A 57671-nucleotide genomic window follows, 5' to 3' on the forward strand; every position below is an offset into this window, starting at 1 on the left:
GATCTGAGAAGAACATCAAGACAATTACACGAATATAGAAAAAGGCTGCAATTGCACTAGAAAGAACACCGGCAATAACAACTGACTTTGATCCAGATTCATACGCTGCTGAGAAAATTGAGAACTTTCCAATGAATCCACTCGTCAATGGAATGCCAGCAAAGGCAAGCAGGAATGTCGCAAAGGATGTTGCAACCCATGGCGAACGCTTTCCAAGACCAGCCCAACGATTGAGATCTGTTACTTCTCCGGCGCTATCTCTAACCAATGTAACAACTGCAAATGCTCCAACTGTCGCTACGCCGTATGCGAATAAGTAGTAAATGCTTGCATCAAGGCCGGCCTTATTAAGTGCAATAACACCAGTGAGTAAGAAACCAGCGTGTGCGATAGATGAGTAGGCAAGCATGCGCTTTACATCTCGCTGTGCAATTGCAACAAGTGAACCAAAGACCATTGTGATAATTGCTATGCCGGTAAGTAGTGGGCTCCATGACCATTCGGCATTAGCAAAAACTGTGTAAAAAATACGAAGCATTGCGCCAAAGGCTGCAACCTTTGTGGCCGCTGCCATGAATGCTGTTACAGGAGTTGGTGCACCTTGATACACATCAGGTGACCACGCATGGAAAGGAACTGCACCAACTTTAAATAGCAATCCGATAGATAGGAATGCCATACCGATCAGAAGGAATACATCGTTTCCAGTACCGCCGACTACAGCATTACGGATTCCTGCAAAAGTTACTGAACCTGAATACCCGTAAAGGTAAGCCGCGCCAAATAAGAAAAATGCTGATGAGAATGCTCCCAATAAGAAGTACTTCAGTGCAGATTCTTGTGAAAGTAACCGGCGACGTCGTGAAAGTCCTGCCATCAAATACAAAGGCAGTGAAAGAACCTCGAGTGCAACAAAGAGAGTAATCAAATCTGATGCAACCGGGAATAAGAGCATTCCCGCAACTGCAAAGAGTGTGAGTGGGAAAACTTCTGTAACTTGCTGACCACGAGCAATTGATTCGCGCTCTTCTGGCGAGCCAGGAATTGCAGCAGCTGCGGCTGCGAAATTTTCAGTATCTGCAATGAGAAATACTGAAATAATTGCAATAACAAGAATTGATCCTTGAAGTAATAGACCTGGCCCATCAATGATTACAGATCCCATTGCAGCAGTTGTGGAACCCGAGTTCCTAATTCGCCAGACCTGAACGAGTGAGAGAACAAGCGTTCCAAGAGTGACGCTGACTTGAGCGATCGGACGTACTGATTTAGATGCAAAAGCTTCGATTAACACACCGATAATTGCTCCGGCAAAAACAACCAGCATTGGAGATAAAAGCGAGTATGAAAGTGTGGGTGAGATAAATTCACTCATTTACTTGCCTCCATGTGTAGGTACTGGATCTGTAAAACCTATTTGTGAGAGTACGTGAGCCGCTGCTGGATTAATAATGTTAAGTGCCGGTGCTGGGTAGAAGCCAAGGAAAACAATTACTGCAATCACAGGTGCGATTGCTAACTTTTCACGAAGATTTAAATCTGCAAGATTTTCATTTCCTGGAGTCGTTGGTCCATGCAATGCACGCTGCACAGGAATCAAGACATAGAGCGCTGCTAAGACAATGCCAAATGTTGCAATCACCGCTGCTACTGGATAGCGCGTGAAAGTTCCAACAAGAACTAGGAATTCGCTAACGAAGCTTGAGAGCCCTGGTAAAGCCAAGCTGGACATGCCTGCAATAAAAAATGACCATGCCATTACAGGAGTCACTCGTTGTAATCCACCAAAGTCAGCAATTGTTGAAGATCCTCGACGAGAAATCATCCAGCCAGCAACTAGGAATAGTGCAGCCGTTGAGAAGCCGTGGTTAAACATATACAAAGTCGCACCGCTGTGACCTTGAGTGGTCATTGCGAAAATACCCAACGTGATGAAACCAAAGTGAGAAATAGATGTGTATGCAATCAAACGTTTGATGTCTTTAGCCCCAATAGCAAGGAATGCTCCGTAGACAATTGAAATAACAGAAAGTGTGATGATTGCAGGTGTAAATGTTTTCGTGGCTTCAGGAAATAACGCTAAGCAGTAGCGAATCATTCCGAAGGTACCAACTTTGTCTAGAACACCTAAGAGTAAAACCGATGTTCCAGGCGTTGCAGACTTTGCAGCATCTGGCAGCCATGTGTGAAAAGGAAACAACGGAGCTTTAATTGCAAAGGCAATAAAGAAGCCAAGGAATAAGAAGTTCTGGGTTGTCGAACTCATTTCAAGTTGAGAAAGAGCAGCGATATTAAATGTATGTCCACCTTGCTCGCCTGAGAGAACGTATAAACCAATAATTGATGCGAGCATGAGTAATCCACCAAAGAGTGAATAGAGCAAGAACTTCACAGCAGCTGCCGTGCGTTCTCCGCTTCCATAGCCACCAATAAGGAAGTACACGGGAACCAACATCGCTTCAAAGAAGACGTAGAAGAGGAATACATCTGTTGCTGCAAATACGCCGAATGACATTGTCTGCAGAACCAAAATCAATATATAAAAAGTCTTAGTGCTCCAGCGCCCGTTATCTGATTCATTCCAGCCCGCAAGAACAACAATTGGTGTGAGCAGCGCGGTCATGAGAATAAGAACAAGTGCAATTCCATCCACACCAACTGCGTACTTAATGCCAAATGATTTAATCCAGTCATAGCTTTCAACAAATTGAAGATCGGTATTGGCTCGCTCAAATTTAACAGTCATCAAAATAGTGGCAACTGCTGCAATAAGAGTTGTGCCCAAAGCCATTTGCTTTGCGAGCAAAGATTTGGTTTGTGGCAGCGTCGCAATCAACGCAGCTCCAACTAGCGGAATTGCCATGATCAACGTTAAATAGTTCATAGCGTCACCGCCCAAATTGCTGCTATTAACACAACGGCCCCAATGACGATTAAGGCTGCATAGCTACGAACGAAACCAGTTTGGGTTGAGCGAAGTGAGCTACCTGAGGCAAGTGCAGCTGCTGCAACCCCACGGACAGTTCCATCGACTACAACATCATCTGTCTTAACAAGTAAGCGAGTGAGTGCTTGCCCTGGACGCATGAATACGCTTTCGTTGAAATCATCTTGTAACAAGTCACGACGTGCGATTCGTGTAAAGATTGAAACATCTGTAGGGGCAGTATCTGCAACTGTTCCGCGGCCATATTTAAACCAAGCAAGCGCCGCGCCAATAATGACGACAGTAAGTGCCATTAAAGAAATTACAACTGGTGGCAAAATTTCTGGTCCGTGACCCTCGTGCGCTTCAAAGAGAGGTTCGAGCCAATGAACAAGTGCTTCACCGCGAGAAAGTAAGAATCCTGAAGTAACAGAACCAATTGCAAGAATGCCCATTGGAAGTAACATTAAAAACGATGACTCATGCGGTGGATGATTGATGTCATAGCGCGGTGTTCCGGCAAATGTAAGAATCATTACGCGAGACATGTAAAACGCTGTAAGGGCTGCGCCAAATAGAGCCACGGATCCAATAAGGATTCCCTTTATTCCGCCAGCATAGAAAGCTGTTTCAATGATTTTGTCTTTGGAATAGAAGCCAGCAAAAGGTGGAACACCCAAAATTGCTAGGTAACCAAGGCCAAATGTTGCAAAAGTAATTGGCATGAAGTGTCTGATGCCGCCGAACTTTCTCATATTTACTTCATCGCCAGTTCCGTGCATAACAGAACCTGCACCAAGGAACATTCCAGCTTTAAAGAAACCGTGTGTTAACAAGTGCATGATTGCAAATGCATAACCAACTGGTCCAAGACCCGTGGCTAAAACCATGTAACCAATCTGAGACATAGTCGATGCTGCAAGTGCCTTCTTAATGTCATCTTTTGCAGTACCGATAATTGCACCAAAGAGAAGTGTGATTGCACCAACTATTACAACCAGTAATTGCGCAGTTGGTGCGGCATCAAAAATAAAGTTAGAACGAGTAATTAAGTAAACGCCCGCTGTAACCATTGTTGCTGCGTGAATCAACGCTGACACAGGAGTTGGACCTGCCATCGCATCGCCAAGCCATGCTTGCAATGGGAACTGCGCAGATTTTCCTGTTGCAGCAAGTAAAAGCATGATTCCAATTGCAGTCAGGGCGCCTTCTGATGTGCCTTCTGCTGCTTCTTTAACTCCGCTAAATGAAACTGTTCCCATCGTTGCAAAAGCGATCATGATTGCAAATGAAAGACCCATATCGCCAACACGGTTAGCAATAAATGCTTTCTTCGAAGCTGTTGCATATGCAGGCTTGTGATTCCAGAAACCAATTAATAAATATGAAGCAAGACCCACGCCTTCCCAGCCAACGTAGAGATTGAGGTATGAATCGCCCATAACGAGTAATAACATCGAGGCGATAAAGAAGTTGAGGTAGGCAAAGAATCTACGGCGGTCCTTATCGTGATCCATATATGCAATTGAATAGATATGAATCAACGTGCCAACGCCTGTAATGAGAAGAACGAAGCAGATAGATAATTGATCTACAAGTAATCCCGCATCGATATTAAAAGAACCAACTGAAATCCAACTAAATAGTTTTTGCGAAACCGCGCGATTCTCAGGGCTTCGACCGAGCATTTCATAGAACTGAACAGCGCCAAGTATGAAAGACATTCCAGAGAGCGCAGTTGCTAATAAGTGGCCCCAGCGATCAGCTCGACGACCAGCAAGTAATAAAAGTGCAGCCCCAAATAAAGGTAACGCGATGAGATATACCAAACCGTTATTTACTAACATGGCTATCTCTTCAACAAACTAGCATCGTCGACAGATGCTGATCGACGAGAACGATAAATGGTCACGATGATTGCTAGGCCCACAACTACTTCGCAGGCAGCGACAACCATGGTGAAGAAGGCAACAACTTGGCCATCTAGATTTCCATTAATGCGTGCAAAAGTTACAAATGAAAGATTGGCAGCATTAAGCATTAATTCAATACACATAAAGACAACGATTGCATTGCGGCGGACAACAACACCGATTGCACCGATAGTAAAGAGAAGTGCTGATACATACAGATAGTTAGTTGGATTCATTACTTCTCATCCCTTACTTCTGTATTAACTTGATCGAGTTGGAACTCTGAAGAATCAATCATGTCGCCACGTGTGCGAAGAGTTTCAGAAATTGAGGCAGGTGCTGGAGTTCCATCTGGCAACAGTGCGGGAACATCTACAGCGTTATGTCGAGCAAAAACTCCAGGACCAGGTAATCCTGCGGCGGTTGCAAGTGAACCGGAACGGAAACGTTGTTCGGATAGATCGCGCTGTGATGGTCGTGCGACTTCACGTTGGTGGTGCGCTAAAACCATTGCGCCAAGGGCGGCGGTAATCAAAAGTGCTGAAACAACTTCGAAGGGCCAGACATATGTTGAAAAAAGAAGTTGTGATAATCCCTGAACATTTCCAGCTGCATTAGCAGCATCGAGTCCAACTGGTTCGCGGCCAAGGGTTGCGCGACTAATGAGTGAAACCATTAATCCACCAAAACCAATTGCTGCAGTAATTGCAATTGGTCGCAAGCCACGAATTGTTTCGGTAAGTGAATCTGCAGCGTCTACACCGACTAGCATCAAAATAAACAAGAAGAGCATCATGACTGCGCCGGTATAAACAACTACCTGAACAATTCCTAAAAAGAGGGCGCCTTGTGCGATATAGAAAAATGCGAGAGTAACCATTACCCATGCAAGCAAGAGAGCAGAGTGCACTGCCTTCTTAACTAGGAGCATGCCGACCGCAGCAACCACGGCAAGTGGTCCCATGATCCAAAATAAAACGGACTCTGGCATTACTTACTTCACCTCTTGCGATGGATGCGCTTCTGGAACTTCACCGCGGTAATAAGTGTGGTGATCTGCTTCTGGATACATTGGATGAGGTGGCATCAACATTCCTGCGCGAAGTGGTGCTAATAAATCTTCTTTTTCAAAGATCAAACTTGAACGGGAGTTATCGGCAAGCTCATATTCATTTGTCATTGTCAGCGCACGAGTTGGACACGCTTCAATGCAGAGTCCACAGAAAACACAACGCAGATAATTAATTTGATACACCTGGCCGTAACGCTCTCCTGGAGACATTCGGTTTTCTTCAGTGTTATCGGCGCCCTCCACATAAATCGCATCGGCAGGACATGCCCACGCACAGAGTTCGCAACCAATACATTTTTCTAAACCATCTGGGTGGCGATTTAGTTGATGACGGCCATGGAAGCGTTCTTGTGTTGGAGCCTTAACTTCTGGATATTCAACAGCCAATGTCTTCTTAAACATCGTGCGAAATGTGAGCCAAAAACCCTTTGCTTGTGCGGCTAACGTTGCAGGACCTTCGTTGACGACAGGTGAGTATTCAACTTTGTTAACGTCGACATCTTTAGAAACTCTTGGCTCTATGTAATCAGACACGTTCGCTCCCCTTGCTCGGTAACTCTGGAACTGCAAAATCTGGCTTAGATAACTCTGGACGTGGAGCATTCTTCTTTTTCTGTTTTGCATTATCGAAAGCAATATTTGCAAACATAACTAAGGCAACAACCACTCCTGAGAAGATCAGAATTCCAATACGAGAGGTTCCTTGTTGTGAAAGTACGCGAAGCGTTGCAACGACCATAATCCAGAAGAGTGAGACTGGGATCAAAACTTTCCAACCAAATTGCATGAATTGGTCGTAACGCATACGTGGAAGAGTTCCGCGTAACCAAACAAATATAAAGAAGAATCCAGCAACTTTTATAAAGAACCAGATAGCTGTAAACCAGCCACCTAGCCATGCCTCAGTAAATCCAAGTCCTGGAGGTGCGTGATATCCACCAAGGAAGAGTGTTGTTGCAAGTGCTGATACACCAACGATGTTTACGTATTCGGCCAAGAAGAAGAGTGCAAATTTCAAAGATGAATACTCCGTATGGAATCCACCGACGAGTTCGCCTTCTGCTTCTGCCAAGTCAAATGGTGCGCGGTTTGTTTCACCAACCATTGAGATCGCATAAATAACAAATGATGGGAATAGAACTACTGCAAACCACCATTGATCTTGCGCTGCAACGATGTCAGATGTGGACATTGAACCTGAGTAAATAAATACTGAAACAAGTGAAAGTCCCATTGCGACTTCATATGAAATTACTTGGGCACTAGAACGCAATCCACCAAGTAGTGGATACGTTGAACCAGAAGACCAACCAGCAAGCACAATTCCATACACACCAACTGATGCGATTGCTAGGACGTAGAGAACGCCGACTGGAATATCAGTCATCTGCATAACTGTTTTATGTCCAAACAAAGTAACTGGACCTGTCACTGGAATAACGGCAAAAGCCATAAAGCATGTGGTCGCGCTAATAATTGGCGCAATAATGAAAATGACTTTATCTGCAGCTGCCGGAATTAAATCTTCTTTCAGCGCCAACTTAACGCCGTCAGATAAGGATTGAAGTAATCCAAGTGGACCAACTCTGTTTGGGCCTGGGCGCTCTTGCATGCGAGCAACAATGCGTCGCTCTGCCCAAATTGCAAGGAGTGTAAGAACCACGCAGGCTGCAAAAACTAGAAGACCTTTAACTGCAATTATCCAACCTGGATCTGTTGCTAATAACTCTGCAGTACTCATGCCTTCACCACCTTAACTACGCCACCATGTGCGTTGCCAAGTGTGGAGAGAAGTTCTGAGCCGCGTGAATTTCGTGGCGCCCATACGGCGTCGTCATGAATATCTTCAACAAGGACTGAAAGCACAACACTTCCCTGCGCATTTGAAATTGAAATTCGATCTCCAGTTGTTACACCAATTGATGTTGCACGCTTTGGAGAAATAACTGCCACGGTCTGACGAGCGGTGCCTGCAAGATTGTCTTCACCCTTTTGCAGAGTTCCAAGATCTAGTAAACGGCGCCACGAAGTAAGCAGCGCTTCATCTGCTGCAAGTGTTGCTGCACCACGTGCAGGTGTCGCAGTAAATGGTGCACGGGCACCATCCCATGGACCAAGGGATGCAATTTCGCGAGCTGCTGCAGAAACTGTTCCAAGTGAAATAGTTTTTCCAAGTGCATCTGCAATCATTGAAAGAATTCGAACATCACTGCGATTAAGTGAATCTGCAACAGCGGCATCAAATGCACGTGCGCTGCTAGTCCAGTTAAGGAATGAGCCGCTTTTTTCTGTTACTGCCGCAACTGGCAATACAACATCTGCACGTTCAGTAACCGCACTTGGTGCAATTTCTAATGAAACAACAAAGGCTTTCTTAAGTGCTGTCAGTGTCTCTGCTGTGTTATCCAAATCATGTGGATCAACTCCACCAACAACGAGTGCGTTGATATCTCCGGCATTTACTGCCGAAATAATTTCTTTTGTAGAACGGCCAATATTTGCCGGCACTGATTCAACAGACCACGCACTTGCAAGATCTACACGGGCAGCAGCATCTGTAACAGGACGTCCACCTGGAAGTAGATTTCCGATTGCACCTGCTTCGAGTGCGCCACGTTCTCCGGCACGGCGAGGAATCCAAGCAAACTTTGCACCAGATTGTGATGCAAGTGCTGCGACCGCTGAGAGTGCGCCAGCGCTTTCAGATGCTCGTTCTCCGACCAAGATAATTGATTGCGCAGACAATGATTGTGAAGTAATTGCTGTGCTTTCCGAACCAGGTGCAACCTTTACAAATGTTGCTCCTAGTTTTTCTACACCGATTGAAAGCTTTGTTCCAATTGAAGTGACTTTAAGTCCACGCTTCTTCACTTGCTTATTGATTCGTAAGAAAACAATCGGTGACTCTTCTTCTGGTTCGAAACCAACTAGAAGTACGTGATCAGCCTTGTCAATATCTTTATACGTTGCACTTGTTCCAACAACGTGAGCCGCAAGGAAGTCGCGCTCTTCATCAGAAGTTGCACGTGCGCGGAAATCAATGTCATTCGTTGCAAGTGCTATGCGCGCAAACTTGCTGTATCCATATGCGTCTTCATACGTTGCGCGACCGCCAACTAGAACTGCAGCTTTTGCACCAGATAAACCTGCGGCGGCGACGGCAATTGCTTCTGGCCACGATGTAACAACTAATTCGCCATCAGAGTTACGAACCATTGGTTGTGAGAGACGATCAATGGCTGTGATGTATTTAAATGCCCAGCGACCCTTATCGCAATTCCACTCTTCATTAATTGTTGGGTCATCTCCAGCGAGTCGACGTAGTGTCTTTCCGCGACGAACATCTGTGCGCATGTCACAACCAGATGCGCAGTGCTCGCATGCAGATGGAGTTGAAACTAAATCAAATGGACGTGCGCGGAAACGATATGACGCACCAGTGAGTGCACCTACTGGACAGATTTGAACTGTGTTTCCGGAGAAATAAGATTCAAATGGTTGGTCTTCATAGATACCAACTTGTTGCAATGCGCCACGTTCGTTCAGAGTAATAAATGGATCACTTGCAATTTGTTCTGAGAAACGAGTGCAACGTGCACACAGAACACAACGTTCACGATCGAGTAATACTTGTGAAGACAAATTAATTGGTTTTTCAAATGTGCGCTTTTTGCCTTCAAATCGAGATTCTGCTTGACCATTGCTCATTGCTTGGTTTTGCAATGGACATTCGCCACCCTTGTCGCACACTGGGCAATCAAGTGGGTGGTTAACTAGTAATAATTCCATGACACCACGTTGCGCTTTTTCTGCGACATCTGATGTGAGTTGGGTCTTAACAATCATTCCTGGTTCAACAGGAATCGTGCATGACGCTTGTGGCTTTGGAAATGCACGCCCATTAATTTCAATATCAACTAAACATTGGCGGCATGCACCAACTGGATCTAAAAGTGGATGATCACAGAAACGTGGAATCTGAATTCCTAGTTTTTCTGCCGCGCGAATAACCAAAGTTCCTTTAGGAACGCTGACTTCAAAGCCGTCGATAACGACAGTAATCATGTCCACAACTTCAGTTGTTTGTGCCTGTGTTGTAGTCATCGCGCACCTGCACTTGAAAAGAGAGTCGATGCAACAGGATCAAATGGGCAACCCTTGCCAGTGACGTGTGCAATGTATTCGTCGCGGAAATACTTAATGGAAGATGTAATTGGACTAGTTGCGCCATCACCAAGTGCGCAGAAAGAACGCCCCATGATGTTGTCACAGAGATCGAGAAGTTTTGCGAGATCTTCTTCTGAACCTGAACCATTTTCAAGATCACGAAGAATTTGAACCAGCCACCAAGTGCCTTCGCGACAAGGTGTGCACTTTCCGCATGATTCATGCTTATAAAACTCAGTCCAACGAAGAACGGCTCGAACAACACATGTTGTTTCATCAAAAATTTGAAGTGCCTTTGTTCCAAGCATTGAACCAGCTGCTGCAACACCTTCGTAATCAAGTGGAGTATCTAAATGTTCATCTGTGAAAAGTGGCGTAGATGAACCACCTGGTGTCCAGAACTTAAGTTTGTGACCAGTACGAACACCACCGGCCATATCGAGAATTTCGCGAAGTGTTATTCCAAGTGGTGCTTCGAATTGTCCTGGATTATTGACGTGACCAGAAAGAGAATAAAGAGTCATTCCCTTGCTCTTTTCTGTCCCGTACTTTTGATACCACTCTGCGCCATTAGCAATAATTGCTGGAACTGATGCAATTGATTCAACGTTATTTACAACTGTTGGACGTGCATACAAACCGGCAATTGCAGGAAATGGTGGGCGCAAACGTGGTTGTCCGCGGAAACCTTCAAGTGAATCAAGAAGCGCTGTTTCTTCACCACAAATATATGCACCAGCTCCAACGTGTAGAACTAAATCAATTCCATTTCCAAGGTGACCAGATTTATATGCATCTTCAATTGCTTGGTTGAGTCGACGAACTACGTGAGTAACTTCGCCGCGAATATAAATAAATCCATGCTTTGCGCGAATTGCATGGCAGGCGATGATGCACCCTTCAATGAGCACGTGTGGATTAGCCATCATCAATGGTGTGTCTTTACATGTACCTGGTTCTGATTCATCTGCGTTAACAACTAAGTAATGTTCTTTGTTATCGCCTTGCGGGATAAATCCCCACTTCATTCCTGTTGGAAATCCTGCGCCACCGCGACCACGTAATCCAGAGTCTTTAACTAATTGAATTACTGCATCAGGATCCATTGCAAGTGCTTTTGCAGATGCTTTATATCCACCATGGCGCGTGTATGCCTCGATGGTAAAAGAATCTTTTTCATCCCAATGTGCTGAAAGGACGGGTGCGAGCTTTGTCATTGCTTACTTACCTTCCTTTGATAATTTCAATCCAAGCAGAGTTGGTTCGCCAGCTTGCAAACCTTCGTTTGCGCGGCCATCGTTAATCCCAGCAAGCACTGCTGAGTTTTCTTTCCATGTTGGAAGAGAGTTTGGACCACGAGTTGGTCCAGGTGGGTTGCCGTTGCGCATTGCATCGACTAAATCTTTTGATGATTGCACTGTCTGGTTGTCATAGAACTCCCAGTTAGCCATAACAACAGGTGCATAGTCACATGCTGCGTTGCACTCGATGTGTTCGAGCGAAACTTTTCCATCATCTGTCACGCCATCATTTTCAATACCAAGATGGCTCTTAAGGCCCGCAAAAATTTCATCACCGCCCATTACTGCACACAGAGTATTTGTGCATACGCCAACGTGATATTCACCCACTGGCTTGCGCTTGTACTGTGTGTAAAAAGTTGCAACGGCGGAAACTTCTGCAGTTTCAATAGTTAGAAGTTGAGCGATTAACTCGATGCCTTCATTTGTTACGTATCCAGCCTTTGATTGCACATAGTGAAGCAAGGGCATGATTGCAGAGCGACTACGTGGGTAGCGCTTAATTATTGAATCCATTACGGCAAGATCTTGATCTGAAAACATTAGCGATCAACACCTCCCATCACAGGATCGATTGAAGCTACCGCGCCAATGATGTCGGCAACCATGCTGCCTTCACACATTGCAGAAGTTGATTGCAAATTATTAAAAGATGGTTCGCGGAAGTGCATGCGATATGGACGTGTTCCGCCATCAGAGACAATGTGTGCACCGAGTTCGCCACGTGGTGATTCAACTGCTGCATAAACCTGACCGGCTGGAACACGGAATCCTTCTGTCACTAGTTTAAAGTGATGAATAAGTGATTCCATTGACGTGCCCATAATTTCGCGAATGTGATCAAGTGAGTTTCCAAGTCCATCGCCACCCATTGCTAATTGTGCTGGCCATGCAATTTTCTTATCTGCAACCATTACTGGTGCTCCTGCAAGCTTGTCGATCTTGTCACATGCTTGCTCAATGATGCGAAGTGATTGTTCTAGTTCATTCATACGAATTAAGAAGCGTCCATAAACATCGCATGTATCTGTTGTGACAACATCAAAATCGTAATTTTCATAGCCACAATATGGTTGAGTCTTACGAAGATCCCAAGGCAAACCAGTTGAACGTAAAACAGGTCCTGTAATACCAAGTGTCGTACATCCGGCAAGATCTAAGTAACCGATGCCAACTGTGCGCTTCATCCAGATTGAATTACCAATCAAAAGTGTTGCATTATCTTTAAATGCCTTGCGCATTTCTTTAACAGTTTCGCGAATCTTTTGTGTGGCACCGGCTGGCAAATCTTGTTGCACTCCACCTGGGCGGATATAGGCCATATTCATACGCAATCCAGAGATCATTTCGAAAATATCTAGAACACGTTCGCGTTCACGGAATGCAAAGAACATAGGAGTAATTGCACCTAGTTCTAGTGCGCCTGTGCCGAGTGCAACCATGTGTGAAGAAATTCGATTGAGTTCCATCATAAGAACGCGAATAGCTGAAGCGCGCTCTGGAACATCATTTGTAATTCCAAGGAGTTTCTCTGTTGCAAGGCAATAAGCAGTTTCATTAAATAGCGGAGACAAATAATCCATACGGGTTACGAAGGTGACGCCCTGAGTCCAGCTGCGATATTCAATGTTCTTTTCAATACCTGTATGTAGGTAACCAATTCCGCAACGAACTTCAGTAACAGTTTCGCCTTCGAGTTCAAGAACAAGACGCAGTACACCGTGAGTAGATGGGTGTTGTGGACCCATGTTTACAACAATGTGCTCTTCTTTTGTTGCGCCAATTTCTGTAACGAGTTCGTTCCAGTCGCCACCTGTTACTGAGAAAACTGTTCCTTCAGTAGTTTCGCGTGAAGAAGAATATGGATCAGTAAATGTTGTCATCGGTATGACCTGCGCTCATCAGGTGCTGGAATTGTTGCGCCCTTATATTCAACTGGAATTCCACCCAATGCATAATCTTTGCGTTGTGGGTGTCCTTGCCAATCATCTGGCATCAAAATTCTTGTAAGTCCTGGATGTCCATCAAAAATGATTCCGAACATGTCAAAAGTTTCACGTTCATGCCAATTATTTCCGGCCCATACTTCAACAACAGATGGAATATGCGCATCGCTATCTGGAACAGAAACTTCTAGACGAATTCGACGATTATTTGTAATTGAAAGTAGTGGATAAACAGCGTGTAGTTCGCGTCCACTCTGTTCTGGATAATGCACACCAGATACACCCATGCACATTTCAAACTTAAGTGAATCACGCAAAATCTTTGACACTTCTACAAGTTTTTCGCGCTTTACATGAAGAGTAAGTTCCCCGCGATCAACAACAACGCGTTCGATTGCATCAGAAAAAGCTGGATATGCACGCTCTAAATCATCTGCTACATCATCAAAGTAAGAACCATATGGGCGCTCACTTGAACCAGTTGCTGCAGGAGTGCGAACAAGTCCGCCGTAGCCAGATGTATCTCCTGTGCCTTCTGCACCAAACATTCCGTGATCGCTCATTTAGGCAAGCAATCCCTTCATCTGGTGTGTAGGAAGCGCGTTCATTGCTGCTTCTTCTACTGACTTAATAACTGCTTCGCGGTTTGGTCCGAGCTTTTCGTCGTAAATGCTTGAGTGCAATTTAAGAATTGCATCCATCAACATTTCCGGACGTGGTGGACACCCTGGAAGATAAATATCTACTGGTACGACGTGATCTACACCCTGAACGATTGCGTAGTTATTAAACATTCCGCCCGAGGATGCACATGCACCCATTGCAAGAACCCACTTAGGCGCAGCCATTTGATCATAAATTTGTCGAAGAACTGGTGCCATTTTATTTGATACGCGACCAGCAACAATCATGAGATCTGCCTGACGAGGAGATGCACGGAAAACTTCCATACCGAAACGTGAAATGTCATATTTCGCAGCAGAACCAACTGCCATCATTTCAATTGCGCAACATGCAAGACCAAAAGTTGCTGGCCACAATGAGTTTTTGCGCATGTAGCCTGCAAGTTTTTCTACAGTTGTGAGTACAAAACCACTAGGTAATTTTTCTTCTAGACCCATGATTAATCCCATTCCAATCCACCGCGGCGCCATACATATGCGTATGCCACGAAGACGGTTGCGATAAAGATTCCCATTTCAATAAGGCCAAAGAGCCCCAGTTGATCAAATGTAACTGCCCATGGATAAAGGAAAACAATTTCAATATCAAAGATAATAAATAGCATCGCAGTTAAGAAGTACTTAACTGGAAAACGTCCACCTTGTGCTGCAGATGGTGATGGTTCAATTCCGCACTCGTATGCATCTAATTTCGCTCTGTTGTAACGTTTTGGACCGGTGAGTGCGCCAGCTGCAACAGAGATGACCGCGAAACCGAAGCCGATGGCTCCGATGACCAAGATCGGCACATACGGGTTTGATGCAGAGTTCATGATGGCTAAATCTTAGAGTGCCCTACAAGTACTTTCGACCGCGTCAGGAGTTGATGGCTCTGTGAACTGCGACAACTCCACCGCTCAAATTGCGCCAACCCACTTGAGACCAGCCGGCCTGGGTAATTCGGGCCGCCAGCGCTGCCTGATCTGGCCATGCCCGAATGGATTCTGCCAGATAGACATAGGCATCAGGATTTGATGAAGTCTTTGATGCAATGGCTGGCAGAGCTTTCATTAAATAATTTAAATAAATTGTGCGAAATGGTTTAAATGTTGGAGAAGAAAATTCTGCAACTACAAGTGAGCCACCTTTTTTAGTGACGCGTCTTGCTTCACTTAATGCCTTATCCATATCTGATGTATTACGTAAACCAAAAGAAATTGTTACAACATCAAATGATTCATTTTCAAAAGGTAAGTTAAGTGCATCTGCTTTTGTAAACTTTAAATGCGGACGTGCACGTCGACCCGCTTCAAGCATTCCATCTGAAAAATCTGCAGGAATTACATCGGCTCCTGCTTGATGTAATGGTTCTGAACTTGAACCAGTGCCCGCTGCGAGATCGAGAATTTTCATTCCTGGCTTTGGTGCAATCGTGGCAGTTGTGGCCTTGCGCCATCTCTTTGTCTGACCGAGGCTCAAGATGTCATTAACCAGGTCATAACGCTTGGCCACCGCATCAAACATTGCGGCAACTTCAGCAGGATTTTTATCCATATTGGCCCGGGACATAGGCTTATTCTGCTTCAGAGTAGGCTCATCCACAACTTCGAGAAAGGGCGCACGTAATGTCCACTGCAATCACCACACTACGCACCGCAGTTTTCCCAAGAAGCACAGTTTTAACTAAAGCTGGCTTTGTAATTGCCGGCGTTGCATTTCTTTCATTACTCGCTCAGATTGCAATTCCCGTTCCTGGTTCACCAGTTCCGGTAACAGGACAAACACTCGGTGTATTACTACTGGCCACAAGTTATGGCGCAACTCTCGGAGCAACTACTTTTCTTATGTACCTATTAGCCGGTGCACTCGGTGCACCTGTATTTGCAAATAGTGGTTCTGGTTTAGATCGCATTGTTGGCGCAACAGGGGGCTATTTAGTTGGAATGCTGCTGACATCAGTGCTGCTCGGTTATTTAGGTGGGCGCAAGTGGGACCAAAAATTTAAAACTGCTCTACCTGCAATGTTGCTAGGTAACGCCCTCACATTTACTTTGGGCCTTATCTGGCTCCACGAATTCACAGGTAAAGATTGGGCATGGACATTTTCTGCCGGATTTACTCCATTTATTTTTGGTGAAATTCTAAAGATTGCAATTGCAGGAACTTCTCTTCCATTGATTTGGCAGTTCGTGCAGCGAAAGATTTCATAAGAAAATAATTCATGCCTTCCCTTATTCCTGTAACTACCGTGCGCCTTGGCGAACATCTGCCTCTTTTAGATTTGTTGCCCAAAGGTGAGAATTTTTCCTGGGTACGCGGTGGCGACGGAGTTGTTGGCTGGGGCGTTTATGCCAGCACAACAGTTAAAGGCGCTAATCGTTTTAATGATGCTCGAACATGGTGGCACTCTCACTTAGAGAAATTTGCAATCACAAATAACGTGCAAGGAAGTGCAACGGGGCCAATTCTTTTTTCATCCTTTTCATTCTCCCCCGATGAAGAATCTGTTCTTGTTATTCCTCAAGTAATTGTGGGAATGACGAGCGGAATCTCTTGGATAACCTGGATTGGTTCCGATTCTCAACCCCAACTCATTGATGCTCCAGAAAAGGTTTCCAATTCAACTCTGACGTGGAACGAAGATGATTTAGCTAGTGAGCACTGGATTACACGTGTTGCACAAGCTGTTGCAAAGATTCACAGCGGCGATATCGAAAAGGTAGTTCTTGCTCGCGATCTATCAGCAACTTCTGCGCAAGTAATCGATGAACGATCAGCGCTACGAAATCTTTCCGCAGCGTATCCATCTACGTGGGTATTTAGCGTTGCAGGGTTAATTGGTGCAACTCCTGAACTTTTACTTCGTTTAAAGCGTGGAATGGTTACATCCCGCGTGCTTGCAGGCACTATCAGTAAATCAGGCGATGACGCACGTGATTTGGCTTTGGCTGGTTCTCTCGCACGATCTTCAAAAGATTTAGAGGAACACGAATACGCAGTGCGCTCGGTTGCAGATGCACTTGAGCCTTTTTGTTCTTCAACAAATATTCCTGAAACTCCCTTCGTGCTTCACTTAGCAAATGTCATGCATTTAGCCACAGATGTAACAGGGGCTCTTATCGAATCAAAGAGCAATGTCGATGTATTTACTCTGCTCAATCAATTACATCCATCTGCTGCAGTATGCGGAACGCCAACTGATAAAGCTGCAAAAGTCATTAGCGAAATTGAATCAATGTCACGTGGTCGTTATGCGGGTCCAGTTGGTTGGATTGATGCGCGCGGAGATGGTGAGTTAGGTATTGCACTTCGTTGCGGGCAAATTTCTGAGAACACAATCCAAATTTATGCAGGGTGTGGAATTGTTGCTGGCTCTGATCCTGAAAAAGAATTAGCAGAGAGTGAAGCTAAATTTTCTGCAATGAAGAGTGCACTTGCTTAAGTAAGTCAGCGTTGCTTTCGCGATCTGGCATTTGTGCAATAACTATCCGAACGCCCTCAATCGGCTGGGCAAGTTCTCTATTTAGTTGATCCACAGAGTTAATGGTGCTGGTTTTGATATTTAGAGCAGAAGCAATCGCTGCTAAATCCAAATTATGTGGTGTACCGAAAATGCTTTCGAATCCATCGCTGCCACGATGAGTAAGTGTTGAGAAAATACCGCCACCATTGTTATCAACCACAAGAATAAGCAGGTTAGGTTTTTCAGAGTGAATTAATCCAGTGAGATCGTGCAAGAAAGATAGGTCGCCTAACACTGCAATTGTTGCGATGCGAGCAGTTGCAATTCCCATTGCTGTCGAGATATTTCCATCAATGCCTGCTAAACCGCGATTAGCAAAGGATTCAATGCCGGTGCGCGCTGTAGCAAATGCTTCAATATCGCGCACAGGCCGTGATGAAGAGACAAATAACGTGGTGCCATTTTTAACATTTGCAGCAAGTGTGCGAGCCAAAACTGGCTCTGACCACTGTGTAATTTTTTCTAACTCTTTTGTGCACCTTTCGGAAAATTTCTGCCACTTTTCTAACCACTCTGAATCGGCTTCATTTGATTCCAGGATTGGAATCTGCGTAAAGCGCTTATCTGCATTTCTATCTGTGTCCACAGTTGCAATACGTGAATCAATAACTATCTGCTTATCAGCTGATGCAATGTAATTATTTATTGAGCGAGAAAGCGTCGTACGCCCAATAATAATGGCAGTTCTTGGAGTGAAATCTTTTGCAATAGTCGTTGAAGCTAAGAATAAAGAAGCGTGTGCGATAGAGCCTTTAAGTGACAGCGGGTTTTCGCTGATCAGTGGCCAACCAAGTTGATCCGCAAATTTTTGAACTTGCGTGGTTGTAAATCCACCACGATCGTGGCCAACGATAAGAACACCGCGTTCACTCTTTACCCTTAAAACACCTGGTGCTTTTGTGGATTTGATATCACGGGGTGCAACTGTGATCTCATCTAGCCATGTTAAATCGGAGTCGGCAGTAAGTGGTTCTTCAAATTGAATATTGAGATGAACGGGTCCGCTTGCAAGAGAATAAATCGGCAGTTCCATTGGAAACACTGCGCCAGAAACATCTGCGAAGTAACGAACAGATTTTCCAAAGATGCGAGCTTGCTCCGTTGTTTGGTTGGCACCAGTTTTACGCAAACGTGCTGGGCGATCTGCCGTTAAAACTAATAGAGGTGTATTTGTATGGTGAGCTTCTAAAACTGCTGGATGGTAATTGGCTACTGCTGTTCCGCTGGTGCAGACAATGGGAACTGCGCGCCCACTGGCTTTTGCTAAACCGAGAGCGAAAAACGCTGCCGTTCTTTCATCAATGCGTGTGTGTAATTTGATTAAGCCTTTTTGCGATGCAGCAAAGAATGCAAAACTAAGGGGTGCGTTACGAGAACCTGGTGAAATAACTACATCTGTAATTCCAGCTTCAATTATCTGGCGAACAATGACGCGTGCTAGGGAAGTTGATTCACTCACCAGTGCCACCCCATCTCGCTAATTATTTCATCCGCACCCGCACTCCACGCTTTACGAACCCGATCTTGCCACCATTGTGTTCGCTCTGCACTTGCTTCTAATTCAATCATCGCCGCTTCACTAGGAGTCACATCTGCAACGCGCATTTTCCCACCTTCAATTGGAATCTGTGCGATATCTGATGCAAGTAACTGTCCCGTTGCAAGTCCACATGCAAAATCTAAAGTTGGTAGCGCACCCGCTAGTCGTATGCCGTGACCAATTCCCACCGCACTCTCTAGTGCACTTGAAACAACTGCTGGAAGTCGGTGATGTTTAGCAAGTGCGAGTGAACGTTCGATTCCGCCAAGTGGTGCGACTTTTAACACCAAGATATCTACAGCATCTTCTAGATCCAGTTCAAAGGGATCGTCTGCTTTTCTAATTACTTCATCTCCTGCAATCTTTACACCAACCATGCAGGCAGCCTTTAATTCGCGCAATTCTTCTAGAGTTGAGCATGGTTGTTCAATGTATTGCAATAAATCTTCATCAAATGAATCATAAAATCCATAAATAAATTCAAGTGCCTGCTCAACGTCCCAGCTTCCGTTTACATCTAGGCGTAAAGCCGCGTTTGGCAATAATTCGGCAACGTATTTAATGCGCTTGAAATCTTCTTCTTGATTTGCGCCAACTTTTATCTTCACAGTTGAAGCACCTGGATACCAAGACAAAATACTTTCTACTTCTGCGCGTGAATTAACAGCAGGCAATGTTGCATTGATATCTATGTATTTTCTCGTGGCTTTCGCACGTGGTTGCGTCGCACCTTCAATTGCACTGATTAGCCATGGAATTGATTCATTTTCGTCATACTCAACAAATGGTGAAAATTCGCCCCACCCTGCACTGCCTTCAATCAGTGCAACTTCGCGAGTATTGATGCCACGAAAATCTGTTTTCATCGGCAGGCAAACTACTCGAAGGTTGGAAATGATTGAGTCAAGCATTTAATTAATTTATGGACGCTTAGGGAATTGATCAAAATCTGGCGGGCGCTTTTCTTTATAAGCATCGCGACCTTCTTGACCTTCTTCAGTCATATAAAACAGGAGTGTTGCATCGCCAGCTAGTTGTTGAACACCAGCTAATCCATCATCTGCAGCGTTTAAACTAGATTTTAACAAGCGCAGTGCAAGTGGAGAATTACGTAACATTTCGCGGCACCAAGAAACTGTCTCTGCTTCTAGTTCGGCGACTGGAACAACTGTGTTTACGAGTCCCATCGCGAGCGCTTCTTTTGCATCGTATGAACGAGTCATAAACCAAATTTCGCGCGCCTTCTTCTGTCCAACATTTGCAGCAAGTAATCCAGATCCATAACCGCCATCAAATGAACCAACCATTGGACCTGTTTGACCAAAGAGTGCGTTATCGGCTGCAATAGTTATATCGCAGACAACATGTAATACGTGTCCGCCACCGATTGCCCAACCTGCAACCATTGCAATTACTGGTTTAGGTGTTCGGCGAATTTGTACTTGCAAATCTAAAACGTTAAGTCGTCCAATGCCTTGCTTTGCTAGCGAATCATCTCCGAGATAACCATCATCTCCGCGAACGCTAATGTCGCCACCAGAGCAAAACGCTTCGCTACCTTGGCCAGTTAAAATGATTACGCCGACTTCTTGATTATCGCGCGCTAGTGAAAAAGCACTCTGTAACTCAATAATTGTTTGTGGGCGAAATGCATTACGTACTTCAGGACGATTGATGGTGATTTTTGCAATGCCATCAGCAGCTTCGTATTTAATATCGGTGAATTTTTCTCCGCCGGCTGCGACTTTCCATTTCGGAATATCTCGGCTTCCAAATTCACGCTTGATTGGCTTACTCACGAACCCTCCATCAGACATCACTACCGTTACACGCGATAGCCTACGCGGGCAATGGATACATCTTCACATCGAGAAGTTCGCAGCCTAGAACCCACGCGTGCTCTGGCCGAAAATGTGAGTGCGCTAATACAAGCCCTCGCAAACGTTGGTCCTGCCCTTGGATGTGGCCCGACTTCTTCGAAATCTGTGAAGTCAGATATTTCTCTACTTGTTGCAACCAGTGGAAGTACAGGCACACCCAAGGAAATAGGAATCACATCTGCGGCGCTACTGGCAAGTGCGCGTGCATCCAATAAATTCTTAAAAGCTACAAAGGGGCAGACATGGTCACTCTTGTTGCCGCTGACACATATTGCAGGCATTAACGTTCTTGTGCGCTCTATCGAATTAGAAAGTGAGCCAATTGATCTAAGAAATCACATTGGCACTTATCCTGATGCAGATTTCACGGCCATTGTTCCGACCCAACTCTTTAATGCTCTAAATGGTGACGCAGATTTACTCTCACATTTAAAAGGCACGAAAGCGGTATTAGTCGGTGGAGCAGCCTTATCTGAAGAACTTCGCAGCCAAGGGATCGCATCTGGTATCAACATCATCACCACATATGGAATGACTGAAACATGCGGTGGTTGTATTTATAACGGAGAATCTCTCGACGGAGTTAACTTTGAATTAACAGAGAACCAAAGAGTTAAAATCTCTGGTCCGGTGCTTGCAGATGTTGAAAATGAAAACGGTTGGTTTCTCACTCAAGATATTGGAGTGATTCTTGATGGAAAATTAAAAGTCATCGGAAGAGCAGATGATGTCATTATTAGCGGTGGTGAAAATATTTCACTTAGTGCAATCGAATCTGAATTAAACAAAAAGTTTCCACAGTTATTGGTAGCCGCTTTTGCAACTTCTGATAGCAAATGGGGTCAAGTGCTACACGTTGCAGTTCAAACGCACGATGAGAATCTAAAGCCGCAAATCTCACAAGCACTTGTTTCCGCAATCGGAAATCATGCAAAACCAAAGAGCGTGATACTCCTTGATAAACTTCCACAAATTGGCGTTGGCAAAGTCGATCGGACTTCTCTAGCAAAATTAGTGAGTGAGTAAAGAATGAATAAATGGATTGCAGGTGCTCGCCCTAAGACTTTGCCCGCAGCTATTGCACCCGTTGCAGTCGGAACAGCTCTTGCGGGTAACAACATGGATCCATTGTTGGCACTTCTTGCACTACTCGTAAGTTTGTCACTGCAAATTGGCGTTAATTATGCGAATGATTATTCAGATGGCATCAAGGGAACTGATGACAATCGCATTGGTCCTATGCGATTGGTTGCAACTGGAGCAGCAAGTGCGCATCATGTGAAAATTGCTGCCTACCTTGCACTGAGCAGTGCGGCTGTATTTGGTTTGATCTTGTCACTGCAAACTACCTTGTGGTTTATTGCAATTGGTGCACTCGCAATTGCCGCCGCGTGGGGCTATACCGGTTGGAAAAATCCCTACGGTTATTTTGGTTTTGGCGAACTTGCGGTCTTTGTTTTCTTTGGACTTGTCGCAACGATGGGAACATACTTCGCACAGACTGGCACACTCACATTTGATTCACTCATAGTTGCTATTCCTATGGGATCGCTCTCGTGCGCACTCTTAGCAATTAACAACCTGCGAGATCGCGCCGCAGATGAACTAGTCGGCAAACGAACTCTTGCGGTACGCCTTGGGGACTCCAGTGCGCGCACCGCCTTTATTGCTCTCCTGCTGCTCTCACATCTGAGTGTTATTTTCTTATTCAAACCCTGGACCTTGCTGACACTCTTGCTCATACCAATGACGTATTCATTAATAAAGGCCATGCGCAGTGGAGCAATAGGTGGCGCGCTCATTCCACTGCTTGGTAGAACCGGAAAACTCCAACTTCGCTTTGCAATTTTATTGTCCTTGGGTTTGTTACTCTCCTAGAAAAGCGTAGAATTAACTCATGCTTCGCTACTTACCGCTTCTGATTGCAGTTGCAGTTACCTTGTATGCACTCATTGATTGCGCACGCACAGAGCAAGAAGCGATTCGTGGCTTACCTAAATGGGGTTGGTTACTTATTATTATTTTCATAGGAACATTCGGCGCAATTGCTTACTTAATTTGGGGCCGCCAACGCAGGCAAGGACCTGGTCGCGGCCGAAATGGAAAAGTGATTGGGCCAGATGATGACCCAGATTTCTTACGTAACCTTTAAAAACTTATAAACCTGAGTACGTGTGCTTTCCGGTTCCCCATACATTTACGTACACATAGTTAAATAGAAATGTAGAACCAGCAAAAATACATAGCCATGCAGCACGACGACCGCGCCAACCAACTGTTACGCGTGCATGTAAATAAGCTGCATATGCAACCCATGTAATAAACGCCCACGTCTCTTTTGGATCCCAACCCCAATATCTTCCCCACGCACTCTCAGCCCAAATTGCTCCCGCAATAACTGAAAATGTCCAGAGTGGAAATACAAAAGCGACAAGACGGTAAGAGAGTTGATCTAAAACATCTAACGAGGGCAGACGTTTTGCCCAGGGTGCTCGCTCACCTTTTTTCTCCATAGAGTCTAAGAACAAAAACGCTCCGGCAATAATATTTGCGAGTAAGAAAATTCCGCCAGAAATAATTGCAGTTGAAACGTGTATGACAAGCCAAGCAGATTTGAGTGCAGGAACAAGCGGAGCACTTGGTACATATAAAACTGTGACAGCTGTGCCGAGTGCAAGTAGCACTGAAATAGAAACAAACAGACCTAACCAGCGAAGATCATATTTACGAAGTGCACCTAAATATGCTGCAGTAAATGCAAGAGCACCTGTAATTGAAAATTCATACATATTGCCCCATGGCACACGCCCGGCAGATACCCCACGGGCGATTACTCCAGCAAACAAAAGAACAAATCCCAAAATCATCATTGCAGTGGCAACGCGTGCAACTTTTTCAGTTCGCGTGTAATCAAAAGTTTTAGTACGCAAATTACCTTCTGCAGAGTCAGCTAAGTGCGGTGCGCGAACAGCAAATGCAGTTTCATATGCGTGAGCAATAAATGCCAGGGCAAAAACCGCCATAGATGAATACACCAGGTAATTTGAAATATAGGCCCACGTTGTAGACATTTACTCTGCTCTCCCTAAAGCTTTTGCCAGTTGTGCAATTTCTAATTCAAGTCCAGGTGCTGCATTCTTTGCTAATCCTGCGACTTCAACTTTTTTCTTACTCACACTTACCCAGATTCGCCGCCTTCTTGTAAAGAGAGAGGCAAGTAATCCAAGTATCGCAACGATACCGCCAACTAGCGCATAACTCTTTCCGGGATCTCGCACCACCTGCAAGTTAACCCACGGAACATAGGTTTCAAATGTGATTGAACCTTCTGCGAATGTATAGGTCTCACCTGGTGAAAGTGATTTAAGTCCTATTTGCTTCATCACATCTGTGTTAATTCGATAGACAGATTGTGGGCGGCCATTATCCAAACCAAGATCACCCGTCCACGCAGCTAAAAATAAACGTGGATCTAACGCTTCTGGGAAAACAGAAACTCCACCGCCGCCATTTGCACGACCAATTGTTGGGAAAAAAGATCCAACGAAGCCAAGTTGTGGTGTTACATCAGGAACTTTTATTACACCTGTTGAAGATAAATTTGAATCTTGTGGCAAGAACGGAACCGGACCTTGATACCCAACATTTCCTACTGCATCTCTGACCGTAACAATTGGTGAATATCCATTAGCTTGTAAATAAACACGAGTACTTCCAAATGTAAGTGGGCTATTTACTTTGACAACCTTTTTCTCAGGTGTTGCATCTGGTCCACTCTTCACCGTGACCCACATCGTGTAATCCAGCGGTGCATTAGTAACAGGATCATATTTGCCAACGAATTTATCAACTTCTATTGAAAATGGTGGGAGAGTTTTTTCGTTAAACAACTTGCCAAATGAGAGTGAGTCATAGGTAGTCGGTGTGTTTATAAATCGCTCGCCCACATTAACAATCGCATCTCCGCGCATTCCAAAGAGTGATCCCAAACTCACACCAATAAGGATTAGTACTAGCGCCAGATGGAAGAAAAGGTTTCCAGTTTCGCGAGTAAATCCCTTTTCCGCAGAAATCGAGCCATCTAGTTCGCGGACTCTAAATCTATTTTTCTTAAACCACTGCCGAGCAATTTCAAGTTCATCTCCATCACCCTTCCACTCTGAATGAAACTCCATTCGAGAAAGATTTTTCGGTGTAACAGGTGGCAGCGCGCGTGAAGCTTTGTAGTGCTCAAAAGCTCGGGGAAGAACGCAGCCTATGAGTGAGACAAATAGAAGAATATAAATTGCGCTAAACCAAGGGGATGCATAGACATCAAATAATGAAAATCTTTCGTACCACAGTGCCTTAGTTGGCGAATTGATAAACACATCGCTAACGGCAACTGGGTTCTGTGTGCGCTGTGGAATAAGTGATCCCGGTATTGCAGCAACACCTAACATCATCAACAAGACAAGTGCAGTACGCATACTTGTTAGCTGACGCCAAGCAAATCGCAGGAGTCCTACTGTGCCAATCTCAGGTACGGTCTCTTTCATTTAAACCACCGGAATGAAATCTGAGATCCACGAACGCATCTCGTTGTTAAATGTTGCCCATAAACCAAAGACTTGAGCAAGCCCGATAAGAATAAGAAGTACTCCTCCTATTTTTGCTATCAGATCGCCACGACGAACTAAGAAACTTCGCAGATTCTGAGAGCGATCAAGAAATAAACCAGATGCCATAAACGGGGCGCCTAATCCAATGCAATAACCTAAAGAAAGAATTGCACCACGCAACGCACTTGATTCTTGAAACGCAAGTGTCTGTACCGCACCGAGCGCAGGTCCGATACATGGAGTCCAACCGACACCAAATAAGAATCCGAGCAATGGTGCACCAACTAAGCCAAGAGTTGTTGGCATCTTTGCGCGATAAGTAGGTGCAAATGGAAACCTGCCAATAAAAATCAGACCAAGTCCGATTGTAAAGACTCCCAAAATAGATGTAATGAGTTTTTCATTATCTGAAATGTATGCACCGAAGCCACCAAATAAAGCGCCGTATGAAATAAAGAGAACGCTAAATCCTGCAACGAAAAGAAATGATCCAAGAAGTACTCGACCACGGCTCTTTGAAAACCCTGCGGCATAAGAAATATAGCCAGGTACTAGCGGCAATACGCATGGTGATAGAAAGGAAATCAAACCAGCGATGACCGCAATCGGAAATGCTGTAATTAAATAGCCATCGAGTATCTGCTCTACAAAGAATTCCTTCACTCCGCACTCACCTTCTCAATGAGTTCGCTAAGGGATGCAACTGTCACTTCACCTGAAATACGCGCCGCCACATTGCCGCTCTTATCTATGACGACAGTAGATGGAATCGCATTAGCTGGTAATGACTTTCTAAACCCAATCAAAACTGAATCATCAATGAGTGTTGGATAAGGAATTGCAAAACGACGTTCGAATGCTTCTGCATTTACTGGATTATCCCGTGTAAGAATTCCGATAAATGCAACATCTGTGTATTTTTCTGAGAGCGCTTTAAGTGTTGGTGCTTCTGCGCGACACGGCGCACACCAAGATGCCCACACATTAACGACAGCAACTTGGCCACCACTAAAAGTGTAATTCTTTCCAGATAAAGTCATGCCAGAAAGTTCTGGTGCTGCAATTCGATCTGATTGTTTAATGTAGGAAACGCTTCCGTTGCCAGAGATGAAACTCTCTTCAGCAATCGATGAGCCTCCTCCACCGCATGATGAAAGTGCCACGGTGATGAGTGGCAAAAGGATTAGGTTTCTAATTTTCATTTCTTTGGTGGCAATAGATGAGCAGCAGGTTCGCTATAACTAGTGCCACTAATCATTGCGTCATCATCAAAATGAATACTGGTCACACTTGCTAATGAGCACTCGCGTTTGCGTGGATCATGAAGAAGGCGACGACCTTCAATGGCGCTGCGAAGAATCCAGATTGGTAATTGGTGGGAAACAACAATTGCATCTTTACCTTTTGCTGCATCACGTGCTGCAAATACTGCTGCCAGCATTCGAGTGATTTGTTCTTCATAAGGCTCACCCCATGAAGGTTTCCATGGATTCCATAAGTGTTTCCACGCTGTGGGATGCTTTAAAACACCATCACCAATTCCGAAGGGTTTTCCTTCGAATACATTTGCCGCTTCAATTAATCGTTCATCAGTTGTAATTTTCATATTGTGCGCGGTGGCTATTGGTCCTGCTGTTTCTTGTGCACGTTGTAGGGGTGATACATGTAACGCACCTAGATCAATGCTCTTTGACCAATCTCCCAATGTTGCTGCCATTTTGTGACCGCGTTCTGAAAGTGTCCAACCAGGTTGACGGCCATAAAGAATTTTCTGCGGGTTATGTACCTCGCCATGTCTGACCACATGTACCGTCGAATTCATGCACCAAGCATAAAGCGTCATAAACCTTCTCTTCTCGCTAAGGTTGTGACATGGCGCTCACAACCAACCGAGTTGCCTTTTTCGATGTAGATAACACGCTTATTCGCGGCTCTACGCTCTTCTTCCTCGGAAAAGGAATGTATAAACGCGGCTATTTCACCAAGACAGATCTCTCGCGCTTCGCATTTGCCAATTTACGTTTTCGTTTAACTGGCAAAGAAAAACAAGATGAAATCAAACGCTTTCAAGATGCAGCTACACAATTTATTGGCGGCCACGATGTTGCAGAGATTCAAACAATCGCTCAACAAATCTATGATGAATTTGTTTCTCCTGCGTGCTGGCAAGGAACTATCAATATTGCACAAAGACACTTAAACGCAGGCGAAGAAGTATGGCTTGTCACTGCAGCCCCTGAAGATATGGCAATTTTGATTGCAAAGAATTTGGGTTTTACCGGAGCCCTTGGAAGCAAAGCTGAAGTTCGCGATGGAAAATACACAGGTCAAATGTTGGGCAAGTTATTGCACGGAAAAGAAAAAGCAGTTGCGATTACAGCACTTGCCAAAGAAAAGGGCTTTGCACTTTCTGAGTGCTACGCGTATTCCGATAGTCACAATGACTTTCCGTTACTTGAATCAGTGGGGCATCCATCGGCAATTAACCCAGATGCAATTCTAAGTTTGCGTGCACTTGCAGAAGGATGGCCAATTCACGATTTTCGTCGTGCGCGCTTTATCATCAAAATAATCGGACCCACGGTTTCAAGACTTGCTGCCGCCGGAATCTGGTTGGCACCTCGTAGGCGTTCACGCTAACTCGATTTCACGACAGGAACTAAACCCCTGTAATGTAGGCAAGTTATGCAAATGCGTTCATTTACCGACTATCTACGTTCCGTAGATGATGACGCCCTTTTAGAGCTCTTCACACACCGAGCCGATCTGATTTCTCCAGTTCCATCAGATATTGCATCCCTTGCTGTTCGTGCATGCAGCGCACCAAGTCTTGCTCGCGCAATTGATGCACTCAATCAATGGCAGTTTCAAGTTCTGGAAGCATGCGCAGTTGTTAACGAACCATTTAATGAAAAGCAAATAATTGCTCTGACTGAAAAGGCTGCTGCAGAAGTCCTGCCTGAATTAATAGCGCGTGGACTTATTTATCCAGCAGATGACGGCATGAGATTGCCTAACTCTGTGCGCGATGTATTAGGTAGTGAGATTGCAGGTCTTGGTCCTGCTTCCATGGCGAAGTTAACGTTAAAAAAGTTAGATGAAGCGCCAGCGGCTGCAAAGAAAGTATTAGAAAGACTTATTTGGGGACCACCTCGCGGAAGCGTTGGAGATATTAAAAATCCCGGTCCTGGAGTCACGTGGTTACTTGAAGAAAACTTTATGGTGCCCCTGGATCAGCGCACAGTAATTCTTCCGCGCGAAGTAGGCATTTATCTGCGCGGTGGAAAAGTTCATAAAGAACGTGAAATGACACCACCACCCATTAAGGGCGCCAAGCGAGATGCACGAAGCGTTGAACTTGCAGCCATTGCCAACGTTGCAACAGTTCTGCGTTGGGTTGATGAAATTCTTGAGTACTGGGCACAAGAGCCAGCGGACGCGCTTCGTGCTGGCGGCCTTGGTGTGCGCGACTTAAAAATTATTGCAACACATATGGGTATTGATGAGAACTGCGCTGCATTCGTTGCTGAACTTGTTTATCTCGCAGGACTTGTCACTATCGATGCCGATGACAAAATTTTGCCAACTAATAACTTCGATATCTGGCTCACACAAAGTGCCTCAACTAGATGGCAAGCAATTGCGTCGCCGTGGCTTATTACATCTCGCGTGAGCGGACTAGTTGGTCGCGCTGAATCAAAGAACACCGCAGCACTTGGGCCTGAATTAGATCGAGTCAATGCTGCAAGTACTCGCGCATTAGTTTTAGAACTCTTAGCCGAAAACAAAGAAGTTGCACCAGAGTTAGAAAGCTTTACCAAGCGCGTTAAATGGTGTGCTCCATCAAAGCGAAACCCTGGTCTGCAAGAAGAGATGGTGCAGTGGACACTTCGTGAAGCAGAGTGGCTTGGAATCACAGGCCAAGGCGTTATTTCTAAGTATGGACAAGAGTTTTTAACAGGTGCTGAACTAGAAATAATCAATACAGATCTTCCACAACCAGTTGATCACATCCTTATTCAAAGCGATAACACCGCAATAGCTCCAGGACCACTTGTCCATGATGTTGCTGCAGTCCTTGCAATCATTGGTGATATCGAAAGTCGCGGTGGCGCAACTGTTTACAGATTTACTGACACAACTATTCGTCGTGGATTAGATCACGGTAAAACCGGCGATGAAATTATTGCTTTCTTGCGTAAGACTTCTAAGACTCCAATTCCACAACCACTTGAGTACTTAATCTCAGATGTTGCCAAAAAGCATGGTCGCCTGCGAGTTGGAAATACATCATCTTTTATCCGTTGTGAAGATCCCGCACTTATTACGCAGATAATTAGCGATAAGCGTTTAGATATTTTATCTCTTCGTAGAATTGCACCTGAAGTAATGATCTGTGACATGGATGCACACGATGTAATGAACGTACTTCGCAACGCTGGATATCTTCCTGCTGCTGAATCAGCAAATGGAATGTTGCTTACGGGTCCGCGTTCATCAAGAGCGCAATCTAAGCCGCGTCCTCCCCGCATTATTGGTGAGCTAGAAGTTCCAACAGATGCTGCACTGGCTGCAGCTATACGCACAATTCGCGTGGGCGAAAAATCTAGTCACAAGCAGAGTACGCTTCGTAATATTGCAAATAACGCACTCGGTGCATTACCTCGCACAACTGCAAATGAAACTCTGGATGTTTTGCTCAAATACATTCAGGAGCAACGTTCTCTCTCAATTGGTTATGCAGATAACAATGGAGCCGTTTCGCATCGCATTATTGATCCACTCAAAATCTCTGCTGGTTCGCTGATTGCTCGCGACCACGGCACAGGCGAGATGCAGACATTTAGAATTCCGCGTATTACGGGGGTTGCACCGCTATGACAAGCGAGAAGCAAGGCGAATACGGCAGACTTAACCCTATGTTGGCAGCCCTTGAAGCTTTAGTGAAGTGTGAATCTCCTACTGAAGATCTCAATGCGTGCAACGATGTTGTTCGTTTAGCAAGTGATATTGCAACTCGTGTACTTGGAACTCCTGCAGAGATTCGCCAAATAGAAGGTCGCCCAGTTTTTTGGTGGGGCGCGGCGCAACCTGATGTTGTTTTACTCGCACACTTAGACACAGTCTGGCCAATTGGCTCATTTACTCCACTGTGGCAAATAAATGGCGATGTTCTTCGTGGTCCTGGCACATATGACATGAAGGCTGGATTTGTTCAAGCACTCTTTGCGCTTAAGGGAATTAGCGGCTCAGTTGCACTGATCGGCACAACTGATGAAGAAACCGGAAGTCACGCATCTCGTAAATTAATTCAAGATGTGTCATCAAAGGCAAAGGCTGTTCTTGTACTAGAAGCTGCAATTGATGGAAAAGTAAAGACTGGTCGCAAGGGCACAGCGATGTATCAAGTACATGTGCATGGCCGCGCCGCACACGCCGGACTGGAACCTGAAAAGGGAATTAACGCAACAACTGAAATTGCACACATTATTACCTCACTTGCATCCTTAGAAAACAAAGAGAAGCAGACAACTGTTGTTCCAACTCTTGTAAAAGCCGGAAACTCAACTAATACCGTTCCTGATTATGCAGTTCTAGATATTGATGCACGATCATTTTCAACGGATGAAATCAATCGCGTTGACGCCGCTATACGTGCCTTAAAACCACTACATCCAGAAGCGCGTATTGAAATTACTGGTGGATTAAATCGTCCACCACTTGAAACAACTTCAACTATGGAGCTCTACGAACGCGCAGAAAAAGTTGCTGCCCGTATTGGAATGCCACCACTTGGACATGCATCTGTTGGCGGTGCCAGCGATGGAAACTTTGCAGCAGCCGCTGGTGCCAAAGTTCTAGATGGTCTTGGCGCTGTTGGCTCTGGTGCACATGCCACAACTGAGTGGATAAGCATTAAGGCCCTTGAAGAGCGCAGCGCTTTCTTGCATGAATTTGTTAAGGACTTACTCAATGACTGATGGACCACTGATCGTTCAGAGCGATAAAACACTGCTTTTAGATATCGATCATGGAATGTCAACAGAATGTCGCCGCGCTATTGCCCCATTTGCAGAACTTGAACGATCTCCAGAACATATCCACACATATCGATTAACAAATCTTGGTCTCTGGAATGCACGTGCTGCAGGACACGATGCCGAAATGGTTATCGACACACTTATTAAGTATTCGCGCTACGCGGTCCCTCACTCAATTCTTGTTGACGTTGCAGAGACAATGTCTCGCTACGGTCGCCTGCGCCTTGAAGCAGATCCCGTTCACGGCTTAATTCTTGTGACAACTGATACTGCTGTCCTTGAAGAAGTAATCCGTGCTAAAAAGATTGCACCGTTGTTGGGTGTGCGAATTGATAATGAAACTATTGCTGTACACCCAAGTCAGCGTGGGCAGATCAAACAATCACTTCTTCGCCTCGGCTGGCCCGCAGAAGACTTCGCAGGTTACGTTGATGGACAAGCCCATGAAATTGCACTTAAGCAAGATGATTGGAAAATTCGTCCATACCAAGAGTTAGCTGCTGAAGGTTTCTGGCACGGTGGCTCTGGTGTGGTTGTACTGCCTTGTGGTGCTGGAAAAACAATTGTTGGCGCTGCAGCAATGGCACATGTAAAAGCAACAACACTTATTCTTGTTACAAATACAATCGCAGCACGTCAGTGGCGTGAAGAGTTACTGAAGCGCACAACTCTTAATGAAGATGAGATTGGCGAATACTCTGGTGCAAAGAAAGAGATTCGCCCCGTAACAATTGCAACTTATCAAGTCATGACAAAGAAAAAAGATGGCGTATACGCCCACCTAGATCTCTTTGACACTCATGACTGGGGATTAATCATTTATGACGAAGTACATCTCTTACCTGCACCAATCTTTCGTTTTACAGCCGACATCCAATCTCGACGTCGCTTGGGACTAACTGCAACATTGGTTCGCGAAGATGGAATGGAAGGTGAAGTCTTTTCACTCATTGGTCCAAAGAGATTTGATGTGCCGTGGAAAGAGATTGAATCTCAGGGATATATCGCTCCCGCCCAATGTGTGGAAGTACGTGTAAATCTGAGTGAAACCGAGCGAATTTCATATGCAACGGCTGAACCAGAAGAGCGATATCGATTCTGCGCAACAACTCGTACAAAGCGAAATGTCGTTGAATCACTAGTTGCACACCATGCAGGTGAGCAGATTTTGGTTATCGGCCAATACATTGATCAGCTCGATGAGTTATCCGAAGTACTTGGGGTTCCACTTATCAAGGGCGAAACTCCTGTAAAAGAGCGCGAAGTACTGTTTAACAAATTTAGGACTGGCGAAATTACCTGCTTAGTTGTTTCTAAGGTCGCTAACTTTTCTATCGACTTACCTGATGCAACTATTGCAATTCAGGTATCGGGTGCATTTGGTTCACGCCAAGAAGAAGCGCAACGCTTAGGTCGTATCTTGCGACCAAAGTCCGATGGCCGAAGTGCAACCTTCTATTCAGTTGTTTCACGCGACACTATTGACCAAGACTTTGCTCAAAATCGTCAGCGCTTCTTAGCCGAACAAGGGTATGCCTACAAAATTATTGACGCTGACGATGTGTTTCAAGGCAAGCTCTAAATCGTTCCGGATCAACGCGCCAGAAATCGTGGTGCTCGCCATCAATATGAGTTACTGGAACTTGTTCGCCATATAGTTTTTCAAGTTCGGCATTGCCATCTATGTAAGTAATTTCAATTGAATAATCTAATTCGCTCTTCATGGATTCAAGAGTTTCTACTGCCACATCACAGAGATGGCAGCCGTGTCTTGAAAAAACAGTAATGACTGTTTGAGACAACTATTTTTTCCGCTTCTTATTCATTGCCCGATCAATAAACTCTTCGGCAACGAGTGTGACATCACCTTTTAATCTATATGCGTTCTTCTCAAGATCTTTGAGCACGGCGTTAACTGTTGTCTGTGTTACAGAACCAACGAGTGGACCGAATTTCTTAGCAAATAGTGCGTGTGCAATTTCGCTGACAGATTTTGCTAAATCTTCACGCGCTTCATCCAAAGTTGGTTCTGGTTTCTTTGGTTCTTCTGAAAAATCTAGGGAAATTGGGCGTTCAGCCTTCATCCGAGAATAAAGATCATCGAAGTTGGTTGCACTGCTCTCGTCCATGGCTAAATCATCTCACCCTGATACCTTTTGCACATATGCAAACGAGAACCAGCACCCGCACCACAACGGGGCTTCTATTTATTCTCCTGGCATCTTTACTCTCCATACCGCCGGCCGAAGCGGCGCCACTTGTAGCCCCATCAACTGTGTGGGGTTATACATACGCCGCTGAAGCAAGTGCGCAAGTTCTATCGGTGCCTGCAACGCAATCTGCCAACTTAGAAAGACGTTCGAAATTTGTTGTGAACTATAAGAATTTTCCAGATTGGGCCAAGAATCAAGTTCAGGCCGCAGTTGATTTATGGGCAGCCAACTTTGATTCAAAGGTTGAAATAAATGTTGATGCAACATGGAGTCGCTCAAGTACTACAGATATTTTAGGAAGCGCCCGTCCTGATCGTTACTACGCAAAGTTCGCTGGTGCACCTGACTCATCGCTTTGGTACGCGTCCGCTCTTGCAAATGCAATAGCTGGAAAAGATTTAGATCTAGATAATCCTGAAATTATCATTCAGATTAACTCTGAAGCTGAATGGGATTTAGATGGACTCGGAAAACCAACGCGCTATGAATACGACCTCAAGTCAGTAATGTTTCATGAATTGGCGCACGGCTTAGGTTTTCTCTCAACTAGTTCCTACATATTTGATCGCACAAAAGGACAATATGTTGGAATACTCGAACAACCAACACCATTTGATGCGTTCTTGCAGACACAAGATGGAAATCGCTTAGCCGATCTACCATCGCCATCTTTTGAATTAGGGCAAGCTCTTAAAGACAAACTTGTGTGGTCAGGTGCCGAAGGTATCGCTGCAAATAATGGGACCAAACCGCTTATGTATACGCCATCTAATTACGATGCAGGTTCGTCGGTAAGTCACTTGGATGAAAACACTTTTGCAAACTCTGGCACTAATGCTGTGATGACTCCGAATCTTGAAGCAGGAGAAGTGTTTAACGAACCAGGTCCGATTTTGCTGGCAATGATGAAAGATCTACGAAATAAGCCGGCGCCAGGCCTTGCAGCTGGTGTGCCGAGTGAAGTTCTAAATGCTCAAGCACTGATTGCAGATGCTTCAGCAATCATCACCTTCAGTCCGCCATTAAATTCACGCACAACTCAAGTCAGTGAATACATTATTAAAAATGTTAATACTGGCAAGGAAAAGAGCGTTGCAGATAGCCCTGCAATAATTACTGGTTTAAAAAATGGGACCAGCTACACATTTGAGATAGTTGCATCAAATGCAAAGGGGGCATCGCCGACTGTAGTTACCAAAACTGTCACACCTCGTGCTGCCTGGACCTCACAAGTAATCGATGCGGCCGCAGATGCCAGATCGATTACCTCAACGACATTAAATGGACAACCTGTATTTGCATACGTGGATTCAAAATCTTCCATTCTTAAGCTTGCAACGTGGAACGGTAAGGCTTGGAAAAAAACAACGGTTGATAGTGATATTTCCGGGCAGGTTTCTTTGTGTGTTAGCGGCAAGAATCTAAAACAAACACTGCATGTCTTCTATGCCGATAAAACTGATAATGATTTGCGTCATGCAACCATAAATGGCCCAACAATTGCACGCGAAATTGTCGATGGAAATGCTGCCAAAGTTCAGTCTTACGAAGAAATTGTTCGTGTTCCAACAGCAAGTAACGTCAGTGTTTCAAACGCATGTGCCATCACAAGTGAAGGTATTCAAGTCTTCTACCGAGATGAAACACAGGGTGTGTTACTCGGTGCCTACAAGAACTTTGGCGGAGATTGGAATTACGAATTAGTCGATGGTGATCGTAAAACTGATTTCCGCACGACAGGCGATGTTGCATTCCACATGAAGGCGCTAGTTGATGGCAATAAAACCTATGTCATATACGACTCAGTTTTAACGATTAATCAAAACCGTGATGCAACATCAGGTGAAATTAGATTAGCCACCCGAACAACTTTTGATCCTGGTGCCTGGCTATACCGAACTCTTGAATCACCGACTATGGATGCAGCAATTTTGGGTTACGACGTAGAAATTGCAAAGAGTGCCAAGGGAATTATGGCATCTTGGTTTTCAGCAACCATGTTATCTATGCCGGATCCAACTCTGCTACGAACTCTGAATTTAAGTACTGCCGCTGCAGTTGTGACGACTTCGACTTCAAACTATGGAACACCCAATGAATTATTAAGTAGTGATTCTCAAACTCTTCTTTTTAATTGTTTAGGGCGTTTGTGCGCGATTGATTACGCAAAGTTTTCTAAGGGGCAATCGGCGATAGCACTTGCTTCCTCATGGCAATCGACAGAGCCAATTGCTAGTGCGTGGATTGTTTTAAAGAAGATTCGCTACGCAGTCGCCGGTATTAACGGAAAAGTTGTACTGCTAAAAGCTGCGTAATTATTTAGCGTTACGACGCTGGATGCGAGTTTTCTTTAGAAGTTTTTTGTGCTTCTTCTTCGCCATACGCTTACGTCGCTTCTTAATTACGGAACCCATTTGTCACGCTTTCTCTTTTATTGGCACCCACAAATGTGTGGCTGCGATACGGGGCTTAGGTTATCGCTAAGTGAGTCGAAAAATCGAAACGCCCGTCTGGCTAGTACTCATAAGCACGATTCCTAGATCCTTTGAATACCCAAGGGCTATCGGTGTTCCAACGGCACTCTTCGCATCGACTAATACGCCTTTGCTATCAAATGTAAGTAGCAGCGCAGTTGGTTTACTTGGTTTCCAATTAGTAATTCCTTTTATCGCAGAAGCAGATGCAAATGCTGCAAAGTGAGAGCCGCCTGGACCGAGTGCAGAATATGTAGCACCAGTGGATGCAAATCTATAAGTCCACGATGGTGAAAGATTAGTTGCAAACTTAGTTAAAGCGCTCTCAAACTTTTGACCCGTTTGCACAGAACCTGTTAAAAATAGCGAATTTGTTGCAGAGAGCCATTCACGCTTAGCTTTGGCCGCAGAGCTGCGTATTAAAGAAGTAAGTTTTCCTGCACTTGAGTACTTTGCAATAATTCCGTCGCGATATCCCGCAACTTTCTTTCCAGCAAGAGTTTCAGCGCTATTTCCAATCGCATACACACTGGCATCGGTTCCACGAACAACTACATCGATAGTGGTATCACTTACTCCAAGGAAAATAGGTTTTACAAATTTTCCTTCTGAGTCAGCATTGAGAATTACTCCAGAATTTCCAGTATCTGTGGCCCGCACTCCACCGAGAGTAATTCCCTTAGCATTAACTGCAATTGAGTTTATGAGTAACGCCGTAAGCGGCTCAGCTGTATACGTTGCTACGAGTGCGCCTGTATTTGAAACCTTCCATATTGTTGCAACAGTTAAATCTGCGCGCATAGGAACCTTTGGATCTACAACTACATTGTCAGGATTAATTGGCACTGCAGTTGGTGTTGGACTTGGTGTCACAACAGGTGCAACAGCGCTAGATCCTGCAATCCAAATATTTCCTGTGCTATCTGCAGCCATTGCCGTTACAATACTTGCAACTCCTTGCGTCAGGGCCAAACGCCATTTTTCGATTCCGTCAGAGCCAATAGCACGAACACTTGAATCATTGAGCAAAACAATTGATGAACCAACAACAAACATTTTTGTATCTACAGTGACAGGTGCTGCAAGGTTAAGAGCAACCATCGCTTTTACAGTAACTGGTTTTGGAGCAGCAGTTGCGCCTTGTGTAGAAAAAATAAGTGAGAGAGAAAGAAGTGAAACTACAATCTTTTTCACGGGTATGTAATTACGCAAGTTCCTGCGAACGATCACGCGCTGCCTTCATTGCTTTTGCAACAATGCCCCCAAAATCTGATTCATTAAGAGATGCCAGCGCAGCAGCAGTTGTTCCATTTGGACTCGTTACGTTTTCACGCAGAGTTGTTGCACTCTTTCCTGATTGATCTAACAATGTTGCAGCCCCGAGCATTGTTTGCGCCGTCAAAGTTGTTGCTACATCTTTAGATAATCCAAGTGCCATAGCGCCGTCAATCATGTGTTCGGCGAATGCAAAGAAATACGCCGGCCCTGATCCGCTCGTTGCCGTAATTGCATCCTGTAAATCTTCTGTCACTTCAACAACCTTTCCGGTTGCGCCAAGAAATGCGCTAACAAAGGCTGCCTGTGAATCACTGACGCCAGCACCGCGAGACATGCCTGACATCCCAACGCCAACTAATGAAGGTGTATTTGGCATCACTCGAATAACAGGGTTATTTGCACCTAGGTGCGATGAGATAAATGAAGTGCTCTTACCCGCAGCAAATGTAATAACTAGTGCACCAGCCTTGATTGAGCCTTTGATCTCATCTAATGCAGCAGCCATGTCTTGTGGCTTAACAACTAGTAGTAAGACATCGCTACCGCTGACATTGGTTGCAAGGTCGCAGACACAGATTCCATAGCCTGCAATGAGCTCTTGTGCTCGTTCTTCACGCTTTTCACTGACACATATAGATGAAGCTTTGATTCCATATTTAATCAGGGCTGCAATGAGTGCTTCGCCCATAACTCCGGCACCGATAACACCAACTTGTGAAGGTTGTAGTGGCTTTGTTTCGGTACTCATGTTGCTAAGGATACCTGTACGCTCTGCAACTATGTCTGAAATAAAGCCTGGGTTCGCACGTGATTGGGTTGAATTCACTGACCCTAATGACGCCGAAGAAATCTTTAAGTGCGACCTCACATGGTTGACCTCCAACTGGACCTGTATTTATGGCGATGGTTGCAAAGGTGTATTTAAAGATCGTCCAAATGATGGCTGCTGCACTGAAGGTGCAATGTATTCAGATAAAGAAGATGAAGAGCGCACATTAAAGGCCGCCGCAATGTTGACTCCAGAAATGTGGCAATTCTTTGATGAAGCACAGCCAAAGAAATCTGGTGGCAAGTTAAAAATTTCAGAAAAAGATGAAGATAAAGAACGTAAGACTCGCACCATAGATGGCGCATGCATTTTCTTAAATCGTAAGGGTCACAAAGCAGATGGCTTTACTGGTTCATTTGGTTGCGTACTTCACCACTTGGCAGAAAAAGAAAAAATTCACTTTGTTGATACAAAACCAGATGTATGTTGGCAATTACCACTGCGACGTTCATTTGAAACTCGCGAATTCGGCGAGCGCGAAATTTCTGTAACAGTTATCGGAGAATACGAGCGTCTTGCATGGGGCGAAGGCGGAGAAGATTTCGATTGGTACTGCACAAGCAACACTGAAGCTCACGTTGGATCACAACCGGTTTATATTTCAAACAAAACCGAGTTGCAGACTCTCATGGGCAAAGATGCTTACGCAGTGCTGGCCAAACTATGCGATCAGCGCATTGCCGGCATCAAAGATGCGCAAAAGCGTTCACTTCCACTCTTTGTTATTCAACACCCAGCCACAATTGCGGCAGGCAAATAGTCAGTACTTGCCTCTAGGCTAAGCGCCATGGCAAAGGTTGAGAAGGATCCATTTCGCTGCACCGAATGTGGGTGGAGTGCGAACAAGTGGGTTGGCCGTTGCGGTGAATGTCAGGCATGGGGCACTGTCGAAGAAATAAATGCACCAAAGCGTTTATCACTTGTTCCTGGCGCAGTAACACATAAAGCAACACCAATCGGCGATGTAGATCTATCGGCCGCAAGTGCTAAACCAACAGGAGTCAGCGAATTAGATCGCGTTCTCGGTGGCGGACTCGTTCCAGGTGCTGCAATTTTGTTAGCCGGTGAACCCGGTGTTGGTAAATCAACTCTTCTTCTCTCTGTTGCCGCGCAAACTGCAAAAGTTGGAATCCGCGCCCTCTATATAAGCGGTGAAGAGTCAGCATCTCAAGTTCGCTTGCGCGCAGAACGCATTAACGCAATTGATTCCGAATTATTTTTAGCCTCAGAAACAGATCTCAGCGCCGTTATCTCTCATATCGACATCGTTAAACCGCAGCTGCTAATTATCGACAGTATCCAAACTATTGGTTCAGCTGCAGCAGATGGCGCACCTGGTGGTGTTACACAGGTTCGCGAAGTTGCTGGTGCACTTATTCGTATCTGCAAAGATCGCGACATCACTCTGCTTCTAGTTGGTCACGTGACAAAAGATGGCTCAATTGCAGGTCCTCGCATGCTTGAACATATCGTCGATGTTGTCCTGCAATTCGAAGGCGAGCGTCACTCACGCCTTCGCTTAATTCGTGCGATTAAAAATAGATTTGGCGCAAGCGATGAAGTTGGTTGCTTTGACCTCAGCGATAGTGGCATCGAAAGTGTTTTGGATCCAACGGGCCTATTTACTTCACGCCATAGCGAGCCTGTGCCTGGCACATGCGTAACAGTCACACTCGAAGGACGCAGACCGCTACTTGCAGAGATTCAAGCACTAGTAAGTGCGGGGCGTGAAAATGATTTCGGTAATGCACGCCGCGTCACAAGTGGTTTGGATTCAGCCCGCACATCAATGACTCTGGCTGTTCTTGAACTACGTGCACATGTAAAAGTTGGTGGGCGCGATGTCTATGCAGCAACTGTTGGCGGCATGAAGATGTCCGAACCGGCTGCAGACCTTGCACTGGCTCTATCTGTGGCATCTGCTGCAAAGGGTTTAGCTCTTCCAGCAGACCTTGTTGCAATTGGTGAAGTCGGTTTAGCTGGTGAAATAAGAAAAGTAAGCGGTGTAGAACGCAGACTTGCTGAAGCATTTCGTCTTGGATTCAAACGCGCACTTGTTCCTGCAGGCTCTGATGTAAAGATCGCCGGAATGGAAATCGTAGAAGTTTCTCGACTTGATCAAGCTCTCACTAGGGTAAAAATTAACGGCGAATGAGCCACTTAGAAAAAGAGATCACCACTTGGTTTAAAATGAACAAACGTGATCTTCCATGGAGAAAGACAAGTGCATGGGGCGTTTTAGTTTCAGAAATAATGTTGCAGCAAACTCCCGTCGCACGCGTAGAACCCATCTGGCACATTTGGATGAAACGGTGGCCAACTCCAAAAGATTTAGCAGCGGCGTCTGCGGCTGATGTAATTAAAGAGTGGGGACGACTCGGTTATCCACGTCGTGCATTGCGCTTACGAGAATGCGCCCAAGTAATTGCGTCAGATTTTAATAACAAAGTTCCGGATAATGAAATCCAACTACGTAAATTACCTGGCATCGGTGATTACACGGCGGCAGCGGTTATGGCATTTGCTTTCCAAGAACGCTCACTCGTTCTGGACATCAACATCCGTCGCTTGTTCTCTCGTATCTATGACGGTGTTCAATCCCCAACTGCTGCGCCCAATAAAACAGAGCGCGCAGCACGCGCAGAGTTAGTGCCAACAAAGAATGCACATATGTGGGCTGCTGCAACAATGGAACTCGGTGCGCTGATTTGTACGGCGCAAAAACCTAAGTGTGAAATATGTCCAGTCGCGGATTCCTGTAAGTGGCGATCACTTAATTACCCACAATCAGATCAACCAAAGCGCACACAAGCATGGAATGGCACCGATAGACAGTGCCGCGGAATCATTGTGCAAGCACTTCGTGAGAATGATTCACTCACAGAAAAAGAGATTAAGAAGTTATGGGTACTCGAATCACAAGTAGAAAAGGCTTTGAAAACACTTCTGGCCGATGGGTTAATTACCCAATCGGCCAGAAGTAAATACTCGTTACCTAATTAGGCAGTTGGAGCCTCTGCAAGATTTTCAGGTGAATCTGGTGTTGTAGTTTTTGGTGCACCTGTGAATGTGAACTTAGCTTCGGTTCCTTCGCCTTCAACATCTACAACGATGATTTCACCAGCGTTGAGTTCGCTAAAGAGAATGCGCTCTGAGAGTGCATCTTCGATTTCACGTTGAATTGTGCGACGAAGTGGACGTGCACCAAGTAGTGGATCGTAACCACGATCTGCAAGTAATCCCTTAGCAGCAGTTGTAAGTTCGATTCCCATATCTTTTGCACGCAAGCGCTCATCAAGGTTTGCAATCATGAGATCAACGATCTGAATGATTTGATCCTTAGTGAGCTGGTGGAAGACGATGACATCATCAATACGGTTGAGGAATTCTGGACGGAAGTGTGACTTAAGTTCATCACTAACTTTGCCCTTCATGCGCTCGTAGTTTGTTAGATCATCATCAGTGTTTGCAAAGCCGAGTCCAAGACTCTTTGAGATATCGCGTGTTCCAAGGTTTGTAGTCATGATGATGACTGTGTTCTTGAAGTCAACAGTGCGTCCTTGCGCATCTGTTAGGCGACCATCTTCGAGTACTTGAAGAAGTGAGTTAAAGATATCTGGGTGTGCTTTTTCAATTTCATCAAAGAGCACAACGGAGAATGGACGACGACGAACTTTTTCAGTGAGTTGTCCGCCTTCGTCATATCCAACATAGCCCGGAGGTGCACCGAATAAACGTGATGCGGTGTGACGTTCTGAGTACTCAGACATATCGAGTTGGATTAACGCATCAGCATCTCCGAATAAAAATGATGCAAGTGTGCGTGAAAGTTCTGTCTTACCAACACCGGAAGGACCAGCGAAGATAAATGATCCGCCAGGACGCTTTGGATCTTTAAGACCAGCGCGCGTACGACGAATTGCTTGTGACAACGCCTTAATTGCTTGATCTTGTCCGATCACGCGGCGGTGTAGTTCATCTTCCATACGAAGAAGTCTTGCTGTCTCTTCTTCTGTTAATTTAAATACTGGAATACCAGTTGAGGCAGAAAGAACTTGTGCAATTAACTCTTCATCAACTTCTGTGACCTTATCTAGATCAGTTGCTTTCCAATGCTTCTCAGCTTCTAGTTTTTCTGCGATGAGATTCTTTTCAGTATCGCGAAGTCCAGCTGCCTTTTCAAAATCTTGTCCGTCAATTGCGGACTCTTTTTCTTTACGAGCATTTGCGATCTTGTCATCGAATGCGCGCAATTCAGCTGGTGCTGTCATGCGCTTAATGCGAAGACGTGAACCTGCTTCATCGATTAAATCAATTGCCTTATCTGGCAAGAAACGATCTGAGACATAACGATCTGCCATGTTTGCAGCGGCTGCGAGTGCACCATCTGTGATTGATACACGGTGGTGTGTTTCGTAGCGATCGCGTAGACCTTTAAGAATTTCAATTGTGTGAGCCACAGATGGCTCTTTAACCTGAATTGGTTGGAAGCGACGTTCTAGCGCTGCATCCTTTTCTAGGTGCTTGCGATATTCATCAAGTGTGGTTGCACCAATTGTCTGTAATTCACCGCGAGCAAGCATTGGCTTCAAGATGCTTGCAGCATCTATTGCACCTTCGGCGGCTCCTGCGCCAACTAGTGTGTGAATTTCATCGATGAAAAGAATAATGTCGCCGCGAGTTTTAATCTCTTTGAGAACTTTCTTTAGACGCTCTTCGAAATCTCCGCGGTAACGTGAACCTGCAACGAGTGCACCAAGATCTAGTGAGTACAGCTGCTTATCTTTCAAAGTCTCTGGCACATCATTTTTAACAATTGCTTGTGCAAGTCCTTCAACAACAGCAGTTTTACCAACACCTGGTTCACCGATTAATACTGGGTTGTTCTTTGTGCGACGTGAAAGAACTTGCATCACGCGTTCGATTTCAAGTTCGCGACCAATTACTGGATCGAGTTTTCCTTCACGCGCTGCTTGTGTGAGGTTGCGACCGAATTGATCGAGTACCAAAGATGTCGATGGTGTTCCTTCTGCTGGTCCACCGGATGCAACTGCTTCTTTTCCTTGGTAACCAGAGAGAAGTTGAATAACACTCTGACGTACACGATTTAAATCTGCGCCAAGTTTTACAAGAACCTGTGCGGCAACGCCTTCGCCTTCACGAATAAGTCCAAGAAGAATATGTTCTGTTCCAATGTAATTGTGACCAAGTTGTAGCGCTTCACGAAGTGATAGTTCAAGAACTTTTTTAGCGCGCGGCGTAAAAGGAATGTGGCCACTTGGTGCTTGCTGACCTTGTCCAATAATTTCTTCTACTTGTGCGCGAACACCTTCGAGTGAAATTCCAAGAGATTCGAGGGCCTTGGCTGCAACGCCTTCGCCTTCGTGAATAAGTCCAAGAAGGATGTGTTCTGTACCAATGTAATTGTGATTGAGCATGCGAGCTTCTTCTTGCGCCAGCACAACAACGCGTCGGGCTCGATCTGTAAACCGCTCAAACATTGGTGGTCTCCTTCTTACTTATTTCTTCGTTGGATAAGCCTAGCCCGAAGGGGGCATGGCTCGCGAGATGAGTTCTACATAGGTTTGAACCCCATATATGGCGTATTTATGCCCGAAATACCGGCAGATCTAGAGTTTTTTGAGCATACGAGTGTTGCCCAAGGTGTTCGGCTTAACACTTTCAAGGTCTAAGAACTCAGCGATACCAGCGTCATAGGAACGAAGCATCTCGGCATACACATCAGCTTCAACGGGTGTTCCTTGAATCTCTTCGAAACCATGTCGACCAAAGAATGTAGTTTCAAATGTAAGACAGAAAATTCTTTTCACACCAATTTCGCGTGCACGCTCTTCAATTGCTTGCATTAATTGATGGCCAACACCTGTGCCACGCAATCTTTCAATAACTGCAACGGTGCGAACTTCTGCGAGGTCTTCCCATAAAACGTGAAGGGCTGCGCAACCAACAACTTCACCATTATCTATCGCAACACTAAATTCTTGAACACTTTCATACAAAGTAACTGTCTCTTTTGTGAGCAAACGTTTTCCGACAGCGTATGTATCAATGAGTGTGCGAATGCCTTTGATGTCAGATGTGCGGGCGGGACGAATTTCCATATTCAATTATTCAGCTTCTGGTTTAACCAATGGAAAGAGAATTGTTTCGCGAATTCCAAGTCCCGTTAGGGCCATTAACAAACGATCCACACCCATTCCCATTCCACCAGTTGGTGGCATTGCAAACTCCATTGCGCGCAAGAAATCTTCATCTACTTGCATCGCTTCCAGGTCACCCTTAGCACCGAGTTTTGCTTGTTCAACTAAACGATCGCGTTGAATAACAGGATCAACTAACTCTGAATAACCTGTTGCTAATTCAAATCCATCAATATAGAGATCCCACTTTTCTGCCACGCCAGGAATTTCTCGGTGTGCACGAACAAGTGGTGATGTATCAACTGGGAAACCCATAACAAATGTTGGAGCAATCAGTTGATCTTTTGCCACGTGCTCAAATATTTCTTCTGCAAGTTTTCCTGCAATCCACTTAGGGTCAATCTTTATGCCTAATTTCGTTGCAATACGCTTTAAATCATCAACTGTTGTAAGGGCACTTACTTTCTCCCCAACTCCTTCAGAGATTGCGTCATAGAGTGAAATCTCTTTCCATGTGCCACCAAGGTCAGCTTTGCGACCATCGTGATGTGTAACAACGTGTGAACCAGTAATTGCCATTGCTGCATTTTGAACAAGCTTTTGTGTGAGTGCGGCTATTGATTTCCAATCACCATATGCCTGGTAACTCTCGATCATTGCAAACTCTGGTGAGTGAGAAGAGTCAGCGCCTTCATTTCTAAAGTTTCGATTGATTTCAAATACTCGCTCTATTCCGCCAACAACGCAGCGCTTGAGGAATAACTCTGGTGCAATACGCAAGAAGAGTTCCATGTCATAGGCGTTTGAATGCGAAACAAATGGTCGAGCAGCAGCCCCACCATGCATAACCTGCAGCATTGGTGTTTCAACTTCAACAAAGTTTTCATTGTGGAATGTTTCGCGAAGGGAGCGCATCACCGTTGGACGAAGCCGTGCGTATTCGCGCGCTTCTGGGCGAACAATTAAATCCACATAACGCATGCGAACACGAGTCTCTTCCGACATTGGCTTGTGTTCATTTGGAAGTGGACGAAGCGCCTTTGACGCCATCGCCCACGAGTTAGCAAGAACAGATAGCTCGCCACGCTTTGATGAAATGATTTCACCAGTGACGCTTACAAAGTCACCAAGATCAACATCGCTTTTCCATGATTCAAGTTGCTCTTCGCCAACTTTGTCTAAGGAAATCATTGCCTGTAATTCTGTTCCGTCGCCTTCGCGCAGAGTTGCAAAACAAAGTTTTCCTGTGTCACGTTTGAAAATAATGCGACCACTGACGCTATGAACATCTCCTGTTGCACTATCAGTTTCGATGTTTGCGTACTGTGCACGAATTTCTACAAGTGTTTTTGTGCGAGGCACAGATACTGGATATGGCTCGATTCCGCGCTCAATAAGGCTCGCACGCTTCTCGCGACGAATGCGCAGTTGTTCCGGTAGATCGTCCTCGATGCTCATAGGCTTGTAATCCTACCGAGTTACGAGTTTCTCTCGTGTATCAGGCGCAGCCCAATCAAAGTTAAATCAGGCTCGTGGTGATCAATTGTTTCGCTGACTCCAATTATTAGCGGGGCAAGTCCACCAGTTGCAATAACAGTTGGGCGCGTTCCAAATTGGTCTAGTAATTCTGTTGTTATTCGGTCAACTAAACCATCTACTTGCCCAGCAAATCCATAAATTGTTCCAGATTGCAAAGCTTCAACAGTGTTTTTACCAATCACATTCTTTGGACGTACTAATTCAACTTTGCGTAACTGAGCGGCGCGTGCTGCTAGCGCATCTACTGAAATTTCAATACCCGGCGCAAGTGCTCCACCGAGAAATTCTCCCTTAGGAGAAATAACATCAAGATTTGTTGAAGTTCCAAAATCCACAACAATTGCAGGTCCGCCGTACAGAGTATGAGCGGCAAGAGTATTAACAATTCGGTCTGCGCCGATTTCTTTTGGATTATCAACTAATAGTGGCACACCAGTTTTAGTGCCAGGTTCAACAATTGTGACTTCAACATCCGCAAAATAATCCGCGATCATTGTTCGCAATTCACGAAGCGTTGCTGGCACTGTCGAACAAATTGCTAAAGCAGATACTTTGTAATCGCGCACAAGCGCGCCGTATTGCAGCCACAACTCATCTGCAGTGCTGCGTGGATCAGTCTTTACACGCCATGAGCGCACAAGTTCTTCGCCTTTAAAGATTCCTAGAACTGTGTTGGTATTACCAACATCTACGGTGAGCAACATGGCTTACTCCACTTCCATATCTAGTCCGATATCAAAATTTGGTGCTGAATGCGTCAGCGCTCCAACTGCGATGTAATCAACTCCTGCTTCGGCATATGCACGTGCGTTTTCGATTGTGATTCCACCCGATGCTTCAAGTTTTGTGGCGCCAGCAACTAGTGCAACTGCTTCTGCGCATTGCTCTGGATCCATGTTGTCCAAAAGAACTAAACCTGGCTTAAGCGGTAGAACATCGCGTAATTGCTGCAGATTATCTACTTCGATTTCAATTTCAGATGTCGGAAACTTTTCATGAACGAGTGAGAAAGCAGCAACGACGCCACCTGCAGCTGCAATGTGATTATCTTTAATGAGGGCAGCATCACTTAAGGACAAGCGATGATTTGTTCCTCCACCCATGCGCACTGCATATTTTTCTAGTGCGCGCATGCCTGGCGTTGTTTTACGTGTATCTCTAATTTTTGTTTCTGTACCGGCAACTGCATTTACCCATTGGGAAGTAAGCGTTGAGATACCACTGAGGTGTCCTAAGAAATTAAGTGCCGTGCGCTCTGCAAGCAAAATACCGCGAGCATTTCCAGATACTTTGATTAATACTGTTCCGCTTTTAACCAGATCTCCATCTTTAACCAAGGCAGTGGCATCGGTGACACCGACTTCAGCCAGCGTTGCAATTGCCATATTAATACCCGCAATTACTCCCTCGTTGCGTGCAACAAATTGTGCGCTTACTTTTGCATCGGGCGAAAGTGTTGCCATAGAAGTGATGTCGACACCACCATTTAAATCTTCAGCAATAGCTCGTTTGATTAATTCGCGATCGATCATGAGTGGTTCACCTCCTGATACTCAGTGCGCCATTGTCCACTCTGATCCATCTGTTGAACAATTCTTTTGTGCCAATCATTGCTCTGGTGCGGAAAGTCTTCACGCCAGTGGGAGCCACGGGTTTCTTGACGAATTAAGGCTGCTCGCAAAATTGTGTTTGCTAGTTGAAATAGATTTGTTGTTTCCCATGCTTCAACACATGCAGCTGTACTGGTGCGACCTTCGATGCGAGATAAATCATTAGACGTTGCAATTAGTGAATCGGCAGAGCGCAACACACCTGCGCCACGGCTCATGCTGGCTTGCAGTGTTTTGCGAACACTTGGATCAAGTAAAAATTCTGCAGAGTTATTCTCAACGGGTTCTGAAAACTCTGGCAAGTTCTTGCTGATATCTGCGGCAATACGAGCACTAAATACAAGACCTTCTAATAGTGAATTTGATGCAAGACGATTTGCTCCGTGCACACCAGAGCAAGCAGTTTCACCACATGCAAATAAGCCTTTAACACTTGTGCGGCCATCAAGATCTACTCGCACGCCGCCTGATGCATAGTGAGAAGCGGGCGCGACAGGTATTAACGCACTCGTTGGATCAATACCGTGTGCAATACAGGATGCGTAAATGGTTGGGAATCTCTCTTTAAATCCACTTAGGTGGCGAACATCAAGCCAGACATGGTGCGCGCCTGTGCGATTCATCTCGCGCATGATTGCAATTGCAACTACATCGCGAGGTGCAAGCTCTGCCATTTCATGCTGGCTCTTCATGAATCTTTCGCCCGCATCATTTAACAAATATGCACCTTCACCGCGCACAGCTTCACTAATCAATGGTTGTTGACCTTCGGAGTTATCTCCCAACCACAAAACAGTTGGGTGAAATTGAATAAATTCAACATCTGAAACCTTCGCACCAGCGCGAAGTGCAAGTGCAACGCCATCACCAGTTGATACAGATGGATTAGTTGTTTGTGAAAAAACTTGTCCAAGTCCACCAGTTGCAAGTACTACTGCTCGACCGATTGCGCGACCCACACCATCTCTAGAACCGGCGCCAATAACGTGCAGTGTCACGCCACAGACTGCGCCATCAGAATTTTTGAGCGCATCTAATACCAATGCGTGTTCGAGAACTTCGATCTGCGGATCGTTATGAACTGCAGCCAATAGCGCACGTGATACTTCTGCACCCGTCGCATCCCCACCTGCGTGCAGAATGCGATTGCGGTGATGACCACCTTCGCGAGTCAGCGCGATTTCGCCACTTTCTTCTAAATCAAATGATGCACCGCTTTCGATTAATCTACGCACCGCATCTGGTCCTTCACTGACCAATACTTTTACTGCAGCAACATCGCATAATCCTGCGCCAGCATCGAGTGTGTCTTTTTCATGTTGATCAGGTGAATCACCCGGACCAAGGGCAGCTGCAATGCCACCTTGTGCCCACTTAGTTGAACCCTCATCAACGCGCGCTTTTGTCACGAGCAATACAGATAAACCAAATGTTCGAATCTGCAGCGCAGTTGTTAAACCTGCAATTCCGGATCCAACAACAATGACATCGGCGCGCGAAGTCCACCCTGGATTAGGAGCAAGTAACTTCATTGGGCGCCGCCGTTCATTGGCATATTGTCAATCAAACGGATGCCATTTACCCAACCGGCGATAATTGCACGCTTATTTGCATCGCTTTGCTGGGCCTTTTCAAAGTTGTTTTCATTAATGATTTCTGCGTAATCCAGAGTAAAGGATCCCTCGCTACTTAAAACTTCTGCCATAACGCTGCGTGCACCATCAATACTCTTTTCATTTGCCGCAGCCCGCAATGCTTGGTAAATAACCAATGCCGCATTTCTATCTGATACTCGCACATTGCGAGAAGAAAGTGCCAAGCCATCTGCATCACGAACAGTTGGTGCACCAATTATCTGCACATCAGATTTCATAGATTTAATGAGGGTGATTTGTTGAAAATCTTTTTCACCAAATATTGCCCACGTTGGTTTTACTAATCCAAATAATCGATTAACAACGGTTAGAACACCATCAAAGTGGCCAGGACGTTTAACTCCTTCATAAATATCACCAAGTGCTCCAGCAGATATTTTTGTTACTTCTCCTGGATAAATTTCATCAACGTTAGGAAGCCATAGATCTGTTGCACCAGCACTTGCTGCAAGTTCAATATCAAACTCTGGAGTCCGTGGGTATTTTGCTAAATCATCTTTATTCTCAAATTGCAGGGGATTAATAAAAATACTGACAACAACTCTGTCGCTATATTCGCGAGCCTTTTTTATAAGAGATGCATGACCAGCATGTAATGCGCCCATAGTTGGAACAAATGCGCAGGCGCCATCGACAGTTAACTCTGTAGCACTTACTGCGATCTTCATCTTGTGGCTCCAGTCCTTTCAGGTACCGGGCGATGATGGGTTAATTCTAAAGCGAAGGTGGCAATTGCTCCAAAAGTTGATCAATTCGCCCGTGCGTAAGCAATATCGCATCAGGCTCTATTTCATGCCACGGTTGCAAAACAAAGCGCCGCTCATGTGCACGTGGATGCGGCAGCGTTAATTCTTCACTTTTTGAAAGCAAGGTGCCGTATGAAATTAAATCTAAATCAATTACTCGTGGGCCCCAATGTACTTCTCGAACTCGACCCATGCTCTTTTCAATTCCATGCAAGAGTGAGAGTAAATCGGCTGCAGGTAATTCACTTTCCAGTGTCACAACTGCATTGATGTAATTATCTTGTTCTGGACCGCCCACAGGCTCTGTTTCATAGAGCGAGGAAACAGCAGTGACATCAGTTGCCTGCTTGAGTAATTCGATTGCTAATTCAATTGCTTTGCGTGGTTCTTCAAGGTTGGCACCGAGTGCAACAACAGCTTTCATCGCGTGCGATCAATCCTGACGCTAATATCTTGAACAGGTGCACTCACTGGTGCATTTGGTTTATGAACTGTGATTGCAACGCTTTTGATTCGCGCATCTTGGGATAAAACTCTGTCAGCAATACGGCCTGCAAGACGTTCAATTAATTGAACACGCTCTCCCGTAATTTCTGAGACAACAGCATCGGTTATTGCGCCGTAATCAACCGTGTCTTTTAGTTCATCGCTTTCGCTGGCCTTATCTAAATTAACCCGTAATTCGACATCAACAAAGAAATCTTGCCCATTTGCTGCTTCATGTTCGAAGACTCCGTGATAGCCAAAAGCTTTAATGCCAGTGATCGTGATCAAATCATTCACTTGGCACCTGCAATGACATCAACGTGTGGTTTCACGCTATGAACTCTAACGCCCCAAATACCTTGTGGCACAAGAGTCTTTGTTAATTCAATTGTTGCCACTTCACGTTCATCGGGATTATCCCCGCCAAGAAAGCGTTTACGGGATGCGCCAATTAATACTGGATAGCCCATAGATGTGAATTTTTTAAGGTTTCGTAATATCTCCCAATTATGTTCTGCCTCCTTTGCAAATCCCAAGCCCGGATCAATAATGATTTGTGACTTGTTAATACCAGCATCTAGTGCGGCATCGATCTGTGAATTCAGCTCTGAAATAACATCACTGACCACATCTGTATAGATTGCCCGCGAATTCATCTGCTTAGACTCTCCGCGCCAATGCATCAATATGTAAGGGACTCCAAGTTTTTTAACTGTTGCGAACATTGCAGGATCTGAAAGCCCGCCGCTGACATCATTGATAATCGAAGCACCGAGTTGCACTGCTTTTTCTGCAGTATCTGCGCGCATTGTGTCGATACTTATTTTCACACCACTTTTTGAAAGCTCTGCAATAACTGGTAACACGCGTGCTTGTTCTTCTTCTGCGCTGATGCGATCAGCTCCTGGCCGCGTTGATTCACCACCGATATCGATGATGTCCACGCCTTCGGCAATCATTTCTAGAGCGCGAGCAACACCTGCTTCAAATGAGTTATGGCGTCCACCATCTGCGAATGAATCAGGAGTGAGATTTAAAATCCCCATGACCAACATGGGATTTACCGATTTGTAATTAAGCTAATTGCTTCGGAGCGAGTTGCGGCATCGCGCAAAATTCCGCGCACAGCACTTGTAACTGTGCGTGCTTCTGACTTTCTTACTCCACGCATAGACATACATAAGTGTTCGCAATCAATAATGACGATCACACCAGCGGCATCAAGAATTTCAACCATCGCATCTGCTATTTGAGAAGTCAGGCGCTCTTGCACTTGTGGGCGTCGTGCAAATAAATCTACGAGACGTGCAACTTTTGATAGTCCAGTTATTTTTCCACTTGGGATATAGCCAACATGTGCCACACCATGAAATGGAGTTAAGTGATGTTCACAGTGAGAAAAGACTTCGATATCGCGAATAATGACGAGTTCTTCATGTCCAATATCAAAAGTAGTTGTTAATACATCCTCTGGTGATTGCCACAAACCTGCAAAGTTTTCTTTAAACGCTCGTGCAACACGTGCGGGAGTATCTCTTAATCCTTCGCGATCTGGATTTTCACCAATAGCGATCAGTAACTCTTTAACTGCACGCTCTGCACGTTCGTGATCGTATTCATGTAGTGCTCGACCATCGTGTGGGCCCATTGATGCCGGGCTTATCTCACTCATTCGTCGCTTTTCTTGCCGCGAGTTGTGCGCTTCTTAACATCATCCGGTGTGCTCTCAATTCGAGCTGGCACATCTATTGGAGGAAGTTGAGAAGGAATACGCATTGCAGAACCTGTCCATGCAGGACGGTTGTTGCGCTTTTTAATCTTTTTAAAGATCTTTGCAATCTCATCTTTATCAAGCGTCTCTTTTTCAAGAAGTGCCAAGACCATTGCATCTAGAGTCACGCGATTTTCAACGAGTAATTCATATGCTTCATGGTGGGCATTTTCAATAAGTTTGCGAATCTCAGCATCAACAATTGCTGCAACGTTTTCTGAATAATCACGTTGGTGGCCAAAGTCGCGACCCATAAATGGTTGGGATGTATCTGAGCCAAGCTTGATTGCACCAATTGCCTCAGTCATTCCATATTGCGTAACCATTGCGCGAGCAAGGGCTGTCGCCTTTTCAATGTCATTAGAAGCACCAGTTGATGGATCGTGGAAGATTAATTCCTCCGCTGCGCGACCACCGAGTGAATACGCCAACTGATCAAGTAATTGATTTCGAGTTGTTGAGTACTTGTCATCATCTGGCAAGACCATTGTGTAACCAAGGGCGCGACCACGAGGCATGATCGTAATTTTGTGAACAGGATCTGTATGAGGCAGTGCATATGCAACAAGTGCATGTCCTGCTTCGTGATAGGCAGTAACACGACGTTCATCATCAGACATGATGCGAGATTTGCGTTGTGGGCCAGCCATAACGCGATCAATTGCTTCATCTAACTCTGCATGTGAAATAACTTTCTTCTCTTCGCGAGCAGTCAATAGAGCAGCTTCGTTAAGAACATTTGCAAGGTCTGCGCCAGTAAATCCTGGTGTGCGCCGTGCGTAGGAAACTAGTTGAACATCTTTAGCAAGTGGCTTTCCTTTTGCATGCACCTTAAGAATTTCTTCGCGTCCCTTGAGATCTGGGCGGTCCACAGCAATCTGTCGATCAAAACGTCCTGGACGCAATAATGCAGGATCTAAAACATCTGGTCGGTTAGTTGCTGCAATTAAAATGACTGAGCCATTGGCTTCAAAGCCATCCATCTCAACTAGTAATTGATTAAGAGTCTGTTCGCGTTCATCATGTCCGCCGCCCATACCGGTGCCACGTTGGCGACCAACAGCATCAATTTCATCTACGAAAACAATCGCTGGTGCATGAATTTTTGCTTGTGCAAATAAATCACGAACACGTGCAGCGCCAACTCCGACAAACATTTCAACAAAGTCAGAACCTGAGATTGAATAGAAAGGAACGCCTGCTTCTCCAGCAACAGCGCGTGCAAGGAGAGTCTTTCCTGTTCCTGGAGGGCCGTATAACAAAACGCCCTTTGGAATCTTTGCACCAATGGCTGCGTACTTAGGTGGATTAGCTAAGAAGTCTTTTATCTCGCGAAGTTCTGCGATTGCTTCATCTGCACCTGCAACATCTGCAAATGTAGTTTGTGGAACATCTGGATCTTGTAACTTCGCACGTGAGCGACCAAAGGAGAATACTTTTCCACCGCCACCTTGTGCTTGGCTCATCATGAAGAAGAAGAGCAAGCCAATGAGCAAAATTGGTGCAAATGAGAATAGGAATGAAACAAAGAGTGATTGCTTCGGAACATCAACAGTCCAGCCCTTTGCAGGTGGATTGCCAGTAAGTGCGTCAATAACTGTTGGTTCTTGGCGAACAACGTAGGAAGCAACTACTTTGCTGGAGCCATTAATTGTTTTGCCAGCTTTTAACTCAAGTCTAAGTTTTTGTTCTTTATCAACAAGAATTGCAGATTCAACATCAGATCGTGAAATTGCATCGAGTGCTTCAGAAGTTTTGATCTGTGTGTATTGATTTCCGGCATTTGAGATCTGTCCAAATACTGTGACAGCCACAATTGCAGCAATAATCCAAAAGAGTGGTCCGCGAAGAATTCGCTGTGAGCGAGTCAATTGCTTCTTAGGTCCAGGTTTTGCAACCTTCTTCTTCGGCAACTTAATTGGGTTAATTGAGTTTGGTTTCTTTGCTTGCACCATTGTGTGTTCTCCTAGGAGTACATGTGCTTAGCAAGCACACCAATGAAGGGAAGGTTGCGATACTTTTCATCAAAATCTAATCCGTATCCGATTACGAAATCAGATGGAATATCAAAGCCAATATATTTCACATTTACTTCCACCTTGGCAGCCTCGGGCTTACGAAGGATTGTAAGAATTTCAACATTTGCAGCTCCACGTGATTCAAGGTTTGCTTTTAACCACGAGAGAGTTAAACCAGTATCAACAATGTCTTCGATAATTAAAACGTTGCGACCTGTGATGTCTCGATCAAGGTCTTTAAGAATTCGAACAACACCACTTGATTTAGTTCCGGAACCGTAGGATGAAACAGCCATCCAATCCATTTCAACGTGGCGTTGCAGGGCACGTGAAAGATCGGCAACAGCCATTACCGCACCCTTTAAAACACCAAGTAATAAAAGGTCTTTGCCTGCATAATCTTTATCAACTTGGGCAGCTAATTCTTTAATTCTTTTTTGCAAATCTTCTTCGCTCACAATGACGCGTTCAATATCTTTTGAAACTGCGCTGAGATCCAAGATGAGCTCCTTCTTATTAACTGGCCTGTGATGGGCTTACTGCGAGAGCGAAAGTCTGCCCGAAATTCGGCTAACTCTCACACCGCCGGGTAGATCAGACGGGCCTTGCCCGCTCCAGTCGGTGATTAACGCCTCAATTGGGGCGATGTGATCGGCGCTGATGGACCCTGATGGAGCACCTGCGGCATAAATGGCCATTCGAAGAACTCGAGTGCGAATCGCCTTGGGCAATTTTTCAAGCCGAGAAATATCTAGTGAAAGTGGTTGGTGTGACACAAATTCTGCTTCTGCTAATTGATCAAGTGCATCTGCATCATCGCGCAGTAGTGATGCTGTGCGTGCAAGGGCAGCTGAAATTCCAGGACCTAAGTTTTTTTCTAAATGAGGAATTACATCGTGGCGCACTCGAACACGTGTAAAAGTTTTGTCAGCATTGTGTGGATCATCCCAAGGATCGAGTTGTGCTTCAGCGCAGGCGCCTAAAGTTTCTTCACGAGTGATTGAAAGTAGCGGACGAATATATTTTCCATTACGTGCTGCCATCGCAGATAAAGAACGTGCACCGGATCCACGAGTGAGACCGAGTAAAACACTTTCGGATTGATCATCTCGAGTATGTCCGAGAAAAACAAATACAGCTCCAGTTTTTTCAGCGCAAGCATCGAGTGCTGCATAACGTGCGCGGCGCGCAGATGCTTCTAGCCCATCTGTAATTTCAACATCGACTTTAACAACATGTGTTTTTTCAATTCCCATTTTTAATAGTGCTGCAACAACTTTTTCTGCCTGCACAGAAGATTGCGATTGCAATTGGTGATCAACGCTAACGCCTTCAATGCGCACAGCCATTTTCGGTGCTTCTAAACTCAGCGCATAGGCAAGGGCTAGTGAATCGGCGCCGCCAGATACTGCGACCAAAATTAAATCACCTGCTGTGCAATCCTTGAGAGCGCTACGAACCGCAGAACGAATCGCAACGGTGTTGGCAGACATGGCCTAAGACTAGACCCGACCGCCAAATGGCATAAGCCCCTTAACGCTGTAGATATTGGAGTAGAGCAAGCCTTTTCCTTTTGAATTTGCTTCCCACATCATGCCGCCACCTGCATAAATTGTTATGTGGTGAATTGTTGAAATGGTTCCTTTATAAGAATAGAAAAGTAAATCACCCGGTACTAATTCACTCAGGCTTACGTGCTTGGTATAGCCCGAGTAAAGCGCGGAGTTAAGGCGATCCCAATTTGGCCATCCAAGTCCTGCTGATTTATATGCTGCATAAACCAAACCGGAACAATCAAATGAGTTCGGTCCTTCAGATCCCCAAATGTATGGCTTACGCGCTTCTACTTGTTTCTTAGCAAATGCAACTGCAGTAGCACGTTGTGCCTCTGTTGTGCGAGATGTTGAACGACCTTTAAATCCAATATCCGGCCAGACCTTTGCTTGGTTTGGCGTAAAGGTTGCAGTATTTGCTTGACTCTCTTCAAGTAATGCAAGTGCTCGTTGTTGTTCAAGAGTTGTGCGCACCTTTCGAGCACTTAACAACTCTTTCATCAAATCATCTTGAATCTTTTGAAGTCGTGAAACCTCTTTTTGTTGTTCGGTCTGCGCATCATCTGCCGTCTTCTTGGCAGCTGCTACTTTTTCCGTGGCTCTTACCTGAACTAATTTTGCGTTATCGGCTTGAATCTTTGCAGCCTTAGCAATTACTTCTGCTGCTTTAAAACGATTAAGCGCAGTTGTGTTTTGCGCACCTAATGAATCTAGCGTTGTGAGTTGATCAACTAAATCTTGTGGTCCATTTGCACTGAGCAATGGTTCGATATCGGTAAGGCTTCCACCCATAACAAATGCGTTGACTGCAAGTTTTCCAATTGTGCGATGCGCTGCACTTACTTGCGCGGCTGTTTCTTGCGCGTGTGCTGCTGCAGCATTAGCAGCGGTAGTTGCAACTGCTAACTCTTTCTGTGCTTTGACATACAAAGCACGTGCAGCGGTGGCTTTAGCTGTTAATCCTCGAAGTGTTTGTGTGGCCGATGCTAATTTCTTTGCAGCCGCATCTGCAGCTTTTTTCTTTGTCGCTTCAGCTTTTTTTGCCGCTTCAATTTGAGCAAGAGTTGGTTTTGGTGTTGCAGCGTATGCGGGGGCACTCGTGATTGTTAGCCCAAGAACCACAGCAAGAACTACAGCTCGGTTACGGCTCACTAAGTACAACCTCCATGGGGGAAGAGATGTACTAAGGATAAAGAATGAGCCCGCGCAAAGCGGGTATTTAACTTTGTGAGTTTTCTGTGTCCTAATTTGCAACATCGCGGCGAGAAAAAAGCACCGCTGCAATTATTGAAATAGCAATCACATATGCCCCACCAACCTGCATTGCATGCGAATATGAAATCGTTTCTGATCCGCCTTCTGCAATCGTATTTAACTGTGACCCAGGCAACCATCGCAGGGCACTTTCTTTAACGGCGCCCAATAGATTTTCAATAATGAGTATCCAGAGCACACCGACAGAAATCGAGCTAATGGGAGAGCGCAACAGTAGGCCCAGAGCCATACCGAATACTCCAAAGCCAAAGACTGCAATAAAGACATTAATAATTGTGTGAATAATCGAAGACCATCCATCACTGGTAAACCATAGATCTGTTGAAACTTTCGCACCTGGTGCTAAAGCAACCGAAATGCCAATACTGACAACCGCGCTAAATAAGACCATGACCCCTGCAAAAATAGTGTTCGCAATTAATTTGCCACCAAGGATTCGCAAGCGCCCAGATTGGCGCACTAATAAATTACGCAACGTGCCATATGTATAT

General features: G+C 45.1%; 57 protein-coding genes (2 of these 57 running past the window's edge). 13 read left to right on the plus strand and 44 right to left on the minus strand.

Translation table 11 applies throughout. The annotated features are described in order from the left end of the window. The 15 genes in view from nuoN to PHILAsVB114_RS06365 are tightly spaced (at most 43 nt apart) and all read right to left on the minus strand, a layout consistent with a single transcriptional unit that may run on beyond the window. On the minus strand, window positions 1–1375 hold the 5' portion of the coding sequence (gene nuoN / locus PHILAsVB114_RS06295) for an NADH-quinone oxidoreductase subunit NuoN (RefSeq protein ID WP_095698514.1). Its footprint begins 146 nt before the window's first position; 1375 of the gene's 1521 nt are visible here — the first part of the coding sequence; it begins with the start codon at window positions 1373–1375; the stop codon falls past the left edge of the window. Beyond that, the gene (locus PHILAsVB114_RS06300; protein ID WP_095698515.1) at window positions 1376–2884 is read right to left on the minus strand and encodes an NADH-quinone oxidoreductase subunit M; all 1509 of its coding nucleotides are present in this window, start codon (window positions 2882–2884) and stop codon (window positions 1376–1378) included. Then, window positions 2881–4773: an NADH-quinone oxidoreductase subunit L gene (nuoL, locus tag PHILAsVB114_RS06305; protein WP_095698516.1), complete on the minus strand. Its 1893-nt coding sequence runs from the start codon at window positions 4771–4773 to the stop codon at window positions 2881–2883. The genes PHILAsVB114_RS06300 and nuoL overlap by 4 nt, the downstream gene beginning before the upstream one ends. 2 nt (window positions 4774–4775) lie before the next feature. Next, window positions 4776–5075 carry an NADH-quinone oxidoreductase subunit NuoK gene (gene nuoK, locus PHILAsVB114_RS06310; RefSeq protein ID WP_095698517.1) on the minus strand — a complete coding sequence of 100 codons (300 nt, stop codon included), beginning with the start codon at window positions 5073–5075 and terminating at the stop codon, window positions 4776–4778. Continuing rightward, window positions 5075–5830 carry an NADH-quinone oxidoreductase subunit J gene (locus PHILAsVB114_RS06315; protein WP_095698518.1) on the minus strand — a complete coding sequence of 252 codons (756 nt, stop codon included), beginning with the start codon at window positions 5828–5830 and terminating at the stop codon, window positions 5075–5077. Before PHILAsVB114_RS06315 ends, nuoK begins: the two co-directional genes overlap by 1 nt. Window positions 5831–5833: 3 nt before the next feature. Beyond that, entirely contained in the window at window positions 5834–6445 is a 612-nt protein-coding gene (gene nuoI, locus PHILAsVB114_RS06320; RefSeq protein WP_095698519.1) for an NADH-quinone oxidoreductase subunit NuoI, read from the minus strand. Next, on the minus strand, window positions 6438–7652 hold the full coding sequence (gene nuoH / locus PHILAsVB114_RS06325) for an NADH-quinone oxidoreductase subunit NuoH (RefSeq protein ID WP_095698520.1): 1215 nt from the start codon (window positions 7650–7652) through the stop codon (window positions 6438–6440). The genes nuoI and nuoH overlap by 8 nt, the downstream gene beginning before the upstream one ends. After that, window positions 7649–10015 (minus strand): NADH-quinone oxidoreductase subunit G, encoded by a 2367-nt coding sequence (locus PHILAsVB114_RS06330; protein ID WP_095698521.1) that lies wholly within the window; start codon window positions 10013–10015, stop codon window positions 7649–7651. The genes nuoH and PHILAsVB114_RS06330 overlap by 4 nt, the downstream gene beginning before the upstream one ends. Further along, window positions 10012–11295, minus strand: a complete 1284-nt coding sequence (gene nuoF / locus PHILAsVB114_RS06335; protein WP_095698522.1) for an NADH-quinone oxidoreductase subunit NuoF — start codon at window positions 11293–11295, stop codon at window positions 10012–10014. The genes PHILAsVB114_RS06330 and nuoF overlap by 4 nt, the downstream gene beginning before the upstream one ends. A 3-nt stretch (window positions 11296–11298) precedes the next feature. Continuing rightward, window positions 11299–11922 carry an NADH-quinone oxidoreductase subunit NuoE gene (nuoE, locus tag PHILAsVB114_RS06340; protein WP_095698523.1) on the minus strand — a complete coding sequence of 208 codons (624 nt, stop codon included), beginning with the start codon at window positions 11920–11922 and terminating at the stop codon, window positions 11299–11301. Beyond that, a complete protein-coding gene (locus PHILAsVB114_RS06345; RefSeq protein WP_095698524.1) occupies window positions 11922–13262 on the minus strand; it encodes an NADH-quinone oxidoreductase subunit D in 1341 nt (446 codons plus the stop codon). Before PHILAsVB114_RS06345 ends, nuoE begins: the two co-directional genes overlap by 1 nt. Then, window positions 13259–13888, minus strand: coding sequence for an NADH-quinone oxidoreductase subunit C (locus tag PHILAsVB114_RS06350; RefSeq protein WP_095698525.1), 630 nt, complete (start codon window positions 13886–13888; stop codon window positions 13259–13261). Before PHILAsVB114_RS06350 ends, PHILAsVB114_RS06345 begins: the two co-directional genes overlap by 4 nt. After that, entirely contained in the window at window positions 13889–14446 is a 558-nt protein-coding gene (locus PHILAsVB114_RS06355; RefSeq protein WP_095698696.1) for a NuoB/complex I 20 kDa subunit family protein, read from the minus strand. It lies immediately after the preceding gene. Window positions 14447–14448: 2 nt separating this feature from the next. Continuing rightward, window positions 14449–14820, minus strand: a complete 372-nt coding sequence (locus PHILAsVB114_RS06360) for an NADH-quinone oxidoreductase subunit A (protein WP_095698526.1) — start codon at window positions 14818–14820, stop codon at window positions 14449–14451. A 43-nt stretch (window positions 14821–14863) separates the two neighbouring features. Next, window positions 14864–15556 (minus strand): demethylmenaquinone methyltransferase, encoded by a 693-nt coding sequence (locus tag PHILAsVB114_RS06365; protein WP_095698527.1) that lies wholly within the window; start codon window positions 15554–15556, stop codon window positions 14864–14866. A gap of 56 nt (window positions 15557–15612) precedes the next feature. Between PHILAsVB114_RS06365 and PHILAsVB114_RS06370 the strand changes: the two genes are divergently transcribed. Together PHILAsVB114_RS06370 and PHILAsVB114_RS06375 are read left to right on the plus strand one after the other, a co-directional pair. Further along, entirely contained in the window at window positions 15613–16197 is a 585-nt protein-coding gene (locus PHILAsVB114_RS06370; RefSeq protein WP_095698528.1) for a biotin transporter BioY, read from the plus strand. An 11-nt stretch (window positions 16198–16208) separates the two neighbouring features. Further along, window positions 16209–17429 (plus strand): isochorismate synthase, encoded by a 1221-nt coding sequence (locus PHILAsVB114_RS06375; protein ID WP_095698529.1) that lies wholly within the window; start codon window positions 16209–16211, stop codon window positions 17427–17429. On the opposite strand, the gene menD is transcribed toward PHILAsVB114_RS06375, so the two are convergent. The 3 genes from menD to menB are packed head-to-tail and all read right to left on the minus strand — an operon-like array spanning window position 17395 to window position 20810. After that, window positions 17395–18969: a 2-succinyl-5-enolpyruvyl-6-hydroxy-3-cyclohexene-1-carboxylic-acid synthase gene (gene menD / locus PHILAsVB114_RS06380; protein ID WP_095698697.1), complete on the minus strand. Its 1575-nt coding sequence runs from the start codon at window positions 18967–18969 to the stop codon at window positions 17395–17397. The genes PHILAsVB114_RS06375 and menD overlap by 35 nt on opposite strands. Continuing rightward, window positions 18966–19961 (minus strand): o-succinylbenzoate synthase, encoded by a 996-nt coding sequence (locus tag PHILAsVB114_RS06385; RefSeq protein ID WP_204246785.1) that lies wholly within the window; start codon window positions 19959–19961, stop codon window positions 18966–18968. Before PHILAsVB114_RS06385 ends, menD begins: the two co-directional genes overlap by 4 nt. 9 nt (window positions 19962–19970) lie before the next feature. Beyond that, complete coding sequence (gene menB, locus PHILAsVB114_RS06390; RefSeq protein WP_420021990.1) at window positions 19971–20810, minus strand: 1,4-dihydroxy-2-naphthoyl-CoA synthase; 840 nt, start codon at window positions 20808–20810, stop codon at window positions 19971–19973. Window positions 20811–20900: 90 nt separating this feature from the next. On the opposite strand from menB, the gene PHILAsVB114_RS06395 reads away from it, so the two are divergent. From PHILAsVB114_RS06395 to PHILAsVB114_RS06405, 3 genes are read left to right on the plus strand one after another with little or no spacing between them, the layout of a single operon-like run. Next, window positions 20901–21956: an AMP-binding protein gene (locus tag PHILAsVB114_RS06395; protein WP_095698531.1), complete on the plus strand. Its 1056-nt coding sequence runs from the start codon at window positions 20901–20903 to the stop codon at window positions 21954–21956. Between the two features lie 3 nt (window positions 21957–21959). After that, complete coding sequence (locus tag PHILAsVB114_RS06400) at window positions 21960–22808, plus strand: 1,4-dihydroxy-2-naphthoate polyprenyltransferase (protein WP_095698532.1); 849 nt, start codon at window positions 21960–21962, stop codon at window positions 22806–22808. 19 nt (window positions 22809–22827) lie between these two features. Beyond that, window positions 22828–23082: a PLD nuclease N-terminal domain-containing protein gene (locus tag PHILAsVB114_RS06405; protein WP_095698533.1), complete on the plus strand. Its 255-nt coding sequence runs from the start codon at window positions 22828–22830 to the stop codon at window positions 23080–23082. A gap of 4 nt (window positions 23083–23086) precedes the next feature. Here PHILAsVB114_RS06405 and ccsB read toward each other — a convergent pair whose 3' ends face one another. Genes ccsB through PHILAsVB114_RS06430 form a run of 5 tightly spaced genes read right to left on the minus strand, consistent with a single transcriptional unit; the run spans window position 23087 to window position 27353 of the window. Beyond that, window positions 23087–24001, minus strand: a complete 915-nt coding sequence (gene ccsB / locus PHILAsVB114_RS06410; protein ID WP_095698534.1) for a c-type cytochrome biogenesis protein CcsB — start codon at window positions 23999–24001, stop codon at window positions 23087–23089. After that, window positions 24002–25468, minus strand: coding sequence for a cytochrome c biogenesis protein ResB (gene resB / locus PHILAsVB114_RS06415; RefSeq protein WP_095698535.1), 1467 nt, complete (start codon window positions 25466–25468; stop codon window positions 24002–24004). It lies immediately after the preceding gene. Further along, a complete protein-coding gene (locus PHILAsVB114_RS06420; RefSeq protein ID WP_095698536.1) occupies window positions 25469–26194 on the minus strand; it encodes a cytochrome c biogenesis CcdA family protein in 726 nt (241 codons plus the stop codon). It lies immediately after the preceding gene. Further along, window positions 26191–26733 carry a TlpA family protein disulfide reductase gene (locus tag PHILAsVB114_RS06425; protein WP_095698537.1) on the minus strand — a complete coding sequence of 181 codons (543 nt, stop codon included), beginning with the start codon at window positions 26731–26733 and terminating at the stop codon, window positions 26191–26193. Before PHILAsVB114_RS06425 ends, PHILAsVB114_RS06420 begins: the two co-directional genes overlap by 4 nt. Beyond that, window positions 26730–27353 carry a histidine phosphatase family protein gene (locus PHILAsVB114_RS06430; protein ID WP_095698698.1) on the minus strand — a complete coding sequence of 208 codons (624 nt, stop codon included), beginning with the start codon at window positions 27351–27353 and terminating at the stop codon, window positions 26730–26732. The genes PHILAsVB114_RS06425 and PHILAsVB114_RS06430 overlap by 4 nt, the downstream gene beginning before the upstream one ends. Before the next feature lie 50 nt (window positions 27354–27403). Between PHILAsVB114_RS06430 and PHILAsVB114_RS06435 the strand changes: the two genes are divergently transcribed. Genes PHILAsVB114_RS06435 through PHILAsVB114_RS06450 form a run of 4 tightly spaced genes read left to right on the plus strand, consistent with a single transcriptional unit; the run spans window position 27404 to window position 33154 of the window. Further along, the gene (locus PHILAsVB114_RS06435) at window positions 27404–28171 is read left to right on the plus strand and encodes an HAD family hydrolase (protein WP_095698538.1); all 768 of its coding nucleotides are present in this window, start codon (window positions 27404–27406) and stop codon (window positions 28169–28171) included. 45 nt (window positions 28172–28216) lie between these two features. After that, window positions 28217–30412 carry a helicase-associated domain-containing protein gene (locus PHILAsVB114_RS06440; RefSeq protein WP_095698539.1) on the plus strand — a complete coding sequence of 732 codons (2196 nt, stop codon included), beginning with the start codon at window positions 28217–28219 and terminating at the stop codon, window positions 30410–30412. After that, the gene (locus tag PHILAsVB114_RS06445; RefSeq protein ID WP_204246786.1) at window positions 30409–31512 is read left to right on the plus strand and encodes a M20/M25/M40 family metallo-hydrolase; all 1104 of its coding nucleotides are present in this window, start codon (window positions 30409–30411) and stop codon (window positions 31510–31512) included. Before PHILAsVB114_RS06440 ends, PHILAsVB114_RS06445 begins: the two co-directional genes overlap by 4 nt. Beyond that, window positions 31505–33154, plus strand: coding sequence for a DNA repair helicase XPB (locus tag PHILAsVB114_RS06450; protein ID WP_095698540.1), 1650 nt, complete (start codon window positions 31505–31507; stop codon window positions 33152–33154). The genes PHILAsVB114_RS06445 and PHILAsVB114_RS06450 overlap by 8 nt, the downstream gene beginning before the upstream one ends. On the opposite strand, the gene PHILAsVB114_RS06455 is transcribed toward PHILAsVB114_RS06450, so the two are convergent. Further along, the gene (locus tag PHILAsVB114_RS06455; RefSeq protein WP_095698541.1) at window positions 33117–33374 is read right to left on the minus strand and encodes a glutaredoxin family protein; all 258 of its coding nucleotides are present in this window, start codon (window positions 33372–33374) and stop codon (window positions 33117–33119) included. The genes PHILAsVB114_RS06450 and PHILAsVB114_RS06455 overlap by 38 nt on opposite strands. Continuing rightward, window positions 33375–33701, minus strand: coding sequence for a hypothetical protein (locus PHILAsVB114_RS06460; protein WP_095698542.1), 327 nt, complete (start codon window positions 33699–33701; stop codon window positions 33375–33377). A gap of 35 nt (window positions 33702–33736) precedes the next feature. Between PHILAsVB114_RS06460 and PHILAsVB114_RS06465 the strand changes: the two genes are divergently transcribed. After that, window positions 33737–36100 carry a fibronectin type III domain-containing protein gene (locus PHILAsVB114_RS06465; protein ID WP_095698543.1) on the plus strand — a complete coding sequence of 788 codons (2364 nt, stop codon included), beginning with the start codon at window positions 33737–33739 and terminating at the stop codon, window positions 36098–36100. Here the strand turns inward: PHILAsVB114_RS06465 and PHILAsVB114_RS06470 are convergent, their stop codons facing one another. The 3 genes from PHILAsVB114_RS06470 to proC form a co-directional block, all read right to left on the minus strand. Further along, complete coding sequence (locus tag PHILAsVB114_RS06470) at window positions 36101–36199, minus strand: 30S ribosomal protein bS22 (RefSeq protein WP_009612566.1); 99 nt, start codon at window positions 36197–36199, stop codon at window positions 36101–36103. Between the two features lie 66 nt (window positions 36200–36265). Continuing rightward, window positions 36266–37453, minus strand: coding sequence for a hypothetical protein (locus tag PHILAsVB114_RS06475; protein ID WP_095698544.1), 1188 nt, complete (start codon window positions 37451–37453; stop codon window positions 36266–36268). Between the two features lie 10 nt (window positions 37454–37463). After that, a complete protein-coding gene (gene proC, locus PHILAsVB114_RS06480; protein ID WP_095698545.1) occupies window positions 37464–38285 on the minus strand; it encodes a pyrroline-5-carboxylate reductase in 822 nt (273 codons plus the stop codon). 31 nt (window positions 38286–38316) lie between these two features. Between proC and PHILAsVB114_RS06485 the strand changes: the two genes are divergently transcribed. Genes PHILAsVB114_RS06485 through PHILAsVB114_RS06495 form a run of 3 tightly spaced genes read left to right on the plus strand, consistent with a single transcriptional unit; the run spans window position 38317 to window position 41369 of the window. After that, a complete protein-coding gene (locus PHILAsVB114_RS06485; RefSeq protein ID WP_095698546.1) occupies window positions 38317–39126 on the plus strand; it encodes a DUF3109 family protein in 810 nt (269 codons plus the stop codon). A gap of 27 nt (window positions 39127–39153) precedes the next feature. Further along, window positions 39154–40521 (plus strand): DNA repair protein RadA, encoded by a 1368-nt coding sequence (gene radA / locus PHILAsVB114_RS06490; protein ID WP_095698547.1) that lies wholly within the window; start codon window positions 39154–39156, stop codon window positions 40519–40521. Between the two features lie 35 nt (window positions 40522–40556). Beyond that, entirely contained in the window at window positions 40557–41369 is an 813-nt protein-coding gene (locus tag PHILAsVB114_RS06495) for an iron-sulfur binding domain-containing protein (RefSeq protein ID WP_204246788.1), read from the plus strand. Here the strand turns inward: PHILAsVB114_RS06495 and PHILAsVB114_RS06500 are convergent. From PHILAsVB114_RS06500 to PHILAsVB114_RS06575, 16 genes are all read right to left on the minus strand, one after another. Then, the gene (locus tag PHILAsVB114_RS06500) at window positions 41366–43867 is read right to left on the minus strand and encodes an ATP-dependent Clp protease ATP-binding subunit (protein ID WP_095698549.1); all 2502 of its coding nucleotides are present in this window, start codon (window positions 43865–43867) and stop codon (window positions 41366–41368) included. The two genes, PHILAsVB114_RS06495 and PHILAsVB114_RS06500, sit on opposite strands and share 4 nt — an antisense overlap. Before the next feature lie 129 nt (window positions 43868–43996). Continuing rightward, window positions 43997–44488 carry an amino-acid N-acetyltransferase gene (locus PHILAsVB114_RS06505; protein ID WP_095698550.1) on the minus strand — a complete coding sequence of 164 codons (492 nt, stop codon included), beginning with the start codon at window positions 44486–44488 and terminating at the stop codon, window positions 43997–43999. A 6-nt stretch (window positions 44489–44494) separates the two neighbouring features. Beyond that, entirely contained in the window at window positions 44495–45985 is a 1491-nt protein-coding gene (lysS, locus tag PHILAsVB114_RS06510) for a lysine--tRNA ligase (protein ID WP_095698551.1), read from the minus strand. Window positions 45986–46005: 20 nt separating this feature from the next. Continuing rightward, on the minus strand, window positions 46006–46770 hold the full coding sequence (locus PHILAsVB114_RS06515; protein WP_095698552.1) for a type III pantothenate kinase: 765 nt from the start codon (window positions 46768–46770) through the stop codon (window positions 46006–46008). A 3-nt stretch (window positions 46771–46773) separates the two neighbouring features. Then, entirely contained in the window at window positions 46774–47598 is an 825-nt protein-coding gene (nadC, locus tag PHILAsVB114_RS06520) for a carboxylating nicotinate-nucleotide diphosphorylase (RefSeq protein ID WP_095698553.1), read from the minus strand. Continuing rightward, on the minus strand, window positions 47595–49208 hold the full coding sequence (locus PHILAsVB114_RS06525; protein WP_095698554.1) for an L-aspartate oxidase: 1614 nt from the start codon (window positions 49206–49208) through the stop codon (window positions 47595–47597). The genes nadC and PHILAsVB114_RS06525 overlap by 4 nt, the downstream gene beginning before the upstream one ends. Further along, entirely contained in the window at window positions 49205–49999 is a 795-nt protein-coding gene (gene panC / locus PHILAsVB114_RS06530; RefSeq protein ID WP_095698555.1) for a pantoate--beta-alanine ligase, read from the minus strand. Before panC ends, PHILAsVB114_RS06525 begins: the two co-directional genes overlap by 4 nt. A 46-nt stretch (window positions 50000–50045) precedes the next feature. Next, on the minus strand, window positions 50046–50501 hold the full coding sequence (gene folK, locus PHILAsVB114_RS06535) for a 2-amino-4-hydroxy-6-hydroxymethyldihydropteridine diphosphokinase (protein ID WP_095698556.1): 456 nt from the start codon (window positions 50499–50501) through the stop codon (window positions 50046–50048). Beyond that, complete coding sequence (folB, locus tag PHILAsVB114_RS06540) at window positions 50498–50860, minus strand: dihydroneopterin aldolase (protein ID WP_095698557.1); 363 nt, start codon at window positions 50858–50860, stop codon at window positions 50498–50500. The genes folK and folB overlap by 4 nt, the downstream gene beginning before the upstream one ends. Next, on the minus strand, window positions 50857–51618 hold the full coding sequence (folP, locus tag PHILAsVB114_RS06545) for a dihydropteroate synthase (protein ID WP_095698558.1): 762 nt from the start codon (window positions 51616–51618) through the stop codon (window positions 50857–50859). Before folP ends, folB begins: the two co-directional genes overlap by 4 nt. A 5-nt stretch (window positions 51619–51623) precedes the next feature. Continuing rightward, on the minus strand, window positions 51624–52235 hold the full coding sequence (gene folE / locus PHILAsVB114_RS06550; protein WP_095698559.1) for a GTP cyclohydrolase I FolE: 612 nt from the start codon (window positions 52233–52235) through the stop codon (window positions 51624–51626). Beyond that, window positions 52232–54289, minus strand: a complete 2058-nt coding sequence (ftsH, locus tag PHILAsVB114_RS06555; protein WP_095698560.1) for an ATP-dependent zinc metalloprotease FtsH — start codon at window positions 54287–54289, stop codon at window positions 52232–52234. The genes folE and ftsH overlap by 4 nt, the downstream gene beginning before the upstream one ends. 11 nt (window positions 54290–54300) lie before the next feature. Beyond that, window positions 54301–54852, minus strand: a complete 552-nt coding sequence (gene hpt, locus PHILAsVB114_RS06560; protein WP_095698561.1) for a hypoxanthine phosphoribosyltransferase — start codon at window positions 54850–54852, stop codon at window positions 54301–54303. A 36-nt stretch (window positions 54853–54888) separates the two neighbouring features. Further along, a complete protein-coding gene (tilS, locus tag PHILAsVB114_RS06565) occupies window positions 54889–55845 on the minus strand; it encodes a tRNA lysidine(34) synthetase TilS (RefSeq protein WP_095698562.1) in 957 nt (318 codons plus the stop codon). Between the two features lie 9 nt (window positions 55846–55854). Beyond that, a complete protein-coding gene (locus tag PHILAsVB114_RS06570; protein ID WP_204246789.1) occupies window positions 55855–57057 on the minus strand; it encodes a C40 family peptidase in 1203 nt (400 codons plus the stop codon). Window positions 57058–57148: 91 nt separating this feature from the next. After that, window positions 57149–57671, minus strand: partial view of a DUF2705 family protein gene (locus PHILAsVB114_RS06575; RefSeq protein ID WP_095698564.1) — the 3' portion only. 269 nt of this gene lie beyond the right edge of the window; only the last 523 of its 792 coding nucleotides appear in the window; the start codon falls outside the window, past its right edge; it ends in the stop codon at window positions 57149–57151.

Source organism: Candidatus Planktophila limnetica, from assembly GCF_002288365.1.
Lineage (GTDB): Bacteria > Actinomycetota > Actinomycetes > Nanopelagicales > Nanopelagicaceae > Planktophila > Planktophila limnetica.

Bases quoted from the DNA above. Each gene is read 5' to 3' on its own strand.
- PHILAsVB114_RS06440 (WP_095698539.1), top strand. From the start codon at position 28,217: ATGCAAATGCGTTCATTTACCGACTATCTACGTTCCGTAGATGATGAC.
- PHILAsVB114_RS06425 (WP_095698537.1), bottom strand. From the start codon at position 26,733: ATGAAAATTAGAAACCTAATCCTTTTGCCACTCATCACCGTGGCACTT.
- PHILAsVB114_RS06450 (WP_095698540.1), top strand. From the start codon at position 31,505: ATGACTGATGGACCACTGATCGTTCAGAGCGATAAAACACTGCTTTTA.
- ftsH (WP_095698560.1), bottom strand. From the start codon at position 54,289: ATGGTGCAAGCAAAGAAACCAAACTCAATTAACCCAATTAAGTTGCCG.
- nuoH (WP_095698520.1), bottom strand. From the start codon at position 7,652: ATGAGTACTGCAGAGTTATTAGCAACAGATCCAGGTTGGATAATTGCA.
- proC (WP_095698545.1), bottom strand. From the start codon at position 38,285: ATGAGTACCGAAACAAAGCCACTACAACCTTCACAAGTTGGTGTTATC.
- PHILAsVB114_RS06315 (WP_095698518.1), bottom strand. From the start codon at position 5,830: ATGCCAGAGTCCGTTTTATTTTGGATCATGGGACCACTTGCCGTGGTT.
- PHILAsVB114_RS06330 (WP_095698521.1), bottom strand. From the start codon at position 10,015: ATGACTACAACACAGGCACAAACAACTGAAGTTGTGGACATGATTACT.
- PHILAsVB114_RS06460 (WP_095698542.1), bottom strand. From the start codon at position 33,701: ATGGACGAGAGCAGTGCAACCAACTTCGATGATCTTTATTCTCGGATG.
- PHILAsVB114_RS06345 (WP_095698524.1), bottom strand. From the start codon at position 13,262: ATGACAACATTTACTGATCCATATTCTTCTTCACGCGAAACTACTGAA.
- PHILAsVB114_RS06360 (WP_095698526.1), bottom strand. From the start codon at position 14,820: ATGAACTCTGCATCAAACCCGTATGTGCCGATCTTGGTCATCGGAGCC.
- PHILAsVB114_RS06445 (WP_204246786.1), top strand. From the start codon at position 30,409: ATGACAAGCGAGAAGCAAGGCGAATACGGCAGACTTAACCCTATGTTG.
- PHILAsVB114_RS06485 (WP_095698546.1), top strand. From the start codon at position 38,317: ATGTCTGAAATAAAGCCTGGGTTCGCACGTGATTGGGTTGAATTCACT.
- nuoK (WP_095698517.1), bottom strand. From the start codon at position 5,075: ATGAATCCAACTAACTATCTGTATGTATCAGCACTTCTCTTTACTATC.
- tilS (WP_095698562.1), bottom strand. From the start codon at position 55,845: ATGTCTGCCAACACCGTTGCGATTCGTTCTGCGGTTCGTAGCGCTCTC.
- folE (WP_095698559.1), bottom strand. From the start codon at position 52,235: ATGAGTGAGATAAGCCCGGCATCAATGGGCCCACACGATGGTCGAGCA.
- PHILAsVB114_RS06300 (WP_095698515.1), bottom strand. From the start codon at position 2,884: ATGAACTATTTAACGTTGATCATGGCAATTCCGCTAGTTGGAGCTGCG.
- nuoL (WP_095698516.1), bottom strand. From the start codon at position 4,773: ATGTTAGTAAATAACGGTTTGGTATATCTCATCGCGTTACCTTTATTT.
- PHILAsVB114_RS06505 (WP_095698550.1), bottom strand. From the start codon at position 44,488: ATGGAAATTCGTCCCGCCCGCACATCTGACATCAAAGGCATTCGCACA.
- PHILAsVB114_RS06495 (WP_204246788.1), top strand. From the start codon at position 40,557: ATGAACAAACGTGATCTTCCATGGAGAAAGACAAGTGCATGGGGCGTT.
- resB (WP_095698535.1), bottom strand. From the start codon at position 25,468: ATGAAAGAGACCGTACCTGAGATTGGCACAGTAGGACTCCTGCGATTT.
- PHILAsVB114_RS06470 (WP_009612566.1), bottom strand. From the start codon at position 36,199: ATGGGTTCCGTAATTAAGAAGCGACGTAAGCGTATGGCGAAGAAGAAG.
- ccsB (WP_095698534.1), bottom strand. From the start codon at position 24,001: ATGTCTACAACGTGGGCCTATATTTCAAATTACCTGGTGTATTCATCT.
- folK (WP_095698556.1), bottom strand. From the start codon at position 50,501: ATGAAAGCTGTTGTTGCACTCGGTGCCAACCTTGAAGAACCACGCAAA.
- PHILAsVB114_RS06370 (WP_095698528.1), top strand. From the start codon at position 15,613: ATGTCCACTGCAATCACCACACTACGCACCGCAGTTTTCCCAAGAAGC.
- lysS (WP_095698551.1), bottom strand. From the start codon at position 45,985: ATGAGCATCGAGGACGATCTACCGGAACAACTGCGCATTCGTCGCGAG.
- PHILAsVB114_RS06515 (WP_095698552.1), bottom strand. From the start codon at position 46,770: ATGTTGCTCACCGTAGATGTTGGTAATACCAACACAGTTCTAGGAATC.
- PHILAsVB114_RS06395 (WP_095698531.1), top strand. From the start codon at position 20,901: ATGGATACATCTTCACATCGAGAAGTTCGCAGCCTAGAACCCACGCGT.
- PHILAsVB114_RS06435 (WP_095698538.1), top strand. From the start codon at position 27,404: ATGGCGCTCACAACCAACCGAGTTGCCTTTTTCGATGTAGATAACACG.
- nadC (WP_095698553.1), bottom strand. From the start codon at position 47,598: ATGATCGATCGCGAATTAATCAAACGAGCTATTGCTGAAGATTTAAAT.
- PHILAsVB114_RS06400 (WP_095698532.1), top strand. From the start codon at position 21,960: ATGAATAAATGGATTGCAGGTGCTCGCCCTAAGACTTTGCCCGCAGCT.
- radA (WP_095698547.1), top strand. From the start codon at position 39,154: ATGGCAAAGGTTGAGAAGGATCCATTTCGCTGCACCGAATGTGGGTGG.
- PHILAsVB114_RS06385 (WP_204246785.1), bottom strand. From the start codon at position 19,961: ATGCTTGACTCAATCATTTCCAACCTTCGAGTAGTTTGCCTGCCGATG.
- PHILAsVB114_RS06365 (WP_095698527.1), bottom strand. From the start codon at position 15,556: ATGTCCCGGGCCAATATGGATAAAAATCCTGCTGAAGTTGCCGCAATG.
- PHILAsVB114_RS06465 (WP_095698543.1), top strand. From the start codon at position 33,737: ATGCAAACGAGAACCAGCACCCGCACCACAACGGGGCTTCTATTTATT.
- PHILAsVB114_RS06430 (WP_095698698.1), bottom strand. From the start codon at position 27,353: ATGAATTCGACGGTACATGTGGTCAGACATGGCGAGGTACATAACCCG.
- PHILAsVB114_RS06500 (WP_095698549.1), bottom strand. From the start codon at position 43,867: ATGTTTGAGCGGTTTACAGATCGAGCCCGACGCGTTGTTGTGCTGGCG.
- nuoE (WP_095698523.1), bottom strand. From the start codon at position 11,922: ATGTTTTCAGATCAAGATCTTGCCGTAATGGATTCAATAATTAAGCGC.
- PHILAsVB114_RS06525 (WP_095698554.1), bottom strand. From the start codon at position 49,208: ATGAAGTTACTTGCTCCTAATCCAGGGTGGACTTCGCGCGCCGATGTC.
- PHILAsVB114_RS06405 (WP_095698533.1), top strand. From the start codon at position 22,828: ATGCTTCGCTACTTACCGCTTCTGATTGCAGTTGCAGTTACCTTGTAT.
- folP (WP_095698558.1), bottom strand. From the start codon at position 51,618: ATGTTGGTCATGGGGATTTTAAATCTCACTCCTGATTCATTCGCAGAT.
- nuoF (WP_095698522.1), bottom strand. From the start codon at position 11,295: ATGACAAAGCTCGCACCCGTCCTTTCAGCACATTGGGATGAAAAAGAT.
- PHILAsVB114_RS06355 (WP_095698696.1), bottom strand. From the start codon at position 14,446: ATGGGTCTAGAAGAAAAATTACCTAGTGGTTTTGTACTCACAACTGTA.
- panC (WP_095698555.1), bottom strand. From the start codon at position 49,999: ATGAAGATCGCAGTAAGTGCTACAGAGTTAACTGTCGATGGCGCCTGC.
- PHILAsVB114_RS06350 (WP_095698525.1), bottom strand. From the start codon at position 13,888: ATGAGCGATCACGGAATGTTTGGTGCAGAAGGCACAGGAGATACATCT.
- PHILAsVB114_RS06375 (WP_095698529.1), top strand. From the start codon at position 16,209: ATGCCTTCCCTTATTCCTGTAACTACCGTGCGCCTTGGCGAACATCTG.